Below are 57,671 nucleotides of genomic sequence, written 5' to 3'. Positions count from 1 at the left end.
GATCGTACGGGTTCTCGTTCGAAGAAATCTTGTAGACCGGGTGCTGCGGTGCGTCCTCCGGAGCCGCTTTGCCCTGCCGATAGTTCGGGATCGCCGCGAGATCCGGGCGAATGCGCAATTCGGTCATGTGGGCTCCAATCGGGTTCGTGCCGCGTGTGCCACTCGTTGACGGCGGCGCGCGGGCTTCATACAATCAAATTGATTATAACCAATAAAGTGAATTGTGGAGGTGTGTGTGCTGGCGGCGAGCGAGTGGAACCCCGGGGCCCGGGAGTTCGTTTCCGAGGTTGAGGCGAACGGTGGCGTGGGGCGGCGCTTTACCGGAGAGGTCGAACGTCACGAAGTGCGAGGCGCCGATGAGCGGCTGATCGGCACGGCTCACACGGTGAGTTACGTCATTGCGACGGAGCCCGGAGAGTGTCGACCGGTCACGTTCATCTTCAATGGCGGACCTGGCGTGTCATCGGTCTGGCTGCATCTCGGAGGGGTCGGCCCGTTCCGTGTCGCCGTGCCCACCGATCTCGAGAGCGGTACCCTGCCGCCGTACCGGCTCGAGCAGAGTGCTGGGAGTCTGCTCGCCGAGTCCGACCTGGTCTTCGTCGACCCGATTCGCACCGGTTATGGGCGTCTGGCCGTCGGGGCCGACCCAGCCCCGGTGACGGGGACGGAGGGCGATGCGGAGCACGCTGCGGACGTCGTGAGCGCGTGGCTCGAGCGGCGAGGGCGATTCGGTGATCGCGTGTTCCTGCTCGGAGAGAGCTACGGCACGATTCGCGTCTCGCTCGTGGCGACGCGCCTGCTCCACCGCGATGTGAGCGTCGCCGTGGAGGGTGTCGCACTGCTCGGCCAGGTGCTCAATGCGCAGGAGACGACGCAGCGCCCCACCAACGTGGTCGGGTTCGTCGCCGCGATGCCCTTCCTCGCGGTGACCGCGGCGTATCACGGCAAGGGGGCGCACGTGGGGGCGCCGGTCGATGAATTGGCGTCGCGCGCGCATCGCTGGTCGATCGAAAAGTATGGACCGGCACTGCTGCTGGGCAACGCGCTCTCAGAGGAGCGCGCCGCCGAGATCGCGGAATCGCTCGCGGGGTTCACGGGAATTCCGGAGGCGCGCTTGCGTGCATTGCGACTGCGGATCGACAAGCAGGATTTCCGTGCGACGCTCTTGGCTGAGGAGGGGCGCGTGCTGGGTCTGACCGATGCGCGCTACACCCTCGTGGCCGGGCCGAGCAGTATGCCCGAGGCTGACGTCGAGCCGGCGGGCGTGCGGCTCGATCCGGCATTCACCGCGCTGATCCAGGAGGTACTCGTGCGTCGATTGGGCGCCCCGGTCGGCGAGCACTACCGACTCGCCGACCCTTCGACGCATGCGGGATGGGACTATCAGGAGGCGTCTGCGGTCGGGGCATTCGGAGGCAGCCCGCTGCCGTCTCCGTTCGCGATCTTCGAGTATGGCGCCCATCTGCGCTCCTGGATGCGGGTGAACCCGGGCGCGCGGCTCTTTGTCGGGACGGGGCACTACGACGCGCTCACCACGGTCGGTTCGGCCTGGAATTTGATCGCCCAGCACGGGCTCCCGGAAGCCCGGGTGACGACCCGGGAATACCCCGCGGGGCACATGATGTACACCGATCCCGGCTCGGCGGTGCGATTGGGCGACGACCTGCGCGCCTTCGTTCGCGGGGTATGAGTCGAGCGTTTCTCGGCAATCGGCGTCGAACAGTTGCATCAATTGAATATAACGAATATATTGAATGCACTATCCCATTCCGAGAGGACGTTTCATGCCGCAGCACACCGGAGGAGACCTCCTCGCCGAATCCCTCATCGCGCAAGGGGTCGACCGGATCTTCGGAATTCCCGGGGTGCAGCTGGACGCGGCCGCTGACGCGCTCTACTCGCGGGCCGATTGCATCGATTTCATCTGCGCGCGCAACGAACAGGCCACCACCTACATGGCCGACGGGTACGCGCGCAGCTCAGGCAAGGTGGGTGTCGCGATGGTCGTACCCGGTCCCGGGGTGCTGAACGCGCTTGCCGGGATCGCCACAGCGTATTCGGCGAATTCCCCGGTGCTGCTCATCGCCGGTCAGATTGACTCGCAGGCCATCGGAAAGGGGCTGGGCGCCCTGCACGAGATTCCCGATCAGACCGGTGTGCTCGAACGGCTGACGAAGTGGACCGGCATCGCGCGCAGCGCCGATGAGATTCCAGGGCTCGTCGCGGAGGCCTTCCGTCAATTGCGTTCCGGTCGCCCGCGGCCGGTCGCGCTCGAGGTGCCGCCGGACGTGCTCGCCGCGTTTACCTCGGCGGAGGTCGCGCCGTACGTCGAGCCAGAGCCGCTCGCACCTGCGACGGCGGACATCGCGGCGGCCGCAGAGTTGCTCGCCTCCGCTGAACGCCCGATGATCGTTGTCGGCGGAGGGGCAATCGCGGCAAATGCCACTGCCGCACTGGTCGCCCTCGCCGAGCGACTCGAGGCTCCGGTGCTCATGACCGAAAACGGGCGCGGCGCGATCGATGCGCGTCACCGACTGGCATTTGACGCCCTTGCGCTTCGCGAACTGCGCCAGCGCGCCGACCTCGTGCTCGCGGTGGGCACTCGATACGTCTCGACCTTCGGCACGCAGGTCGACGCGGGCGATGCCCGCGTGATCCTGCTCAATGCGGAAGCCGACGACCTCGGCGGTCCGCGCGATGCCGCGGTGCGCATCCACGGCGATGCTCGACTGGGGCTCGAAGCTCTGCACGCTGCACTTCCGGCGGCGACGCGAGCCGATCGCAGTGCGGAGCTCGCCGGAACCCGAGCGTGGGTGGAGGAGCGCTTCGCGGAACTGGCGCCGCAGCGTTCGTTCCTCGAGGTGATTCGGCGGGCGCTTCCCGACGACGGGGTGTTCGTCAGCGAGTTCACGCAGATCGGGTACGCCGCGAGCGCCTGCTATCCGGCGCATGCCCCGCGCACCTATATCGGCCCGGGCTACCAGGGCACTTTGGGCTTCGGGTTCGCGACCGCACTGGGGGTCCAGGCTGCGGACCCAGACCGTGCCGTGGTCTCAGTGAACGGCGACGGCGGGTTTTCGTGGACGCTGCAGGAGCTCTCTACCGCGAAGCGGTACGGGCTCCCACTCGTGGCCATCGTGTTCCATGACGGTTTCTACGGCAATGTGCGTCGCATCCAGAAGAATCGCTACGGCGCCCGGTACTTTGCGAGCGATCTGACCAACCCCGATTACGCCACGCTTGCGCAGGCGTTCGGAGTGCGGTCTGCCCGCGCCTACACCCCTGAGGAGCTCGCGCCGGTGCTGGCTGACGCGCTCGCCGCACGCGAACCCGTATTGATCGAAGTTCCCGTCGGCGAATTCCCCTCGCCCTGGCATTTGATCCACGAGGGCATCCCCACCCCGGCACCGCTCGCGACCGATGCGCACGTGGTCCCGGTAGCGGAGCGCCGATGAACGGCCGGCACTACATCGACGGCGCCTGGGTCGAGGCGACCGCCGCGCAGCGCATTCGTGTGCTCGACCCGGTCGATGGCAGCACCGCAGGGTCGGTGCCGAGGGGCACGGCGGCCGATGTCGATCGCGCGGTCGCTGCAGCTCGGCGGGCGTTCGTCACCTGGTCGATCACCTCGATGGAGGAGCGCATCGCCCTGATCGACGCACTGTGTGCCGGCATCGAAGCCCGGCGAGACGATCTCGCCGAAGTGCTGACCCAAGAGATGGGGGCTCCTCTTGCGTTCGCTCGCGCCGCGCAGGTCGGGGTGGCGTTGGCCGACCTGGCCGCGCTTCGCGCGGCAGCCGGGGCGCACGTCTTCGAGACCGAGGTGTCGAACTCGTTGGTCGTGCAGGAGCCCGTCGGTGTCGTCGCGGCGATTACCCCCTGGAACTTTCCACTGCATCAGATCGTGCTGAAAGTCGGTGCGGCGCTGCTCGCCGGATGCACCGTGGTGCTGAAGCCGAGTGAAGTGGCTCCGCTCAATGCGGTGGTGCTCACCGAGATCTCCCATGAGATCGGTGTGCCGCCCGGGGTGGTCAATGTCGTGCATGGCGATGGGGCCGGCGTAGGTTCGCCCCTCGTTGCGCATCCCGGTGTCGATCTGGTGACGTTCACCGGTTCGCGGGCGGTGGGTGAATCGATCGCCCGTGCAGCCGCGGTCAATATCACGCGCGTCGCGCTCGAGCTCGGCGGCAAATCCGCTGCGATCGTGCTCGACGACGCCCCGATGCGCGAGACCGCCGAACAGGTCGTGCGATCCTGCTTCGCGAATGCCGGGCAGACCTGCGCAGCGCTGTCGCGCGTGCTCGTGCCCGAGCATCAGTTGGCGGCGTGGGAGGACGCGTTGCGTGCTGCGGCTCAGGCCTGGGGAGTCGGGGATCCGCGCGACCCGGCCACCGATGTGGGCCCGCTGGCCTCGATCGTGCAGCGCGATCGCGTCCGCGCGCATATCGATGAGGCGCATGCCGATGGGGCGACGCTGCTCTTTGCGCCCCAGGAGCTCACCGGGTTGCCCGAAGGGGGCGCCTGGCTGGCGCCCGTCGTGTTCACGGGAGTCACGCCCGAGATGCGGATCTTCCGCGAGGAAGTGTTCGGTCCGGTACTCGCCGTGACCAGCTACCGCGAGGTTGACGAAGCCGTCGACCTCGCGAACGACAGTGTGTACGGGCTCTCCGGGGGCGTGTGGTCGCAGAACCGCGGCCGCGCGCTCGACGTGGCCCGTCGCGTGCGCACTGGCACGATAGGCATCAACGGGGCGGGGCTCGATGTCGGGGCGCCCTTCGGCGGTGTGAAGCAGTCGGGCATCGGTCGCGAGTGCGGCGTTCAGGGGTTCGAAGAATTCTTGGAGACGAAGTCCGTCATGGGTGGCCTGGGACTCATCTGAGTCTCCCAGTATCCCGAAACGAAGTTGTTACCCGATATCCATTCCCATATAAAGAATATTCATAATAATGAATTAGTGACATCGTGCATTGACGCGCGATGCCTGAAGAGAGGAACACTCCCATGAGACGAACAGCCGCCGCAGTTGCCGGCATCGTCGGCGCCGCGCTGATCCTGACCGGGTGCAGCGGGGCAGGCGCGTCTGGCGGGTCATCCGAGACGCTGAACTTCGCACTGTCGAAGGATCCCGGCACGATCGACCCGGTGCTCAACGCGACGCACGCCGGCGAAGAGATCACCGCATTCGGCTACGAGTCGCTGCTCACGTTCCCGACCGGCAAAGAAGCGGTCGGCGTGCTCGCGGAAAGCTGGACGGAATCGACCACCGAGGCCGTCTTCACACTCAAGGAGGGCATCACCTGCTCCGATGGCTCAGCGTTCACCGCGAGCGATGTCAAAGCGACGTTCGACTACGCGAACGAGGTCGGCTCGCCCTACATCGGCGTCTACTTCAACCCCGACGTCGAGATCGTTGCGGATGACGCTGCACGCACGGTCGCATTCACGAACCCGCAGCCCGATGCGTTTCTTGCGCAGAGCGTGGGAGCGCTGCCGCTGATCTGCGCCTCGGGGCTCACCGACCCGGCGCAGCTCGAAACCGGTCAATTCGGCACCGGCCCCTACGCACTCGGTGACGTATCGCCCGGCCAGTCGTACACCTTCACCCTGCGCGACGATTACACGTGGGGTCCCGAAGGCGTCGCCGCAGACCCCGCCGAGATGCCGAAGACTGTGGTCGCGTCGGTCGTCGAGAGCGATGCGACGCGCGCCAACATGCTGCAGGCCGGCGAGCTCGGTCTCGCCACGGTCACCGGCACGGAGCGTGACCGACTCGATGACGCAGACTTCGCGAGCACGCTCGAGGTGCCGAGTCGCCCGGGCCTGCTCTTCTTCAATCAGGCAGAGGGGCGCGTCGGTAACGACCTCGTCGTGCGCCAGGCGATTGCCCAGGGGCTCGACCGCGACGAGATCGGCGCCGTGACGTCCTCCGGCCGCGGCGAACCACTGGTCACGCTCGTCTCGAACTTCGGTGCCGCCTGCACGACGATGGATAGCAGCGCAGCGATTCCGGGTTTCGACACCGCTGCGGCCGAGCGCGCACTCGATGGCGCCGGGTGGGTCGCCGGGGCCGACGGAATTCGCGCGAAAGACGGCAAGAAGCTCTCCGTGATCCTGCTCTACCCCGTGAACGAGAGCGCGGCAGTCACCGCCGGCATCGAGCTCATGCAGTCGGCGCTGCAGCAGATCGGCGTCGAGGGCATTCCGACCCCGTCGCCGTCGTACACCGATGTTATCTTCTCGGGCGGCGATTGGGACATGGTGTGGGCGCCGATCGACACCAGCCTGCCGAGCAACTGGGCGGGTATCCTCGGGGGTGAGTTCCCGCCGGACGGGGGGAACTGGACCTACAACACCAACCAGGAGTACTTCGACCTCGCCGCAGCGGCGAACGAGCAGGCGGGCGAAGCCGGCTGCGACGCCTGGCAGACTGCGCAGGACTCGCTCTTCCGTCACCTCGAGGTGCTGCCGGTCTACTCCTCAACCGAAACCATTTACGGGTCGAACGTCGAGTTCGGCCTCTCGAAGGCCGTGCTCAACCCCACGACCTTCCGTATCGCGGAGTAATCCTTCTCAATGACGACACAGCAGCTCTCCGTGCAACCGGATGGCACCGTCGCGGCCTCGGGTCCCTCCCGAGGCCGCACGGGCAACCGGTGGCTCTCGTTCTTCATCCGACGCGTCGTCCGCATGGTCGTATCGCTGTTCGTGATCGTCACCGCGGCATTTCTCGTGCTCCGCATGGCGGGCGGTGACCCTGTCCGCGCGGCGCTCGGGCCCACCGCGGCCGAATCGGTGGTGCAGGCGCGCCGAGACCAGCTCGGTCTCAACGACCCGATCCTGCTCCAGTTCGTCAATTACGTGGCCGGGATCTTCCGCGGCGACCTCGGGGTCTCGCTGATCACCGGACGCTCCGTCACTGAGCTCGTGGAGTTCCGTCTCCCCGCGACGCTGCAGTTGGCGGGTATCGCGTTCGCGGTGGTGCTGCTGATCGCGGTGCCGCTTGGGCTCGGCATCGCGCTGCTCACTCAGGGCGGGCGCAAGCGCGGCACGGAGCTCTCGTTCACGGCCGTCACGAGCGTCTTCGCAGCGATCCCCGAATACCTGCTCGCCGTGTTCCTGATCCTGGTGTTCTCGGTGAGCCTCCGCATGCTGCCGGTCGCCGGAATGGGGGGACCGGAGACGTACCTGCTGCCGGTGCTCGCGCTCTCGATCGGCTCGGCCGCATCGCTCTCCCGGATCGCGCGCGTCGAAGCGCTCAACGTGCTCTCCGAGGATTACATGCGCACCGCGCGGTCGAAGCGCTTGCCGCGCTGGATGATCAACTTCCGCCACGCGCTGCCCAACATGCTGACCGCCACGCTGACGCTCGGCGGCTCGCTGCTCGCCACGATGATCGTCGGCAGCGTGCTGGTCGAGCAGGTCTTCAACTGGCCCGGTCTCGGCACCGCATTCGTGCAGGCCATCGTCACGAAGGACTACGGGATCGTGCAGGGCCTCGCGATCGTGTACGCCGGGGTGATCCTCATCGTCAATCTCATCGTCGATATCGTGCTCTCGCTCATCGACCGCCGCACGACCCTTCTGGAGACCGCATGACCGCCCGTCGCTCCTCCCTGCTGCAGTCGCCCATGGCGCTCGTCTCCGGCGCCATCGTCGTGCTGTACGCGCTGCTCGCCGTGCTCGCTCCCATGCTCTGGGGGGCGGCCGCTGACGAGCCCGACCCGTCGTCCCTGCTGCAGCCACCGAGCGCCGCGCACCTGCTCGGCACCGACAGCCTGGGCCGTGACCTGCTGCTGCGCACGCTCGTTGCGACTCGCACGTCGCTCGGCATGGCGATCCTCGCGACCGCCATCGGCGCCACGGCGGGTCTGCTGCTCGGTGCGCTGCCGGCCGTGCTCGGCCACCGTGCGCAACGCGCCTTCAGCGCGGTCATTAACACCTGGCTGGCGTTCCCGGTGCTGCTCGTCGCGATGCTCACCGTGATCCTGCTCGGTGCCGGGCCTTCGACCTCGATCATCGCGCTCGCGCTCACTATGACACCGTCGTTCGCCCGGCTCGCGCAGACGCTCTCTTCGCGCGTCGGCGGGTCGGAGTACCTCGCCGCGGCGCGCATGCTGGGTGTCTCGAAGCGGCGCCAGTATCTGAAGTACGTGCTGCCGAACATCGCTGAACCCATCATCGTCAACGTCACGATCTCGATCGGTGGCGGCCTGCTCGCCCTGTCGAGCCTCAGCTTCCTCGGAGTCGGCATCCAGCCGCCCGAGTACGACTGGGGGCGCATGCTGAGCGAGGGGTTCGAGCAGGTGTATAGCCAGCCGAGCGCAGTGCTCGGGCCGGGCATCATGGTCGTGCTTGCCGGCCTCGCCTTCGGCATGCTCGGCGAGGCGATCGCCGCTCACATGCGGCAGCAGGGGCGTGGCCGCCTGCTCTCGGCCCGCAAGCTCGGCGCGGCTCCGCGCGTGGTGCCCGCCGCCGAACGCGGGCAGGCAACGCCTGGAATCGGGGCATCGGTGGAGGGGGCGAGCGCGGCATCGCGCACGGCACCCGACGCTGCGCCTCGCACCGAACCCTTGCTCGAGGTCGAAGGGCTCTCGGTCTCATTCCCGGGCACCGACGGCTGGAACCGCGTGGTCCGCGATGTCTCGTTCAGCATCGCTCCGGGCGAGATCGTCGGCGTCGTCGGTGAGTCGGGCAGCGGCAAGAGTGTGACCATGATGTCGGTCGCGCAACTCGCCCCGGCGAATGCCGCAGTCACCGCGACGAAGCTGACCTTTGCGGGTCACGACCTCTCCGAACTGTCGCCGGAGGCCGCCGGGCGCGTGCTCGGCACGCAGATCGGTGTCGTCTTCCAGGATTCGCTCACCGCATTGAACCCGGCGCTCCGTGTGGGCACCCAGGTTGGCGAGGTTCCCCGTGTGCACGAGGGCGTCAGCCGCGTCGAGGCGCAGCGCCGAGCCATCGATGCGCTCGACGAAGTGCAGATCCCCGACCCCGAGCGTCGCGCCCACCAGTTTCCGCACGAGTTCTCGGGCGGTATGCGCCAGCGCTCGCTCATCGCCATGGCGCAGATCGGCTCCCCGTCGCTCATCATCGCGGACGAGCCGACGACGGCGCTCGACGTCACGGTGCAGCAGCGCGTCCTCGCGCTCCTGCGGCGCAAGTGCGAGGAGACCGGTGCGGCGGCGATCGTCGTCTCGCACGATATCGCGGTGCTCGCGGAACTCTGCCAGCGCGTGCTCGTCATGTACGACGGCGAGATCGTGGAGAACGTCGACGTGCGCGACCTGCCCCATCCCGAGCGCTTGCAGCACCCCTACTCCCGTGCCCTGGTGGCGTGCATGCCCGATCTGACCACCGATCGGAGCTTGCCGCTCGCGACCATTCCCGAGAATGCCGCGGTGCTCGATGATGCCGCGGAGCACCCGCGCTGGGAGCGCAAACCGACGCAGCTGCTCACCGTCGTCGAGTCCGACCAGCAGCGCGGCAGCGCGGGGCCGGCCGACCTGGTCGTCGACGATCTTGTCGTCACGTTCGGTCATGGCGACCGTGCGTTCAATGCGGTCGACGGCGTCTCGTTCACGGTCGCCGCGGGCTCGGTGCTCGGTCTCGTCGGTGAATCGGGTTCGGGCAAGTCGACCGTCGCTCGCACGATCGCCGGGCTGCAGACCGCGAGTTCGGGGCGCGTCTCGCTGGGCGGCGACGACCTGCTGCGCACGTCGGGCGTGGATCGGCTCGCGCGGGCGCGCGACGTGCAGATGATCTTCCAGGATCCCTACTCGTCGCTGAACCCGCGTATGAGCGTCCGCGAGGTGCTCGACGAGGTGCTCATCACGCATGGAATGACGAACTCGCGCGAGCGCAAGGCCCAGGCCGCCGAGCTGCTCGATCTGGTGCGACTGCGCGCGAATACGGCCGAGCTCTACCCCGGGCAGATGTCGGGCGGCATGCGGCAGCGAGTCGCGATCGCCCGCTGCCTGGCGGCGCGGCCGAAGCTCATCGTCGCCGACGAGATCACCTCGGCGCTCGACGCATCCGTGCAGGGAGCGGTGCTCAATCTGATCCGCGAGTTGCAGCGCGAGCTCGACCTGTCGATGATGTTCATCACCCACAACCTTGCGGCCGTGCGCTACATCGCCGATCGCACCGCGGTGATGCAGCGCGGGCGCATCGTCGAGATCGCCGACCCGGATCGCCTCGTCACCGACCCGCAGCACCCGTACACGCGGACCCTTGTCGATGCGATTCCCCGCATCGAGAACGCCGGCAGCGATGCCCTGCTGCGGAGTCTGGGCGCATGAGCGCGGGCTTCGATCGCGACGCGCTGCTCGCCGAATCGCAGCGGATCCTGCCCGATCTGATCGAGTTGCGCCGTGCGATCCACCGCGATCCCGAATTGGGGATGCACCTGCCGAGAACGCAGCAGCGCATCGTCGATGCGCTGGATGGACACGGCATCGAGGTGTACCGGGGAGCGGGCCTGAGCTCGGTCATCGGGGTGATTCGCGGTGAGCTGCCCGGCCCCACGGTGCTGCTCCGTGGCGATATGGACGCGTTGCCGATGACGGAGCGAACCGGGCTCGACTACGCGGCGTCGGGGTCGGCCATGCACGCCTGCGGTCACGATCTCCACGTCGCCGGGCTCGTCGGCGCCGGCCGACTCATCGCCGCGTCGCGTCACCGACTCCGCGGGGATGTCGTGCTCATGTTCCAACCCGGCGAGGAGGTCGGCGATGGCGCGCAGGCGATGATCGACGAGGGGCTGCTCGAGATCACCGGGATTCGCCCCGATGCCGCGTATGCGATCCACGTCGTACCGGGGGAGTACGGCAACTTCTCGACGCGACCAGGAACGATCATGGCCGGGTCCCTCGAATTCTCCGTGCGCATCACGGGCCGCGGCGGGCACGCTTCCGCACCGCATCTCACCGTGGACCCGGTACCGGTCGCCGCGCAGTTGGTCACTGCGCTGCAGACCTTCGTGACGCGCAGGTTCAGCGTCTTCGACCCGGTGGTGCTGTCGGTCACGATGCTGCGCGCGGGTGCCGGAGCACGCAATGTCGTGCCCGATGACGCCGAGGTCGCCGGGTCGATTCGGGTGCTCTCCGCCGCTGCTCAGGCGCAGGTGGAGGCCGAGCTTCCCGCGCTGGTGCAGCAGCTTTGCGCTGCGGCCGGCTGCACGGCCGACGTCTCGCTCGAACTGCTTTGCCCCGCGACGGTGAACGATGACGCGCGCACGGAGCACGCCCGCGCAGCGATCGGCGCCCTCGTCGGTAACGACCGAGTTTGGGAGTCACCCGCTCCGGTCATGGGTTCGGAAGATTTCGCTTACGTGCTCCGCGAGGTGCCGGGCACGCTACTCTTCTTGCGGGCCACGCCCCCGGAAGTCGATCTCGACTCGGCCGCACCGAATCACTCACCCGATGTCGTCTTCGATGATGCCGTGCTCGCCGACCAGGCAGCGGCGCTCGCCGCAGTGGCGCTGTACGTCTCAGAATGAGGCGCGGGATCACCCCTCCGTCGATGCGGCAGAATAGAGGGGTGGTACGCGCGTTGCGCTCGTACCGAACTGCAGGGCGACTGAACTCGGGAGCGACGTGACGCAAAACGGCAGCATCAAGATCGGCGTGATCGGTGGCGGGCAGCTCGCCCGCATGATGGTGCCACCCGCGATCCACCTGGGTCTGCGCATCAGCGTGCTCGCCGAGAACGAGGGCTCGAGCGCGGAGCGTGCTGCCGACGCGGTCGGCGACTATCGAGACCCCGAAACGGTCTACGCGTTCGCCGAGACGGTCGACGTGATCACCTTCGATCACGAACATGTGCCGCAGGCGATTCTGCGTGAACTCGAGGCCCGCGGTGTCGCCGTGCACCCGCGCCCCGACGCGCTGCAGTACGCCCAAGACAAGATCGTGATGCGCGAGAAACTGACCGAACTCGGCGTGCCCATCCCGGATTGGGGCGCCGTCGCCGACGAGGCCGCACTCCAGGCCTTCCTCGATGCCCACGGCGGACGCGCCGTCGTGAAGACCGCCCGTGGCGGGTACGACGGCAAGGGCGTCCGGGTCATCTCCGACGCCGCCGAGGTGCGCGACTGGTTCACCGCGCTCGCCGAAGACGCGAACGGCGGCTTCCTGCTCGTCGAAGAGCTCGTCGACTTCGTGCGTGAGCTCTCGCAGCTCGTCGCGCGTCGGCCGAGCGGCGAGACCCGCACCTGGCCCGTCGTCGAAACCATCCAGCGCGACGGGGTCTGTGCCGAAGTGCTCGCCCCCGCACCGACCGACCGGCCCGAGGTGCTGGCCGAGGCCGCGCGCATCGGGTCCGTCGTCGCCGAGGGCGTTGCCGTGACCGGGGTGCTCGCCGTCGAGATGTTCGAGACCCGCGACGGGCGCGTGCTCGTGAACGAGCTCGCCATGCGCCCCCACAACTCTGGTCACTTCTCGATCGAGGGATCCGTCACGAGCCAGTTCGAGCAGCACCTGCGCGCCGTCGCCGATTTGCCGTTGGGCGACACCTCGATGACCGCGCCCGCCGCCGTGATGGTGAATGTGCTCGGCGGCCCTGCCGAGGGGCCCATGCCGGTGCGCTACGCCGAGGCGCTCGCCGCGCATCCGACCGCCAAGATCCACAGCTACGACAAGCAGCCCCGGCCGGGCCGCAAGGTCGGGCACGTCACGGTCACCGGTGACGACCTCGCCGCGGTGCGGGCGGAGGCCGTGGCCGCTGCGGCGGCGTTTGCGTGATTCCGCGCCCCGATACGATGGAGGGCATGGCTGAAACCACCGCGCCCCTCGTCGGCGTCATCATGGGCTCTGATTCCGACTACTCGGTCATGGCCGATGCGGTGCAGGCGCTCCGCGAATTCGGCATCGCCCACGAGGTCGAGGTCGTCAGCGCCCACCGCACGCCCGACAAGATGGTCGACTACGCGCGCGGGGCGGCGGCCCGCGGCATCCGCGTCATCATCGCGGGGGCGGGTGGCGCCGCGCACCTCCCCGGCATGGTCGCCTCAATGACGACGCTGCCGGTCATCGGCGTGCCCGTACCGCTCGCGAAGCTCGACGGTCTCGACTCGCTGCTCTCGATCGTGCAGATGCCGGGCGGTATTCCGGTCGCCACGGTCTCGATCGGGGGCGCGAAGAACGCGGGCATTCTGGCCGCGCGCATCCTCGGCTCAGCCGATCCCGACGTCTCGCAGCGTCTCGCCGATTACGCCGACGGGCTCACCGCCGCGGTGGGCGAGAAGAACGACGCCCTCAAAGCGCGCATCGCGGCCGAGTAGCGCGCGCCGAGCACACCACCGGTGAACCACGGGGCGCTCGGAATCGCGGGAGGCGGGGACGACCCCCGCGCCGACCGCGGCTCACCCGCGTACCGGCGTGCGCTCGTCGCACTCTTTTGCGCGGGTCTGGCGACCTTCGCGCAGATGTACTCTCCGCAGGGGCTGCTCCCCGAGATCGCCCGTGCGTTCGGCGTCGACGCCGGCGTTTCGTCATGGGCGGTCGGTGCGACGACGATCGGCGTGGCCTTCGGCGTCCTCCCCTGGGCCAAGTTGTCGGATCACTGGGGCCGCGTCCGCACCATGCGCTGGGCTACGGGCGCCGCGATGGCGCTCGGCCTCGCCGTGCCCTTCGCGCCCGGCTTCGAGAACATGCTCGTGCTGCGCGGCATCGAGGGATTCGCGCTCGCGGGCATCCCCGCGCTCGCCGTGACGGCACTTGCAGAAACCGTGCGGCCGCGGGCGTTGGGCGGCGCCGTCGGCATCTACGTCGCCGGCACGACGCTGGGCGGACTCGTGGGGCGATTGCTCGCCGGTGCGGTCGAAGCGGAATTCGGCTGGCGCGCCGGCATGGTGTCGGTCGCGGTGCTCGCGACGGCGGCGACGGTCGCGTTCGCGCTGCTCGTACCGCCGACCGCGCCCGTGCGCTCGGCGTCGAGCGGTGTGGTGGCGGCGATCCGGAGCACGCTCACGCAGCCGGGAGTCGTCGTGCTCATCGCGCACGCGTTTCTCACGATGGGTGGATTCGTCGCGGCCTACAACGCGCTCGCGTTTCGACTCGAGCTCGCGCCCTACTCGCTCACGCTGGTGCAGGTGTCGTGGCTGTTTCTCGCGTATCTCGCGGGGACGGTCGCGTCGTCGAGCGTGTGGCGTTTTACGGTGCACGCATCGCCGACCGCCGTGCTGCTCGCGAGTCTTGCGGTGATGGGCATCGGATTGCTGCTGACGCTCGCGGCGCCGCTGCCGGTCATCGTCGTCGGGCTCGTGCTCTTCACCGGTGGGTTCTTTGGGGCCCACACGATCGCGAGTGGATTGATTGGCCGCCGAGCTGCCGGGACGGTGGGGGCCAGCCAGGCGCCCCCGATGTACAACCTCGGATACTACGCCGGGTCGAGCCTGCTCGGGTGGGCCGGTACCTCGGCGTTCACCGCTGCCGGCTGGCACGGAACGGCAGCGATGATCGGCGCCGTCATTCTGCTCGCCGCCGCTCTAGCGTGGGCCTATGCGCGTCGGCACGGAGGCATCGCTCGCGCCGACGCGCTCGCCTGATCACAGATTGGCGTGCGTCTCCCAGAGCTGCCATGCCGACGATCGCCAGCTGTAGCCTCGGCTGCGATCGCAGGCGAGCACCGTCAGCGTGGGCAGTGCGCCCGACTGGCTGATCAGCCGGCTGTATTCGGCGGCGAAGCCATCAGCAGTGTCGGCGGACACGCCGGCATCGAGCACGAGCTCCGCGGTGGCGGGGTGCCCCGCGTGCACGACGGGGACCGCGGCGCCGAGCGACGCGAGTACGACATACCCGGTGCCGGCGAACGCCTGCGGCTGCAGCAGCACCGAAGCGCCCCCGAGCGCGGCGCCGATGTCGGAGAGCTGAGTGACCACGATGACCCGAACGCGACTCTGCAGCTCTGCGGGGACGTCGATCGTCGGGGCCGAGGCGTCGCGGTCCTTGTCTTTGTCGCGCGGCTGCGGTCCCTGCGGGTCAACGCCGTCGAGCACGACAAGCGGGGGCAGAGTCGCGTCGCGACGCATGGCATCGAAGATCCACTCCAGACGGCCGTGCTCGCCTGCGCGTGCCGTGGTGACGGCGTAGCGATCCGGAAGCCCCCAGCCGGCACGACGCTCTGCCGCATCCGCGGGCGCTGAGAGCTCGCTGGGCGGAGCGAGCGGGAAGACCTGCACCGGCAGGTCGCTGCCGTATTGCTGCTGCAGCACGCGCGCGGTGGCGTGCGTCGGCGTCAGAATGACGTCGGCCAGCTTGACAGCGCGCCGGGTGAACGCACGGAAGAGTCGGGCCTGCGAGTTGCCGATCAGCGCCGGCGCGTCCCACGCAATGCTGTGGGGAATCGTGACCGAGGTCTGCGACCCATCGTCTTCTCCGCGCGAGCGCAGCGGCATCATCGGGGTCAGCGCGTGCACGAACTCGCCGTCGAGAGGGCGGGCCGTCGTGCCGTTCTGCCACACGAGCGGCAGCATGCTCGCCCGCAACGGGAGAAGCTCGGAAGTGAGTCGCGCCGAGGCGAACTCGGGCACCTCAGAGCCGCGAGACAGCAGGAACCGTGCGCTGCAGCTGCGGGGAGCCGTCTCGGCGACTGCCTGCACGAGATCGCGGGCAGCGGCCGCGTGCACCTCTGATTCGAAATCTGGGAACGGGTCTGCGATGAGGGTGAGCGTCGCCAATACGTTCTCCCCTCGAATCGCGAAACACCGGTGCAGCACTGGGCTGTTCTCCATATTGTATGGAGTCCAAGAGCAAGATCCGCTGTGCGCCGCAGTGCGAACGCGCGGTTGAGACGCAATTGAAATAATTTTCGGGGCTTGCTCCGAGTTCATCGCCTCGCGGTGCGGCTGCCGGGAACCTCTCCGAATGGCCAAGTACCCTGTCTCCATGCGTGTTTTGTTGACTGGCGGCGCCGGGTACATCGGCTCCCACACGGCACTGGTGCTGCTCGAGCACGGCCACGAGGTGATCGTGCTCGATGACTTCTCGAATAGCAGTCGTGAGGCGGTTCGGCGTGTCGAGCAGCTGAGCGGCAAGACGATCCCTGTGGTCGAGGTCGACCTGGCCGAGCGCGCTGAGGCCGAGCGGGCGCTCGCCGAGATCGAGTTCGACGCGGTGATCCACCTTGCCGGTCTGAAAGCGGTGGGGGAGTCGGTGGCGCAGCCCACGCGTTACTACCGCGTCAACCTCGACTCCACGCTGGTGCTGCTCGACGTGCTCCGCGAGCGGGGCATCACCAACTTTGTCTTCAGCTCGTCGGCCACGGTCTACGGCGACCCGCAGCACGTGCCGATCGATGAGGATCACCAGACCGGCGTGGGGGTCACGAACCCCTACGGGTGGTCGAAAGCGATGAACGAGCAGATCGTGCGCGACGCGCAGGTCGCCTGGCCCGAACTCGGTGCCGTGCTGCTTCGGTACTTCAACCCCGTTGGTGCGCATCCCTCGGGTCTGATCGGCGAAGATCCGAGCGGGATCCCGAACAATCTGATGCCATTCATCACCCAAGTGGCTGTCGGCAAGCGCGAGCGCCTCAGCGTGTTCGGCAACAGCTATGCCACGCCCGACGGCACCGGTGTGCGCGACTACATCCACGTCATGGATCTGGCGGAGGGTCACGTTGCGGCGCTCGAGCACAACGCTCCCGGCGTCTCCGCCTACAACCTCGGTTCGGGCACCGGCTCCAGCGTGCTCGAGGTCGTGCGCGCCTTTGAGTCCGCATCCGGACGCGAGATTCCCTTCACCATCGAACCCGCGCGCGCGGGTGACGTCGCGGAGATGTCGGCCGATCCGACTCGCGCGAACGTCGAGCTCGACTGGCGCACCACTCGCAGTCTCGCCGAGGCCTGCCGTGACTCCTGGGCCTGGCAGTCCGCGAACCCCGACGGGTACGGCGCATGACGCTCGACCTCGAGCGGCCGCTGCGCCACCCCGATCTGCAGTCGGAACCGCTGATGAGCAAGCGTGCGCGCTGGCTGGTGATCCTCGGGTTCGTATTGCCGGGGACCGCCCAACTCGTTGCGGGCAACCGCAAACTGGGGCGATTCGGCCTGATCGCCACGATCGTGCTGGTCGTCGGGGCGCTGGCCGCAGGGCTCGGGTTCCTCTTCGCTCGCGTCGCCACGCTCACAATTTTTACGAACAGTGCCGTGCTGCTGCTGGTGCAGTGGGCGCTCTTCATCTACGCCGTGATCTGGGTCGCGCTCGGCATCGATACTCTGCGCCTCACGAAGCTCGTGCGAGTGCAGCGCAACTGGCGGGTGCCGGTCGCGATGCTCTCGGTGCTGCTCACCGTGGTGCCGGCCGCCGGTGCCGCCTGGGCGGGCACGGCTGTCGGAGCCGGACGTAACCTGCTGAGTGACCTCTTCCCGAGTGCTCCAGCCGTCGAACCGGTCGACGGCCGTTACAACATCTTGCTGCTCGGCACCGATGCCGGTGCCGACCGTGAAGGTCTGCGACCCGACAGCATCTCACTCGTCAGCGTGGACGCGAAGACGGGTCAGTCGGTCATCGTCGGTCTGCCGCGCGATATGAAGGGTGCGCCGTTCCCCGATGATTCGCCGATGCAGCCGGTCTACCCTGAGGGCTACTGCGACGAGATCAATAACTACGAAGTCGTCGATGGCGGCGGGTACTACTGCTTCACAACGGGCGCGCTGAACTCGCTCGTCACCGAGGTCGAAGATTCGGGTTCGCCATCGTACGACGGCATTTACGCTGATGCGGTATCGAAGGGGTCGACCCCCGGCATCGAGGCCACGAAAGACGCGGTCTCGGGTGTCACCGGTCTCGACGTGCAGTTCTACGTGCTCGTCAACATGGACGCGTTCGAGAGTCTGATCAATGCGCTCGGCGGTATCACGATCGATGTGCAGGAGCGCCTGCCCATCGGCGGTCACATCAACGAGGTCACCGGCGAACTCGAGGGCGTCGAGGGGTGGATCGAGCCCGGCACCCAGGGCATGGACGGGTACACGGCTCAGTGGTACGCGCGCTCCCGCTACGGGTCTGCCGACGGCGATTACTCGCGCATGCAGCGTCAGCGCGACCTGCAGGCCGCCATCCTCGCCCAGATGAATCCGCAGAACGTGCTGCTGCGGTTCCAGGATGTTGCCGCAGCGGGTACCGAACTCGTCGAAACCGATATCCCGGAGTCGATGCTGGGGCGCTTCGTCGACCTTGCAGCGAAGGCACGCGGGCACGACATCGTGAACGTCGAACTCGTGCCGCCGGCCATCGACCCCGAGGCGCCCGATTTCGATGCGACGCGTCAGCTCGTCTCCGATGGCGTCGCCGCCGCCTCGCCCGTCGAGACGGAAGCGGGCTAGCCGAATCGTGAGCGCAGTCGACACGGACGATCTGGTGATCGCGCCGAACTCCGGCGCGCCCAGTGAGCCGCCCGCGGGGTCGCCGTCTCGGACGTCCCACCGGCGACTCTGGTGGGGCGCGGCGATCGTGGCCTTCTGGCTGGTCGCCGCGGTGTCGGCGGCTTTCGTGGGTATCGGATTCTGGGTGCGGCGCACCTTTGGTGCGATCTCGATCGACCAGTTGTTCTCGAACCTGAACGGCGGCGGCGAGGGCGCAGGCGGTGCCGGACTCGTCATCGGCGGGGTGATGACCGGCATCGTGATCCCGCTCGGCATCGTGCTGCTCGTCGCGATCTTCGTCGAGCGTCGGCGCCGTCGGTGGAACCGTGCCGCGGCGCTCGGAGAGCGACCGAAGCTGCAGCGACCCGTGCGCTGGATCGCTGCACTGCTGGCGCTCGTGCTCCCGGTCTCAGGAGGGGCGTACCTCGGCGCCGCGATCGGCGCCGGCGACTATGCGCAGGCGCTCTACCGCGACCTCACGACCGACTTCGGGTTCGACCGGTACTACGTGACTCCCCAGGTGTCGGCAGCGCCCGACGCCGGGGGTGCGCAGCCGCGCAACCTCGTCGTCATCTATCTCGAGTCGATGGAGAACACGTTCTCAGACGACGACCTCTTTGAAAAAGACATGCTCGCCCCTGTCGAAGACGTCACCCGCGGGTGGCAGACGATCGATGACTACCGGCAATACGACGGTGGCGGCTGGACGATGTCGGGCATTCTGAGCACGCAGTGCGGAGTGCCGCTGCGCAGCGCCTCGTCGACCGCCGACATCTCGGAGCTCAACGAGATGGACTCGGCCGACGGCGATGCTGCGCCGTACCTCGCCGGTGCGACCTGCCTCGGCGATGTGCTCGCCGATCAGGGATACCGCAACGTGTACCTCGGTGGAGCCGACGCGAGCTTCGCCGGCAAGGGAGCTTTTCTCTCGACCCACGGGTACGACGAGATCGATGATCTGAACGTGTGGAAAGCCGAGGGCGAGACCGAGGTGCGCGGCGATTGGGGCCTCTCCGATCGCCGGCTCTTTGCGCAGGCAAAGGACAAGGTGGACGAACTGCACGCGGGCGACCAGCCTTTCAACCTCACGATGCTGTCCCTGGATACGCACGAGGGCCCGCGGCTCTACGACTACTGCACGCGCGACACCGATGCGGTGATGACGTCGATCACGTACTGCTCGATGCAACAGGTCGCCGGGTTCGTCGAATACCTCGACGAACAGGGGTACCTCGACGACACCGCGGTGGTGCTCATGGGTGATCACCAAAAGATGATCGCGGAGGGCGGCAGCTTCTGGGACGAGCTCAAAGACCTCGATCACCGCACGATCTTCAATCGCATCTGGAGCCCCGACGGGTTGCGCGTGGCGCGCGAAGACCTCGATCAGATGAGCATGTATCCCACACTGCTCGAGCTCACGGGTCTTGAGCTGCAGGATCATCGAGCCGGCATCGGCGTCTCGGCCCTCACCGATGGTTCCGACGTGCCCCACGGATCGATACTCGACCTTTCTGCCGAGGAGTACCGCGATCTCGTCACCTCCCGATCCAGCGAGTTCTACCAGAGGCTGTGGCGCACCTCCGGGCTAGACTAGGCGGGTTCACGATCATGAAGGAGTCGGATCGCATGCGTGTGACCGCCGTGCTGGTGGCCTACAACCGACGGGAACTGCTGCAGCAATCGCTCGCGGCTCTCGCCGCGCAGAGCCGACCCGTCGATCGCCTCGTCGTCGTCGATAACGCCTCCGATGACGGCTCGGTCGAGGCCGCCGCTGAGATGCTCGAAGCGTGGGGCGAACGCGCCCGACACATTCAATTGACCGAGAATACGGGCGGTGCCGGCGGGTTCGCGACGGGCATCGCGGCCGCGGTCGTGGAAGACGACACTGACTGGGTATGGGTCATGGACGATGACACGGTGCCCGGGCCCGACGCGCTTGCGGGGGCACTCGAGACCCATGAGCGCTACCGGGCTCAGGGGCCCGACGACCTCGCCGTCATGGGGTCGCGTGTGATCTGGACTGATGGGGCGGATCACCCGATGAATACGCCCAAGGCCAAGATTCGCGCATCACCGGCAGAGCGCGATCGTGCCGCATCAGTCGGCGCGATGGAGATTCGGTCGATCTCATTCGTTTCGGCCTTCCTCCGAGCATCGCGGGTACGCGAGCTCGGCCTGCCCATCGCCGATTACTTTCTGTGGAACGACGATTTCGAGTACTCCGCCCGACTGCTGCGCGGAGCCCGAGGCCTGTATGTGCCTGCATCTGTGGTGACGCACCGCACGGTCAAGCGCGGGTCCAGTGATCAGGATCCCGGCCCCCGGTTCTATTTCGAAGTGCGCAACAAGCTCTGGGTGTTTCGCCGCAGTGCGGCGCTGCTGCCCTGGGAAAAGCTGCTCTACTCGGCGGCGACCGCGCGGCGCTGGTTCCGCACGTTCCGTGCGTCGACGGACCGTGCTCAACTGCGCGATTGCTTGCGTCGGGGCTGGAACGACGGGTGGCGACGAACGCCGCGGTCGAGCCGCGACGTGCTGCGCGGTGCCGGGGTTCCGGTCGATGTGATGGTTGTGGTCGAACAGCTGACGCGCACGGACGAACGCTCGTAGGTCGGGTGTCACAGCACGGTGATATCGGTCGCGCGCCAGCGCTCTTCACGATGCTCGAATCGCAGCGCCACCACGGTCGAGCGGGAATCGAGATGCAGCACGACTGACGCTTCGATCACGTGGGGCACCGGCCGGCACAGGTGCGCGGGGCCAGGTACCGCGACGCGACGCCGCCGATCTCGGGTGACGCACTCCCGCTCGGCTCGCAGCGCACGCCGCGACTGCAGTGCTGCGACCACGCCCGGTGTGATCCACATAGCCATCTGACTGGCCGATCGCATTCCTTCCAGGACTTCGAACGCGAACAGTGCGAGTTTTTGCACGATCGCCGCGGGCGGGGTTTCGGGAGCCTGAGCTTGCTGCGGCGGGACGTGTGCGGCCAGTGGTGTTACCGGTTGCGTGGCTTGCCGCGGGCAGGGCGCGCTCTTCGCTGATGCGGGTGCGGGCGCGGGTACGGCGTGCAGATGGCGGGGTGCCACGGGCCGGGGCGATGGTGCTAGTACCGCCTCAAGTGGGTCGTCGAATGCGCGCGAGCGTGCAGTGGCCGGCATGGGGGCTCCTTCTCTCGGTGCTCAGACTTCGCTGCTGTAGCGCCCCCATGCAGCTCTGCAATGTCTGAATTTCTAATGTGCGCTCCAGATTAGAGAATAAACACTCACGTGCGTCAAGCGCCAAAAAAGACCAGGGCCTGCAGGCTTGGTATGTGTGTGCATCGTCGTGAGGTTTGCCCGGGCGCCGAGCAACTGTGCTCTAGGCTTGACGCGTGGCTACACTGCGTAATCTCGCGACGAAGTATTCATCCCTCGACGAAGAGGAGATCGAATGGCTTGAGCGTCTGACTCTGGACCTGCAACTCCTTGCCGACCTGGCACTGAGCGACGTCGTGCTCTGGGTGCCCACGAGCGACGAGAACTATCTCGCCATCGCTCACAGCCGCCCGGCCGGCTCGGTGACGCTGTTCTACCGAGACGTCATCGGCGACCTGCTGCGAGCCGACTGGCGCGAACTCGTCGATGAAGCGATGTCGAGCAATGCTCCAGTGATCTCGACGTCGCCCGCGTGGTACGAAGAGAGCCCGATGCGGCTCGCAGCCTATACGGTGAGTCGTCGTAACGGCGATGGTACCGAGTACGGCCCGTTCGCCGTGATCACGGTGCACACCAGCGTCGCTGACACGCAGACGGCATCGCGTATCGGCGCGGCCTTCCGCGAAGTCGCAGCAGATCTGCTCGGCATGATCCAGCAGGGGCTCTTTCCGGTGCCGGGCAGTTCGCGCGGCGGTGAGCAGGGCGCTCCTCGTGCCTCTGACGGGCTCGTGCGCGTCGATCTCGACGGAATGGCCACGTTCGCGAGCCCGAACACCCAGACCACGTTCTCGTCGCTCGGGTATCGCGATGAGATCGAAGGGGAGAACTTCAGTGAAGTGCTCGCCGATGTGGTGAAGGGGCAGTTCGACACGAACGAGTCATTGCCGCTGATCGCACAAGGCAAGATCGCGAAGCGCGTCGAAGTCGATGCTCGCGGTCACACCATTACGCTGCGCTCGATTCCGGTCTTCCGTGATGGCGCGCGTGTGGGGGGCATTGTGCTCACCCGCGATGTCACGAAGCTGCGGCAGCAGGCGCAGGAGCTGATCACCAAGGACGCGACAATCCGTGAGATTCATCATCGGGTGAAGAACAACCTGCAGACGGTCGCCTCCCTGCTCCGCGTGCAGGCGCGTCGCGCTCGCAGCGAGGAGGCCAAGCAGGTGCTCGGCCAGGCGATGCGCCGCGTCGCCGCGATCGCGGTGGTGCACGATACGCTGTCGTCGGGACTTGACCAGATCGTCGACTTCGACAAAGTCTTCGACCGGGTGCTCGGTCTTGCGGCCGAGGTCGCGAGCCTGCACAACACCACCGTGCATCCGCACCGGGAGGGTCAGTTCGGTGAGCTGCCCTCGGAGTACGCGACGCCGCTCGCGCTCGCGCTCACGGAGATCGTGACGAACGCCGTCGAACACGGCCTTGCCGGGCGGGAAGGCGAGGTTTATATCCATGCCGACCGCACCGACGAGCGCTTGAGCGTCGAGGTCATCGATACCGGCACCGGTCTGCCCGGTGGCACCGTCGGCGATGGGCTCGGAACGCAGATCGTGCGCACGCTCGTCGAAGGCGAACTCGGAGGCAGCATCACCTGGGGCCCTGACGCCGGAGGCGGCACCCGAGTGGCGATTCAGGTGCCGCTGCATTGGATCTCAACGCAAACGCGTGAGATCCCGCGCGTTCAGGCATAGCGTCTGCGGGCGGTGCCGCAGACGCCGCCCGCTAACGGGAAGGCCGGCGGCGATCCAACTGGCGATTGCGCACGAGCACGGCAATGCCGACCCCGAGCAGCAGCACGCCGAGCCCGATGATGGTGGCGGTGATCCAGACAGTGGGATCTATGCCCCCGAGTCCGAAGACCTGCTGCGCGATGTATCCGCAGAAGACGAGGATCAGCGCACCCCACACGATGGGACCGGTGCGCGGGCCCGGAGACTGCAGTGACCGACTGCGGTCGCCGTGATGACGACTCGGTGACGGGGCGGCCGACTCGGCGGTGGCGTATGCCGGGGCTGGCGCCGGTGCCGGTGCTGGTGTCGCTGCTGCGGGACCAGCTGTCGACTCTGGCGTCGGCGCAGACGACGGCATCGGTTGGGGCGTCGGGGGAGTGAGCGGCACAGTCGGCTCGGCATCGCCCGAGGCCGGGGTGTTCTCATTCATCGGTTCATCTCCATCTCGAGGGCGTTGATCTGCTCGTCAAGGTCATCGCGCTGCGCGATGAGGTCGCGGCGGTCGTCGCGGTCGATGTTCGGCTCGTCGAGTCGCCACTTCACCTCGTCGAGTTCCTGTTGCAGCGCATCAGCCTGATCGGAGAGCGCGTTACGATCGCTCTGGTCTTCGGCCGTTTGACGCTCGGTGTCGGCGCGGCTGTTGCCGTCACCGTCGCCACCTCCAGTGAATTCGACGCTCCCGGCGAGCAGCGTCACGGTGACGACGTGTGCCGATGCGGCTTCACCGGAACCGACATGCGAGCGGATCTCCCGCCAGATGAAGGGTCCCGCTGTCATGCGCTGGCCGGAGCCGTCGAGGTCGGTGCGGTCGGTCTCGTCGACTCGCCCCGCGAGCATGCGCACGTGCACGATAGTGGGCTCGGAGTCGGGGAGCGCGATGGTCGTTCGGCCGGCCACCATCCAGACTTCGAGATCGTCGTCGCGGCCGTCGTCGTGTCCGAGATCTGTGAGATCGACCGTGACGTTCCCGGCGAGCACAGCCGCGCCCGGCGCGCTTCCGGCGTCGACGTGCATATTGCCGAAGGGCTGGAATCGCGTGCCCCAGGGCAGCACGACTGTAATGAGGAGCGCCACGACGCCGCAGGCCGAGAGGAAACCGACCCACCCCGTGTGACGTCCTCGCACACCGGCGACGATGAGCGAGCAGGCCAGCACGGCAAGCGCGGCGATGATCGCGGTGACGAATGCTGCGGGTGCGACCCCCGTGAAGGGAATGCTCGACGCGGGGATGCCCGAGACCCAGAGCGCCGTGAGTCCACCGGCGAGGAGCGCGAGCGCGAACGTGATGACGGCATGCGCGGCCCCGAGACGATGCGCGTCATGGTGGTCGGCGTACCGCGCACTCCATTCATCCGCCTGCTTGCCGACGTCGCGGCTCCATTGAGTGGCGGCATCACCGGCGCGACGCCCCCATTCGGCAGCCTCGCGGCCGGCGCGCTCCGCAGAATCGGCGGTGCGGTTCGCGAAGGCTTCGGCGCGATCCGAGAAACTCTGGGCGCTCGCCGCCGTGGCATCAGAGGTGCCAGGTACGTTCGAACTCCCGCTCGCGTCGCCGAAGCTCTGGTCGCCGAAGGTTGCGGGGCGATCAGGTGCGGCGTCCGAGGAGCCTGCCGCCGCCGCTCGCTCGCTCTCAGCACGGCCGCGCTGCAACAGCACGCGGCGCAACCAGATGAAGCCGAGTACGAATATGGCGATCCAGCACAACCAAGCGAAGGTGGCAGTCAGCCATCCGGGAATGCCGAGCACCCCCCACACGTCCCAGTTCCACACGCTGAAGCCGGGGAACGACGCCCCGGGAATGAAGAGTCCGAAGAATGCCGGAATGATGACGAGCGCCGTGAGAATCACGGCGGCGGTGATCATCCCGGCCGATGCTCGCCCCCGGATGATCTGCTCCACGTGGATGCGACCGTCGGTATCCGGCAGGAGCAGCCAGCCAACGAGGTAGATCAAGATGCCGGGTCCGCCGAGCAAAGCGAGTACGACGAACACGCCGCGCACGATGATCGGGTCGAGCTTGAGACGCTCGGCGACGCCGCCGGCGACGCCCGCCAGCCAACGATCGGAACCGCGAGTGATATCGAGGTCTCGCAGCCAGTCGAAGAAGCCTTGCCCGGGGGGCGGCCCCTCGGGGCGTTCTGCATTCGGTTCAGGAGTCATATTTCGAGTGTGACCGAGTCGCGGGCGCTCAGCTATCGGGGTTCACCCTGACCCGACCCTGATCATGCCCCGCCTGCTCCCCGAGTGCGCCCCTGACCTGATTGGATGGAGACATGGCCGCAGCCCCGCTCACTCGCTCCGCAGACGACCGCGTACTCGCGGGTGTCTGCGGGGGGCTCGGCGCGCACCTCGGGTTGCCATCGCAGACCGTGCGAATCGGCCTGCTCGCGCTCACCCTGCTCGGTGGAGCCGGGGCGCTCTTCTACCTCTGGCTCTGGTTGACCGTGCCGCGCTCGGGCGAGACCGAGGGCATCGTGCCACTCAAACGGGCGCTCACGCGGCCTGCGGCGTCGATGCCTGCGGCACCGAACGTGCCGGATTCAGTGGCAGTTGTCGCGCCTTCTCTGCCGGGAGCACCGACTGCGCCTACAGTTTCCAGGCTCGTCGACGCTCCGGAGTACACCGCAGCGGGCGCGACGGGCGGATCAGCGCGCCCCGAACGCTCCGACTCGACTGACGAGTCCGCCGCACGCCGGGGCCGTTGGCCCATCGCTGAACTGCTGCTCGGCGCTTGCTTGCTCGTTGCCGGCACTGGTCTGGTGCTCGACCGGGCCGGCGTGCATCTGCGGCTCGATGTGTTGCTGCCAGCGCTCGCCGTACTCGTCGGTGTCGGGCTCACCTGGTGGCAGATCGCGGATCGCGACCGCCCCGATCGCAATCCTGTTCCACGGGCACTCGGCGCTCTGGCCCTCGTGGCCGTCGGGGTACTCATGTTCTTCGTGACCGCCCGTGAACCCAATGCCTGGACCGTGATCGGTGCGGCGTTCGCGGTGCTGGCCGGTGTCGCGCTCGCCGCAGCGCCCTGGCTGCTGCGACTCAACCGTGAGCTCATCGCCGAGCGAGCGGCGCGTGCACGAGAAGCCGAGCGGTCGGATATCGCGGCTCACTTGCACGACTCCGTGCTGCAGACTCTCGCGCTCATTCAACAGCGGTCGGAGCCGGGGAGCGAAATCGCACGTATCGCCCGTGGTCAGGAACGCGAACTGCGCGAATGGCTGTTCCGAGGAGCGGACGGCGGAGCCGAACCGCAGCTTGCCGCGGTCGACACCGAACTGCGCGCACACGCGGCTGCACTCGAGGCCGAGCATGCGGTGCGCTTCGACGTCGTGGCCGTCGGCACCGGGCAAGGGTTCATCGCTCCCGGGCCCATCGTGGCCGCGGCCCGAGAGGCAATGCTCAACGCCGCGCGACATGCCGGCGGCGAGGTGACGGTCTACATCGAAGTGACTCAGGATCGCGTGGCCATCGATGTGACCGACCGCGGCCCCGGTCTCGACCTCGAAGCGCTGCCCGAAGGCCGTATGGGCGTGCGTGAATCGATTGTCGGCCGCATGATGCGTGCCGACGGACAGGCGCGCATCGTTCCGGGCCCCGGTGGGGGCACGTCGGTACGCCTGGAGATGCCGAAGACGAGCGCGGCGAACGAACACGCATCCGTCGAAACGCCGGGCGATCCGGCACCTGCAGAGGAGCCCCGATGACCCACGAACCCATCCGCGTTGTCATCGTCGACGACCATCAGATCTTTCGCACGGGGCTCCGAGCCGAGCTCGGCCCCGAGCTCGAAGTGGTTGCCGAGGCGGCCACTGTCGATGCGGCCATCGAGGCCATCATGGGTTCAACGCCCGACGTGGTGCTGCTCGACGTGCACTTGCCGGGCGGTGCTGGCGGGGGCGGCGCCGAAGTGCTGCAGCAGCTCGCCGCACGGATGTCGGACGCCGCACCTCGCGTGCTCGCGCTCAGCGTGTCTGATGCCGCCGATGACGTCGTCAGCGTCATCCGTGCTGGAGCACGCGGCTACTTGACGAAGACCGCCTCGGGCGCCGAGGTGACGGCGGCGGTCGTGCGGGTGCATGGCGGCGACGCCGTATTCTCGCCCCGCCTCGCGGGCTTCGTGCTCGACGCATTCGGTGCGGGCGGCGGGGAGACCGCGGCCCAAGACGACGAGCTCGACCGGCTTTCCGCACGCGAGCAGGAGGTCATGCGCATGATCGCTCGGGGCTACGCGTACAAGGAGGTCGCCGCCGAGCTGTTTCTTTCGGTGAAAACGGTCGAGACCCACGTGTCGAAGGTGTTGCGCAAGCTGCAGCTGTCGAACCGTCACGAACTCACTGCCTGGGCGCTGCAGCGGCGTCTGCTCTGACGGCAGCGCGTCGGCGCGAAGTGCAGTTCAGTCCCAGCCTGGGAGCCAGAGATGTGCCCGCCAGAACCACTCGGCAATCGGGGCTCCTGACCAGAGCGGGAAGTAGAGCAGCGACACCGCGACGGCGACGACGAGGAAAAGCCCCGTGGCGATTCTGATGCCGAGCACGGTCTCGGGTGCAGTGAGGGTGCGCGGCGCATCGGATGCGGTGACCGGATGCGGCTCCATGTCGATCGGCCCGGTCGGCGCCTGACTCTCGAGCGACCGTGGCTCGGCGTGCGTTGCAGCTACGGCGTCAGGAAGTGCGGGTCGTATGGCGATTCGGCAGAGAAGTGCGAGCGCGAGCGCGAGCGCCAAAGCCGAAAATGGCGTCAGTACGACGGCGTAGAACTGGAACACCGCCGAGCGCGACACGGTGAGCACCCAGGGCAGCCACCCCGAGAGGTATCCGACAATGACGAATGCGGAGGCGGTGGTCAACGGGTCTGGCCCGCGCCGCAGGCGGTGCACGATGACGCCCACGAGCGCAATCAGCGCGACCACCCCTCCCCACGTGACGATGGCGTTGGGAATCGGCGTGACTGCAGCCACGCACCCTGACCAGGGACAGCCTTCGGAGCGGCCCCAGTGCGATTCATACATGCCTGTCGGTCGCAGTGCGAGCGGCCAGGTCAGGGGACTCGCGGCGTACGGGTGCTCGGCGCTCAGGGTGCTGTGCCAGGCCAGCATGTCGGCATGGTACTTCAGCAGCGCTTCGGGCCAAGACGCTCCGAAGCCGCGCCCCCATCCGCCCGGAGTGACGATCCAGCCGGTCCAACTGGTCAGGTAGACGAGCACCGCCATCGGGAGCGCAAGCACCGCAGCGACGCCGGCTTGCAGCGCGGCACCCGCGAGCGCCCGCATGGTCGAGCGGCTCCCCGCTCCGCGTTCGAGGCGCACGGCACGCAACCGCACGACGAGGTCGCGCACGGTGATGAAGACCAGGAACGCCGCGAGTGGATAGAGACCTGACCACTTGATGGCCGCTGCAGCGCCGAACGCTGCAGCGGCCGCGAGGAGCCAGGGTCGACGCCACATGATCGGCAGCACGAACCGCGCCGTGCGGTCGCCCGGCCGCGCGCGCAAAACGGTCGCCCCTCGCGCGGCGGTCTGCTCGATGTCGCGCCAGGTGCAGAGCGCGCCGACGGCGATCGCCAATGCCAGGAACCCGTCGAGCAGGCCGACCCGCGTCAGCACCACGTGTACGCCGTCGATCGCGAGGAGCAAACCCGCGGTGCAGGCGATCGAGAGACGCCGGGTGATCCGCCACCCCAAGCGCATCGTCACCGCCACCGTGAGCACCCCGGCGAGCGCGACCGCGCTGCGCCAGCCCCACCCGTTGCCCGGGCCGAACGCGAGAATACCGAGCCCGATCAGCCATTTGCCGAGCGGCGGGTGCACCGCATTCGACGGATCTGCGAGAAACGCGGTCGCTCGCGCACCGCTCATATCGGGCTCGTCATCGGGCCACACCGTCGGGTACCCGTGCGCCAGCTGACTGATCGCATCGCGCACGTAATACAGCTCGTCGAAGACGAGCGTGCCCGGTCGCCCGAGTGCCCAGAACCTGAGGGCGGCCGCGACCGCGAGCACCAGGAGCGGTGCGAGCCATCGGAACCAGCGGGATCGCGTCACGGCACCAGACTACGGCGCACCACCGACAGGGGATGTGCGGGATACGATGGTGAGGTGATTACGCGGCTCAGCTCCTACTTCCTGAAGACCCTCCGTGAAGATCCCGCCGACGCCGAGGTGGCCAGCCACAAGCTGCTCGTGCGCGCGGGCTACATTCGCCGACAGGCACCGGGTGTCTTCGCCTGGCTGCCTCTGGGCCTGCGGGTCAAGGGCAAGCTCGAGCAGATCGTCCGCGAAGAAATGGCGGCCGCGGGCGCGCACGAGGTGCACTTCCCGGCGCTCCTGCCGCGCGAACCCTACGAGGCCAGCGGTCGCTGGGACGAGTACGGCGACGCGCTCTTCCGGCTGCAGGATCGCCACGGCGCCGACTACTTGCTCGCACCGACGCACGAAGAAGTCTTCACGAACCTCGTGAAAGACATCGTGTCGTCGTACAAGGACCTGCCGCTGACGATCTTCCAGATCCAAGACAAGTACCGCGACGAAGCGCGGCCCCGCGCGGGCCTGCTGCGCGGCCGCGAGTTCACGATGAAAGATGCGTACTCCTTCGACGTGACCGATGCCGGTCTCGACGCCAGCTACGAAGCCCAGCGCAATGCGTACGAGCGCATCTTCTCGCGGCTCGGTCTCGAGTACGCCATCGTCTCGGCCGACGCCGGCGCGATGGGCGGATCGCGCAGCGAGGAGTTCCTGCTGCCGACTCCGATCGGTGAAGACACCTTCGTGCGTTCGGCCGGAGGGTATGCGGCGAACGTCGAGGCCTACCGCACGCCTGCCCCCGAGGCGCTGCCGATCGAGGGGCAGCCGGCCGCGCTGGTCTTTGATTCACCGAACACCCCGACGATCGAAACGCTCGTCGCGCACACCAACGAGGCGCTGCCCCGCGAAGACGGTCGCGCCTGGACCGCGGCTGACACCCTGAAGTGCCTGGTGCTGGCGGTCACGCCGGTGGGCGGCGAACGCGAGATCGTCGTCGTCGGCATCCCCGGCGACCGCGACGCCGACATGAAGCGTGCCGAGGTCGCCTTCGCCGGTGCCGACGTCGAGCCCGCAACGGCTGCGGATCTCGCGAAGCTCCCCGCGCTGGTCAAGGGGTACATCGGGCCCGCGCTGGTCAGCGACTCAGGCGATGTCACCGCTGTGCTGGGCTCCGAAAGCTCGACGGGTCTGCGGTTCTTGGTCGATCCCCGGTTGGTGGCAGGCACCGCGTGGGTGACCGGTGCGAATGTTGACCAGAAGCACACGGCGCACCTCGTGTTCGGCCGAGATTTTCACGCCGACGGTGTCGTCGAGATCGCCAATGTGCGCGACGGTGACCCGGCTCCCGATGGCTCTGGCCCGATTGAGACCGCTCGCGGCATGGAGATCGGCCATATCTTCCAGCTGGGGCGCAAATACGCGGAGGCGCTCGGGCTCAAGGTTCTCGATGAGAACGGCAAGCTCGTCACGGTGACCATGGGGTCATACGGCATCGGCGTCACCCGCATCATGGCGATTCTCGCGGAGTTGCACCACGATGACCGCGGATTGATCTGGCCGGCTGCGGTGGCGCCGTTCGATGTGCACGTGGTCGCGACGGGCAAAGACCCAGCGGTGTACGAGATCGCTGAGTCGCTCACAGCGACACTCGACAGCGCCGGCGTCGAGGTCATCTTCGATGACCGCCCCAAGGTGTCACCGGGTGTGAAGTTCGGCGACGCCGAGCTGCTGGGCGTTCCGCGCGTCGTGGTGGTCGGGCGCGATGCGGCTGAAGGGTTCGCCGAGGTGTGGGATCGTGCCGCGGGCACGAAAGAGAAAGTCTCGCTCGCCGACGTGCCGGCGTTGTTCGGGCTGTAGTCCCTGCGGGGAAATGGGGGTGTCGCCGCCGGCGATGCCCCCATTTTGCGTGTGTATCCGATATTCACGTCGGCGAGTTATCCACAATGCTCGGGAATCGGCTTTCTCGGCTGAGCTCGACGCGTAGCGTGAACTTCCACGCCCCATCTGTGAGGGCGTGACGCACAGATCAGCATGCGAGCCGGGGGGATCGCCCGACGAAGGGAACCCCATATGGCCAACATCACCGTCTCCTACGCCGAGATCGAGCAGGCGGCTTCGCAGCTCGGGGCCGGGCGCGACGACATCACCGAGAAGCTGCGTGCAATGCAGTCGCAGATCAACACGCTCGTATCGTCAGGCTTCGTCACGGACCAGGCATCGGGCAAATTCAACGGCGCGTACACGGAGTACACGGCGAGCGCGAACACCGTCGTGCAGAAGCTCACCGAGATTCAATCGTTTCTGACGCAGACCGCAAGCGCGATGCGCGACCTCGATTCGCAGATCGCCGCGAAGATCAACTAGCCAGTCAACTTCGGGGTGACGGGTGCGTGCACCCGTCACCCCCTCTGCCTCTGAAAGGAGGGGGTCGGCTTGGCTGACCGATTTACCATCTCTGACGACCAATTGAGTTCGGCCGGCATATTCCTGATCGCAGCAGCGCACGTTGCGCGGGAGCAGAGCGCCAATTTCCCAGATTTCGAGTTCGCGAGCCTCTCAGGAATCGGCGAAGATGTCCGAGCGTTTGCGCACGGGATGCGAACCGGAATGCTGGCGCTCGCCGATGCCGGTCGCACCGCGACGGATCAGGTATCGCGACTCATGCGCGATGCGGCGGCGCTCGATGCTCAGGTAGCTGCACGGCTCGGTACTGGGTTCGCCCTGAGTGGGGGCGCACGGTGACCATCTTCGTTCCCGCCGGCCCCGACGCCGTACTCGTCGGTTCTCCCATTGTCGGCGAGCCCGAGGAAGCGGCTGCGCTGGGCAAGTACGCCTCGACGATCGCCGACAGTGCGAACCGTTATGAACTCAGTGTTCGGCAAGCGCGCGTCGCACTGTCGACCGCGCAGAGCAAGTCGCTCGACCAGTTGAGTGCGAAGCTCGGGGGCCGACTGATCCCCGGTTCGAACGCAATGCGCGAGAGCGCGGAACAGGGTCGACGGGCGTGTTCGACATATGCGGCCGAGGTCGATCGGATTCATGCGGCGGCCCGTGGTCTTCGATCGGCCATGGCCGAAAGCCTGGATACTATTCGACGCTGCGCTCACGACATCGACGACATCGCGTCGGCGATTCGCATCTCGGCACGGTATGCGTGGGATGAAGGGGCGCCCGGTTTGATGCCAACGCCGGTTCTCGGCCCGAACGCTGACGGGCTGAATACCGGTCAACGGGAGGCCGCGGTGCAGAGCCTGTCGAGCATGTACGCCCAGCAGTGGTTGCGGGCGGCGGCGGAATGGCGATCAGCGATCGAGAACATCCGAGACGCTGCGCGCCGCTGGCGCGATCTCATCGAAGAACGATCGGCAGTCGAAAAGTCGTTCGCCGGCGCGCTGGGAGCCACGACCCTCGGCCAGCTCATCAGTGTCGGCGGCTCGGGCGGTAGCGCACAGATCGACGCCATCTCTGCGGCGGTAGCCGGTGAGTATCGCGGTGTCGCCGCGCAGGATGTCGCCGTTCGTGTCTCACACCCGCTGTTGCGGCAACTGCTCGGAACCGAATCTGGCGCAGCGATCTGGGACGCACCTCCCGATTCAGCCGAAGTGGCGCAGCGCTGGGCGGCGATGAGTGAAGCCGACAAGAATCGGTTGATCGCCGAGGTGCCGTGGGTGATCGGGAATCTCCCGGGGCTTCCCTATGGCGTTCGCGATGCGGCAAACCGGAAACTCGTCGAGTTCTATCGCGAGCATTCATCAATGCTCTCGCCCGACCAGCTTCGGCTCGTGGCTGATGTTAGCCGCATCCTCGATGACGAAGCGGAGCAGATCAAGGATCGTGGGTCTGCCCGCCCTCCCATTCAGATGGTGGCGTTTGACATGTCGACGTCGGTGCCGCGGGCAGCCGTCGGATACGGCGATCTCGATACCGCCGACGTCGCCACGTGGGAGGTGCCCGGCATGAACAGCGACGCGTCGATGGCCCTGGAGAGTTGGGACCGGTCGAGTCGAAACTTGTATGGCAAGCAGGGAGAGGAATTGGAGGGAGACGCTGCACAGGCCGTCGTTGCGTGGCTCGGATACGACACGCCAGATGGCGCGGACACGATTCAGGTGCTACTCCCCGAGGTTGCGCGACAGGGGGCAGCGCGCTTCGCGCTGGAACTCGATGGCATGCATGACGCCCGCGTCACCCAGGGGAGCAGCATGCCCGTGATCTCTGTGGTCGCTCACTCGTACGGCACCACCGTGAGCTCGATCGCGCTCACACTGGTGAAGTATCCGGTCGATTCGTTCATCATGCTCGGTTCGGCAGGCCTCGACACCGCAATCGTGCGCACGCTGGACGACCTCAAAGTTCAAGCGATCAGTGCGGGTCAGCGCGCAATCTATACGACGCACGCTTCCCAAGACGAGCTCGCGCCGGCGGGGGCAGGCCTCGCTGGTCGCGGTCAACCGAACCCTGACGCCCGGGCACCGTGGCTGCTCCCGGTGCACACGGCGAGTCCGGTGTATGCAGGGGCGCTTTCCTTTTCTTCTGAAGGTGATGAGAAGCGGAACCTGCTGCCAACCGATGGTCACTCGACGATTGGTAGCGGAGACCGTCGTGGAATTTTCGGAATCTCGGCTTCGCAAGGTCACGGGTATATGGATCCGCAAACAGAGTCGCTCGCAAACGTCGCAGAGATCAGTACGGGGCGCGTCAGCGACCGGCTCATGCATTCATTGACCCGAAGCGAATCGGCCTGTGTCGAAGTGCCCATGTTTCGTGGAGAGGTCGGACTTCCACGACGAGTGGAGTGCGAGGTCGCGCAATGAAGGCTCGGCATCTGGCAACTCGAGTCGCACTCCTCACGGCCGTCGGAATGATCGGAATCGGCACGATCGGCTGCGTGTCCGAACGACCAATCGTCAGTAATGAAGGGCCAATTTCACTTATGACACTCGAAGAATCGCAGCTCTGGGTCGCAGATCAATTCGACGACGTGGTGCGTGCAAGCGGCGTGGAACGCGGGTGGAAGGACATTTACGAACCCGACTTCGAATGGCGCTTCGAACGCGACGCCGATATGCAGAGCATGATCGGCGTATGGACGCCACAGTACTGCGGTGATTCATCGAGGCAATTGGATGAGCGGCTGCAGAACAGCACGGCTCCAGACCCGGTTCTGGCTGCAGCCAAGGTGCGCGCGCACTGGGAAGCGACTGGGTGGACGGTAAGCGATGTTCGCTCGACGCCGTCGGAAGATGAGCCGCAGTTTCGGGCTGACCGCGACGACGGCGCGTTGCTCGGGTTCTCGGTCAACGAGAACCGAATTTCCATTGAGGTGATCTCCCCGTGTTCCGTGCATCGGTCGCTCGTACATCGCAAGCAAACAGACGAGAGCGCGGGTGACGATGAGGCTTCGGTCGAGGAGGAAACCGCCACGACAGAGTGAGTGGACCTCTCCGCGAAATGGGCGCGAATGCGAGAGAGATTCACGAAGCCGCATGCGGGTTCTTCTACGCTGCCCCGTACGACACAAGAAAGGCACACCATGACTGACGCACAGCGAACCAACAAACCGACCCCCGCCTTCATCGGAGCTTCGTGGGTAGCGCTCCTGCTGGGCATGGGCACCTACCTGATCGGGCTCTTCAACTCGCACATGGAGCTCAATGAGAAGGGCTACTACTTCGCCCTCCTCATGTTCGGGCTGTTCGCGGCGGTATCCCTCCAGAAAACCGTTCGCGATCGCACCGACGGCATTCCCGTGACCAACCTCTACTACGGCATCGCCTGGTTTGCGATGGTGATCTCGCTCTCGCTGCTCGCCATCGGGCTGTGGAATGCGCAGAGTCTCATCCTGAGTGAGAAAGGGTTCTACGGAATCGGATTCGCCATGAGTCTGTTCGCCTCCGTCGCCGTGCAGAAGAACGTGCGCGACCTCGCGCAGTTCAAAGCCGACCACCCCGAAGACGAGGCTTCGGCAGAACGCGGCGATGAAGGCCCGCTGCGCGCATACCTCAACAGCTGACGCGGCTCACTCCGGAGTGCGTTACCCTAGTGATTCGCCCGCCAACGCGGGCCATATCTGAATAGACATCTCAATACACAGGAGGCCCCGTGAAGATCGAACTCGTCACGCTGCGACAGATCGAACGTGAAAAAGAGATCCCCTTCGACGAACTGATTCAGATCATCGAACAAGCGATCCAGTCGGCCTACTTGCGTCACGCCGAGAACCAGAAGCTCCCCGTGCCCCGTGAAAGCGACGTGAGGGTCACCCTCGATCGCAAGACGGGCGAGATCTCCGTGCTCATCCCGGAGCTTGACGCCGACGGAGTCGTCATCGGCGAAGCCTACGTGACGACCGACGAATTCGGTCGCGTCGCATCGAGCGCAGCGAAGCAGGTCATCAACCAGCGGCTCCGCGACCTCACCGACGACGCCGTGCTCGGCACCTTCAAAGACAAAGAAGGGCAAATCGTCTCAGGCGTCGTGCAGCAGGGGCCGAACCCGCGCATGGTGCACATCGACCTCGGTGAGCTCGAAGCGATTCTTCCACCTGAGGAGCAGGTGCCGGGCGAGAACTATGCGCACGGCACTCGACTGCGCGTCTACGTGACGAGCGTCTCCAAAGGCACCAAGGGGCCGCAGGTCATCGTGTCGCGCACGCACCCCGGCCTGGTGCGCAAGCTCTTCGAACGGGAAGTGCCCGAGCTTGCCGAAGGCCTCGTCGAAATCGTCTCGCTCGCTCGCGAAGCCGGCCACCGCACCAAGGTCGCAGTTCGCGCAAAGCAGGCGGGCATCAATGCCAAGGGCACCTGCATCGGAGAACTCGGCAGCCGAGTCCGTGCCGTGATGGGCGAACTCGGTGAAGAGAAGATCGACATCGTCGACTACGCGCCAGAGCTGCCCGCCTTCGTCGCCAACGCACTGTCGCCGGCCAAGGTCACCGACGTCTTCATGCTGAACGAATCGCTCAAGCAGGTGCGCGCGCTGGTTCCCGATTTCCAGCTGTCGCTCGCCATCGGCAAGGAAGGCCAGAACGCTCGACTCGCCGCCAAGCTCACGGGTGCGAAGATCGACATCCAGCCGGATTCGATCATGAACGACTAACCACGGTGCTTACGCACTCCCGGTGAAGCGCAGTGCTGAGCGCGGAGTGCGTCATGACGCCGCGATACCTTCGCGGCACATTACTCATCCCGGCGGTGCCCCACCTGGGAGGTGGGGCACCGCCGGGCGTGCTGAAATGCGGAAGCTGGTAAGATGGATGCGGTTCGGACCTGTGTCGCGTGTCGTCAACGCGCCTCGCGCACAGAATTGCTCAGGGTGGTCGCACACGAGAATCGACTCGACGTCGATGATCGTGCGGTGCTTCCCGGGCGAGGAGCGTGGGTGCATCCCACACTCGAATGTGTGAACCGCGCAGTGACCCGAGGGGTGTTCCCTCGAGCGCTGCGAGCATCGGGGAAGCTCGATGCAAGCCCTTTAGAGAACAGGCTGAAAACACTCATGGACAACTAATGAGCGGCTCACGATGAAGCCCGTCCGCTAATCAATGGTTCTCGCCTGTCTGGCGTGAACCCAGACAGGAGAAAAGTGGCAAACCCACGCGTACACGAGATCGCTGCGGAGATCGGTGTCGATAGCAAGGTCGTTCTGGCCAAGCTCAAAGATATGGGCGAGTTCGTCAAGGCGTCCTCGTCAAGCATCGCGCCCCCCGTGGCGCGCAAAGTCAAGGCAGCACTCGCTGCCGACGGCGTGACGCAGTCGCAGAACGACAGCGCCGCCGCCCCCAAGCCTGCGCCGAAGAAGCCCGGCGCCGCACCCAAGCCCGGCCCCAAGCCGGCACCCCAGGCAGAGCCTGCCGCGCCCGCTGCTGAGGCACCCGCCGCAGCTCCGGCCGCTGACAAGAAGCCCAGCGCCTCCAAGCCCGGCGCACCGAAGCCCGCTGCAGCGAAGCCCGGCGGCAACGCCGGTGCCTCCGCTGAGGGCAACTCGGGTTCGAAGCCCGGCGCTCCGAAGCCCGCCGGCCCGCGTCCGGGCAACAACCCGTTCGCCTCGAGCCAGGGCATGGGCATTCCCCGCCCGCCGCGTCCGGGCAACAACCCGTTCGCTCCCAGTCAGGGCATGGGTCGTCCCGGTGGCGGCGCAGGCCGCCCCAACCCGGGCAACATTCCTCGCCCCGCGGCCCGCCCCCAGGGCGGCGCAGCCGGTGGCGGTCGTCCCGGTGGCGGTCGTCCCGGTGGTGCCGGCGGCAACCGCCCCGGTGGCGGTGGCGGCGGCTTCAACCGTCCCGGTGGCGGCGGTGGCGCACCCGGTGGAGGTGGCTTCGGCGCACCTCGCCCGGCAGGCGGATTCGCCGGCCGTGGCCGTGGAGGCCGCGGTGCCGGCACGGCGGGCGCGTTCGGTCGTGGCGGCTCCAAGAGCAAGGCACGCAAGTCGAAGCGGGCGAAGCGGCAAGAGTTCGAAATGCGGGAGGCGCCGTCGCTGGGCGGCGTGAGCGTACCTCGCGGCAACGGATCGACCCCGATCCGTCTGCGTCGCGGTGCGTCCCTCTCGGATTTCGCTGACAAGATCGACACCAGCGCATCGAACCTCATCACCATCCTCTTCCACCTGGGTGAGATGGCGACGGCGACCGAGTCGCTCGATGAGGCCACGTTCGAGATTCTCGGCGACGAGCTCGGCTACAAGATCCAGGTTGTCTCACCCGAAGACGAGGATCGCGAGCTGCTCGAAGGCTTCGACATCGATATCGAAGCCGAGCTCGAGGAAGAGGGCGACGACGTTCTGCTGCCCCGTCCTCCGGTCGTCACGGTCATGGGCCACGTCGATCACGGTAAGACCCGACTGCTCGACGCGATCCGCAAGGCGGACGTGGGCGGCGGCGAGGCCGGCGGCATCACGCAGCACATCGGTGCGTACCAGGTGCACACCCAGCACGACGGCCGCGAGCGCGCCCTGACCTTCATCGATACTCCGGGTCACGAGGCGTTCACCGCCATGCGTGCTCGTGGTGCGCAGGTCACGGACATCGCGATCCTCGTGGTCGCGGCAGATGACGGCATCATGCCCCAGACGATCGAGGCGTTGAACCACGCGCAGTCGGCGAACGTGCCGATCGTTGTCGCGGTCAACAAGATCGATAAGGAAGGCGCGAACCCGGAGAAGGTGCGTCAGCAGCTCACCGAGTTCGGTCTCGTCTCCGAAGAGTGGGGCGGAGACGTGATGTTCGTCGATGTCTCGGCGAAGAACAACGTCGGCATCAACGACCTGCTCGACGCGGTGCTGCTGACCGCTGACGCCGGTCTCGACCTCCGCGCGAATCCTGACAAGGACGCCCGCGGTGTCGCCATCGAAGCAAAGCTCGACAAGGGTCGTGGCTCGGTCGCAACCGTGCTCATCCAGTCGGGTACGCTGCGCGTCGGTGACGCGATCGTCGCCGGCACCGCGTACGGCCGTGTCCGTGCGATGACCGACGAGAACGGTGACGCGGTCGCCGAGGCACTGCCCTCGCGCCCGGTGCAGGTGCAGGGTCTCTCAAGCGTTCCGCGCGCGGGTGACAACTTCATCGTCACCTCCGAGGACCGCACGGCGCGCCAGATCGCTGAGAAGCGTGAAGCCGCCGAGCGCAACGCCATGCTGGCGAAGGCCCGCAAGCGCATCAGCCTCGAAGAGTTCACGAAGGCGCTTGAAGACGGCAAGGTTGAGTCGCTCAACCTCATCATCAAGGGCGACGTGTCGGGTGCTGTTGAGGCACTCGAGGAATCGCTCATGAAGATCGAGGTCGACGACTCGGTGCAGCTGCGCATTCTGCACCGCGGCGTCGGCGCGATCACCGAGTCGGACGTGGATCTCGCCACGATCGACAACGCGATCGTCATCGGCTTCAATGTGCGCCCCGACGTCAAGGCCCGCGAGCGCGCCGCTCGCGAAGGCATCGACATCCGGTTCTACAACGTCATCTACAACGCGCTGGATGACATCGAGAACTCGCTCAAGGGCATGCTCAAGCCGGAGTACGAAGAGGTCCAGTCGGGCGTCGCCGAGATCCGCGAGGTGTTCCGCTCCTCGAAGTTCGGCAACATCGCTGGTGTCATCGTGCGCAGCGGTACGATCACGCGCAACGCCAAGGCCCGCGTCATCCGCGAGGGTGTCGTCATCGCCGATGGCCTCGCCATCGAATCGCTGCGTCGCTTCAAGGACGACGTCACCGAGGTGAAGACGGACTTCGAGGCCGGTATCGGTCTCGGCAAGTTCAACGACATCCAGATCGGCGATGAGATCGAGACCACCGAAATGGTCGAGAAGCCGCGCGACTAGTCGCCGGCCACTCCACGCCAGAGGGCGGGCAGGATCACGGAATGGTGATCCTGCCCGCCCTCTGGCGTACCACGGCGTACGGTGCGGCCTGAGCCGCACCGCCGCATCAGCCGAGCTGCTGCACGCGCACCGTGTTGCCGGCCGGGTCACGGAACGCGAAATCGCGCGTGCCCCAATCCTGATCCATCGGCTCCTGCAGCACCTCGACCGTTGACGCTTCGACACGCTCAAACAGCCCGTCGAGATCGTCGGTCGCGAACACGACCGAGGCGTACGAGCCCTTTGCGATGAGCTCGTTGATCGTCTGTCGCTCGGCGTCGGTGAGCCCCGGATCGACCGCGGGTGGGGTCAGCACGATCGACGTGTCGGGCTGATCTGGGTGCCCAACGGTGATCCAACGCATCTGTTCGTAGCCGACGTCATTGCGAATCTCGAACCCCAGCACATCGCGGTAGAACGCGGCTGAGGCATCAGGGTCGAGGTGGGGGAGGAACGTAACGTGAATGTTGATCTTCATAGACATCACGCTAGTCAGGCGAGCTTGGGGGAACTTCTCGATTCCTGACCGGTTTGGTGACCCGCAGGGTGACGATCCCCGGAAGACCGATCAGGGGAGCGGTGCCCTCGCGCCGATATCGGCCGGGTGATACCCCGACAAGTTCGGTGAAGCGGGTCGTGAACGTGCCGAGCGAACCGTAGCCGACGGCGAAGCAGACCTCCGTGACGCTGAGATCACCCCGCCGAAGCAGTGTCATCGCCCGGTCGATGCGCCGCGTCATCAGATAGCTGTAGGGTGACTCGCCATACGCAGCGCGAAACTCGCGACTCAGGTGACCCGCCGAGTATCCGATGTCAGCGGCCAGTGAGCCGACATCGAGCGGCGCTGCGTAATCGCGGTCGATGCGATCGCGCACTCGGCGCATGCGTTCCAGATCGCGGAGGCGCTGCTCGGCGCGATCGGCATCCATGTCCTCACTGTATCGACCTGGCACCTCTGAGCGCGCGTGCAACCTGCGGGGCACCGCAACCCGGAAACCACTGGGGCCCACACTTCCTCGAAGAAGAAGTGCGGGCCCCAGTGGGTGCTGCCGTGCTTAGACGCGGTCGAAGCGTCGCCCCAGAGGGCTGGGGGGCAGGCACATGAATACGAGAACGACCAGGCCGCCCAGGTACGGAATGAACGACAGGAAGTAGAACGGCCCGGCGAAGTTGGCGTCGTGGAACCGGCGCCACGAGATAGCGAGACCCGGCACGAGTGTTGCGAGGCCGATGACGAGCAACAGGATCGCGCCGATGATGACCAGACCGATGCCGACACCCGCGGCAGGTGCGGCCGTCGCCGATCCGTACCCGCTGCCGAAGTCGTCGTCGTAGTACGACGAAGTTGCACTCGCGCTCGCCAGCATGACAATACCGATGATGTAGAGCACCAGCGGAATGAGGGTCACCAGGAACGAGAACAGCGCGATCCACCAGTACTCGCTGCGAGAGGCGCGGCCCGAGAAGTTGGCGTAGTTCTTGAAGAAGCGACGCACCGACTGACCGAACGTCGCGCCGTAGAGCGGGCGAAGGAGATCTTCGGGATCGATCGCACCGTTGAACGGCTCGCCGGGCCCGGGCACGCCCGTGACACCCGCGGCGTAGGCCGGGGCCGACGCGTACTGGGGCTGCGGCTGGTTCGGGTACAGTGAGGCTGCCGGGGGTGCGTATGGGGGCGGCGGCTGCTGCGGGGCGTCGTACTGAGGTGCACCGTACTGCGGCGCCTCGTACTGGGGAGCCCCAGACTGCGGCGGCTCGAAGGTCGGCGGCGTCTGTTGTGCGGGCGACTCCCACTGCGGAGCGGCCGGCGACTGGGGCGCCGCGGGGTCCTGCGCGGACTCCGAGCCCGGTTCCGGCTGCTCCTCGGGAGCTCCGGGGTTCTCAGGGTTGGGCGGATAAGTCATGAAAGCGCCTCCTCAAGCGACGGTCGCGTATGTTCCGACTGCTCTCTATCGTAGAGGGAAGTGTCGGGACGATCTCGGAAAGTGTCAGCGGTAGGCTGGGCGCATGAGTAATCCACGGGCGGGTAAAGTCGCCGAGCGCATCCAGCAGATCATCGCGCGGCGCCTCGAGAAGGGGCTGCGCGATCCGCGCCTCGGCTTTGTCACGATCACCGACGTTCGCGTGACGGGCGATTTGCAGCACGCGAGCATTTTCTACACCGTGTACGGCGATGAGCAGGAGCAGACGGATACTGCCGCTGCGCTGAAAGCGGCGACCGGCATGCTGCGCACGGAAGTGGGCAAGCAGCTGGGCACGCGATTGACTCCGACGCTCGAGTTCATCCACGACGAGCTTCCCGAGAGTGCACAGCACCTCAACGATCTGCTGGCCGAGGCCAAGCGTCGCGACGAGGAGTCGGCGGCACTCGCATCGGGTGCGCAGTATGCGGGCGAGGCCGATCCGTACGTGAAGCCGCGCGAAGACGACGAGCGCGAGTAGTCGCTACGGCAGCCGCGCGCGACCCTCGAATTCGACCATCAAGCCATCGGCGATGAGCGAGTCGTAGGCGCGAAGCGGCTGCTCCGGATCGCGGACGCCGCCGTCGGCGGCAGCTGCGAGCGCATGCTCACGCGTGACTGCCTCGGAAGACCGTCGCAGCAGAGCCATGATGCGGCCGCGCACCTGGCGGTCGCTTCCGGCGAAGGCCGCCTGCTTGGGGCGCTTCTGCGGCGCATTGTCGGGGTAGCCGGCACCGCGCCATTCGCACCAGTCGGCGATCGGGCAGGTGTCGCACTTCGGTGCGCGAGCCGTGCACACGACGGCGCCGAGTTCCATCGCGGCAGCGTTGAAGATTGCCGCTGACAGGCGCTCTTCGGGGAGCAGCGCGTCCATATCGGCGAGATCGGCGGGCGCCGGCATTCCCGCGGCGGCGCGACCGTGGACGGCGCGTGCGATGACCCGCCGGGTATTCGTGTCGACGACGGGGTGACGCTCGCCGTAGGCGAATGCGGCGACGGCCCGCGCTGTATAGGGGCCAACGCCGGTGAGCGCGAGCAACGCATCGACATCGCTGGGCACGACATCGCCGTGCTGCTCCGCGATTTCGACGGCGGCACGGTGCAGCCAGAGGGCGCGGCGCGGGTAGCCGAGGCGATCCCACGCCCGCACCGCTTCGCCGGGTTCTTCCGCGGCGAGCGCCGACGGCGTCGGCCAGCGCTCCAACCAATTCACCCAGCGGGGGAGCACGCGGTCGACCTGCGTCTGCTGCAGCATGAATTCAGAGACGAGGATCGCCCAGGCCGAGAGATCGGGCGCCCGCCAGGGCAGGTCGCGAGCCGAACGCAGGTACCAGGCGTTCAACGCTTCGGCGAGGGCCGATGCCGCCGGGCCACCGGTCCCTTCTGCTGCGCTCATCGGCTCCAGTGTAGGCGCGCAGGCCGACTGCGAGGTATGACCGCGTAGGCTGTCAGGGTGACGAACGACCCCGCTCCGCTGCCCGCCCAGGGTGCCATTCTGCTCATCGACAAGGCGGAGGGGTGGACGAGTCACGACGTGGTTGCGAAGTCGCGCCGCGCGTTGGGCACACGCAAGGTCGGGCATGCCGGCACCCTCGATCCGATGGCGACCGGGCTGCTCGTGCTGGGCGCCGGGCCGTCGACGCGACTGCTCACGCACCTGGTGGGCCTCGAGAAGACGTACGTCACGACGATTCGCCTCGGGTCGGCAACCGTGACCGATGATCGCGAGGGCGAGCGCATCAGCGCGGCGACTCCCGAACAGATCGCAGCGGTCACGCGCGAGCGCATTATTGCCGCAGCGGCCACGTTGACGGGCGATATTGAGCAGGCGCCGAGCGTGGTGAGCGCCATCAAGGTCGACGGCCGTCGCGCGTACGACCGTGTGCGCTCGGGTGAGACGGTCGAGTTGAAGAAGCGGCCCGTGACCGTGTACGCCTTCGAGCTCGGCGATCCGGTGCGCAGGACCGATGAGTCAGGTGCGGAGGTCATCGACATCGACGCGACTGTGCGCTGCTCGTCGGGAACCTACATTCGGGCGCTCGCACGTGACCTGGGGGCACTGCTCGACGTCGGCGGTCACCTCACTGCGCTGCGCCGCACGCACGTCGGACCGTTCGACGTGAGCGGCGCCGCAGCTACGGCGGAGCTCGCAGATGGTGGGCCGCTCCCGTTGCTGCACCCCACGTCGGTCGCGACGGCGCTCTTTCCCCGCGTCGACCTCACCGAGTCGCAGTCCGTTGATCTCGGCAATGGCAAGAAAGTGGTGATCGATGCGGAGGGGGGCACTGACCACGATGCCCCGCTGGTCGCGGCCGTCGGCCCCGGAGAGCGTCTTGTCGGGCTTGTCGAAGTGAAGCGGGGGCGCTTGCGGGCGGTCACGAACTTTCCGGTCGTGCAGGAGGCCTCGCAGTGATCCTGTGGTTCGCCGTTGCGATCATTGCAATCGCGCTGCTGGCAGCCGGTCTGTGCTCCGTGGAGGCGCTCCGCAAGCGCGCACCGAACGATTACACCATGGGCGCGACGCTGCTCGTCGCGCTGCTGCTGGTGGCGCAGGTCGTGGTCTCGATCGCCGCTCCGGCGTCGGGCAACTCGTCGGTGGGCGACCCGCTCGAGTTCTGGATGTACTTGATCGTGGCGCTGCTGCTGCCGCTCTGTGCGGGGTTCTGGGCGCTCGTGGACCGCACGCGATGGGCCAACCTCGTGCTCGCGGTAGTGCATCTCTCCGTCGCGGTGATGACCTACCGCATGCTCGTGATCTGGGGATGACGCATCCGACAGATCGGAGCACAGTTGCGACACGCCAGCGTGTCCACCACCCTCAATGCATTGTCGAGGGTTTAAAATCCTCAGCTTGACTTGAACGAATCACAACGGTGTAATTATGGGAGTGCGATCGCGAATCCGCATCGCTGACGTCGAGGAAGGGACGGTCTGTTGAGCGACACATCGCACACGCCGGTACCCGGCAACTGGTTCGTCGATCCGGTTTTCCTCGGCACCCCGGGCATCCGTCGCGAGGGCGACGACGAAGCGCTCGCGTGGCAGACGGATGCGCTGTGCGCGCAGACGGACCCCGAAGCGTTCTTCCCCGAGAAGGGCGGCTCGACGCGAGAAGCCAAGCGCATCTGCGAGGGCTGCGAAGTACGTTCGGATTGCCTGGAGTACGCGCTCGAGAACGATGAGCGCTTCGGCATCTGGGGCGGCCTCTCCGAGCGAGAGCGCCGCAAGCTGCGCCGCGACGCGATCTGACCCGCACGGCATGGCTCCACGGTGCGCACAATTTCCGCACCTAAACTGACCGAGTGATGCGCACGCGAGTAACCGCCATCCTGGTCGCCCATCGGGGCGGCGAATGGCTCGACCAGACCATCGCCGGCATTACCGGCCAGACGCTGGCGCCCGCGAACATCATCGCGGTCAACAACGGCGGCGCCGATTCGGTGCGCGAGCAATTGCTCGCGAGCGGCGCCGAGAGAGTGGTCGGCATTCCGACTCGCGTCTCATTCGGCCAAGCGGTTGCGCGCGGGGTCGAGGCCTTGGCGCCGGCCGCACCGAATGACGCGGCGGCTGAGGCAGAGTGGATCTGGCTGCTCAGCGAAGACTCATGCCCCGAACCCGAGGCACTCGAACACATCCTCAGCAGCGTGCAGCGTGCCCCCTCAGTGGTGGTCGCCGGCCCGAAGATCGTCGACTGGGATCACCCCGAGCGCATCATCGAGCTGGGACAGAGCCTGACACGCTACGGCGCTCGATGGACGCTGCGCCGCCAGGAGCTCGATCAACAGCAGTACGACCACATGCAAGACGTGCTGGGCGTCGGCCCGGTCGGCATGCTCGTGCGCCGCGACGTCTGGGAGCAGCTCGGCGGGTTCGATCCCGCACTGCCCGTCTACGATGACGGCCTCGATTTCAGCGTGCGCGCGCGGCTCGCCGGTCATCGCGTCGAGGTCGCTCCGGCCTCGCGTGTGCGTTTTGCGCAAAGCGGTATCGCCGGCCCGCGCATTGACCGGCGCCGCTCGGTGATGCGGCAGGCCCATCGTCAGGCCCGGGCGTCGCACCTGCATCGTCGGATCTCCTACGCTCCGGCATTCTTCGCGTTCTTCGAGTGGTTGGGTCTGCCGATCTACGCCCTTCTGCGCGTGCTCTGGGCGCTGATCCGCGAACAGCCCGGCAACATGCTCGGCGAGCTGATCGCGACCTTCTCCGTATTCTTCACCCCGCATGCGATTCTCGCGTCACGCCGACGCATTCGATCTCACTCAACCGCCGGGTGGGCCGCCGTGCGGCAGTTGCGCATCGATCCGAAGACCGTGCGCACGGCGAGGATGATCGATCGCGAGGCGATTCTCGCCTCGACCGGGCAGCAGCGTCGCGAGATGCACTTCATCTCGTCGGGCGGCCTCGCCGTGCTCGCCGGATCCGCGGTCGCTGCCGTTGTACTGCTGTGGTGGGCACTGCCGCAAACCAGCCTCTTCGGGGGAGGTTTGGCACCGCTGAGCTCGATCGATCAGCTGTGGTCGAACACCCGGCCCATTGACGGGAACCCCGCCGATCCGTTCACCTGGGTCCTCGCACTGCTCGGGTCGCTGACGTTCTGGAACCCCTCGCACATCATCGTGCTGCTCATGGTGGTATCGATTCCGTTGACAGCGCTCGGCGCCTGGATCTGGGGAGCACAGCTCACCGAGTCGAAGGCCGGGCGCGCACTGCTCGCGCTCGGGTTCAGTCTGAGCCCGGTGCTGCTCGGGTCGCTGGCCGGGGGCCGCTTGCAGACGCTCGTACTCGCCGTGGTACTGCCGTGGCTGCTGCTCGCTGCCGCACGCTGCCGAGAATCGTGGAGTTGGGCGGGCACGGCGTCGCTGCTTGCAGCGGCGGCGCTCGCCTCCGCGCCGATCCTGATTCCTGCAGCTCTGGTCATGCTGGTCATCGGACTCTGCACGACCCTGCGAGGCGCCGCTCGGGTACTGACGACCGCACTGGTGCCAGCGATGCTCTTCGCGCCGAAGATCGTGACGAGCCTGATCGCGGGGCGTCCACTCGACATCCTCGTCGACCCGGGCATCGTTTCACCGTTCCAGCCGGGGAACACCTGGCACCTGATGCTCGGATTCCCGGAGTTCGGTCTGGAGGGATGGGCGGGAATCCTCGACGGCATCGGACTCGGCGGGCCTCCGGCGACCCTGCTCGTCGGCGTGCTCATGCTGCCGCTCGCCCTGCTCGCGCTCCTGGGGCTCTTCACCGGTCGAGTTGCCGTCACGCTGCTCCATGCCGCTCTCGGGGGTCTGGGCCTCGCCACCGCGGTTGCCGCGGCGCAGCTGCAACTGACGGTCGCCGGCGACACGGTGATTTCGGTCTGGACGGGCTCAGGCCTGGCGCTCTACTGGATCGCGCTGGTCGGTCTCGCCGCCGTGGGCGCCCACGCCCTGCGGCGCGGTGCCGCACCGGTGGTGTCGGTCGCGCTCATCGCCGCGATCGTGGCGGTCGGCCCGGTCGCCACGCAGCTCGTGCTCGATCGAGTCGGCTTCGCGCCCGCGAGCGACCAGATGCCGGCGCTCGTGCAGGCGGCGGGCGAGACCGACCCCGGCGTGCGTACCCTGGTGATCTCTGCGGAGAGCGCGCATTCGGTGCGCGCCGAGCTCGTGACCGGCAGCGGCCTGCGACTCGACGAGATCCGGACCTCGGTCACCACGCCAGAAGCGAGCGCTGAGGATCAGCAGCTCGCCGATCTCGTCGGCGGTCTGGCCAGTGTGGGCGGCGCCGATGTGACCGATGCTCTGCACGAAGCCGGTGTCGGGTTCGTGCTGCTGCCCGCAGGCGGAGACGATCTCGAGCGCTCGGAGTTGCAGCGCGTCTTCGATCAGCATCAGGCGCTGTCAAGCGCCGGGCTCACCGAACAGGGATTACTCTGGAGAGTGCAGCAGCCTGAAGCCGCCGCTACCGACCCCGGTGATGCGGGCACCCGGCTGGGAGGCACCTCGCTCAGCGGATCGACGATCTGGGCAATTCAGATCGTCGTGCTGCTCGGGGTTCTGCTGCTCGCGCTGCCGACGGCCGAAGTGACCTACCGACCGGAGCGTCGAAAGAAGCCGTCGCGACGCAAGTCGCGCGCCGGACGCGAACGCGCCGCCGCGGCGGTGGCCGCAGAATCGGCGTCGGCCGCCGTGCACACCGACCCGACTATCGACAGGGTCGATGCGGGGGCACCCGATGCGGAGCTCGAGTCCAAGCGTGAGCCCGTTACCGCCCCCGAAGCCGCAGACAGCGAAGCTTCGGGCGATCCGGCGCCTGCATCACCGACGACCGATGCACCCGCGGGCGACGACACTGAGTCAACCGAGGGGACGCGCTGATGGCCGATCGATCACGACTGCTGCGCGGCGGCGCCCGCGCCGTTACCGGCCTACTCGTCGTCGTAGCAGCGGGTGCGACTGCGGTGCTCGCCGGCACCATCGAGCTCCCCTCGGTCACCGTGGAGCCCCTTGCGATCACCGTCGACACCACGCAGAACACCACGCGCACGCTCGTGTGTGCCGGCGCATTCGCCGAACTCGGGGCCGACACCTCGCAGCCCGGAGTGGCGATTCCCGCGGGGGAGCCCACGCTGGCGCTCTCGGGCTCAGCCTCGGGCAACTCGGTGCTCGCTCGGTCCTCGGGAGACAGCGGACTGCCCGGGGTCATCACCGCCTCGGCATCTGACCCGCTGGCGACGGTGCAGACCCAAACGGTGAACTCCGACAGCCTGCGCGGCACCGTCGCGAGCAGTTGCACAGAACCCGTCAATGAGCAATGGCTCATCGGAGGAGCGACGTCGCTCGGTATCTCGACGACCCTGAGCCTGGGCAACCCCGGCTCGGTGCCGGCGACGGTGACGATCAGTGTGTACGACGAGAACGGTGCGGTCGACGCAGTGCAGACAGCGGGCGTACTCGTTGCGCCCGGAACGCAGCAGATCGTGTCGGTGAACGGGTACGCCCCTGATCGCGAACGACTCGCGGTGCGCGTCGAGAGCACCGGAGCGCCGGTCACTGCTCACCTCGGCGTGGCGCAGAGCTCGGGGATCACGCCGTTCGGCGCGTCTGCGGTCACCTCGCAGGTCGAGCCTCAGACCTCGCTCGTCATTCCGGCGTTCGAGAACGCGGACGGCGACGACCGCGGGCCGAACGACTCGGGTGAGGGCGACGCGTACCCGGTCGTTGTGCGGGCGCTCGCTCCCGGTGACTCCGGCGGCACCGCGACGGTGCGTGCGGTCGATCGTGCTGGCAAAGCGACCGACTTGGGAACCATCGACCTCCTGCCCAACACCGTGGGCGAACTCAGTGTCGCCGCGCTGCCGGCCGGGGCGAACGCGATCGAGATCGACGCTGATGCTCCGATCGTCGCGAGCGCCATGGGCGCGGCCGGTACCGACGAAGCGCACGATTTCGAGTGGTTCACTCCCGCGTCCGTGATCGCCGCAGACACCGAGGTCGCCGTGCCGGTCGCGAAGGGCGGCAGACTCGTCGTCGTGAATCCCGGCACCGATGAGGCGAAGATTGAAATCACGCGCTCGAACGGATCGGGCAAGCCGACAACGGCCACCGTCGAACCGGGTGCGGCTCTCGCCGTCGACGCCCCCGCCGACGCCGTGCTGACGAGCTCGGCCCCCGTTTACGCCGGCGTGCGCATCATGTCGGGATCGTCGATCGCGGGGTACCCGATCATCGCTCCCGACCCCCGCGACGGTACGCTCACGGTCTACCCGCGCTAGCGCGTAGACTCAAGGCATGTTCGGTCGTCGCAGGGAGCCGCAAGCCCCGCAGGTGCCGTCTCGTGGTCGTGGCTCACGGCATGGGCGGCGGCCGATCCGCTCGTCGCTCTCAGGGCCGACGTTGCCCGACCCCGAGAGTCGATTCCGTCGATTCGAAGTTGACGCTCGCGCCGCCGTAGAGGTCGTGCAGGGGTATCTGCCCGATGAATTGCGCGGAGTGCGGTTCGGGTTTCAGACGGCTCCATCGCAGGCCCCGGGCGAGAGCCAACTGCCCCTGCTCTACACGATCGATCGCGCGTCGCGCAGCATCGTGCTCTACCGCATGCCGATCCAGCGGGCGAAGGGGCTGCACGTCGACGATGCCGAGCACCGGCGGTCGTTCCTGGAGTACTGCGTGTACCGGGCGGTCTGCGAGTATCTCGGCGCCGACCCATGGGATCTGATTCCGGGTCGGTTCGACCACTACTGAGGGCTGCTCGCCCCGCTTCAGCGCTGTTCTCGACCGAGTGCGGTCGCCGCGTTCGACTGACGAGTGCCATGCATTCCGCAGTTCTTGATGCTTTGCAGACATAATGGGAACCATGAGCGCGCGCATCTTGGTGGTAGACGACGACAGGGCTCTGGCGGAGATGCTGGGGATGGTGCTGCAGGGCGAAGGATTCGTCACCGAGCACTCCGTCGATGGCGCGGAAGCGGTCGAGAAGTTTCGCGAGATGCGGCCTGACCTGGTGCTGCTCGACGTCATGCTGCCTGGGCTCGACGGCATCGAGGTCGCCGAGAAGATCCGCGCCGAGTCGGGCACGCCGATCATCATGCTCACTGCTCGCACCGACACCCGCGATGTTGTGCGCGGGCTCGAAGCCGGCGCCGACGACTACGTCGTGAAGCCGTTCAACCCCGCCGAGCTCATCGCGCGCATCCGGGCTCGGCTGCGCGAACCGCAGCCAGACTCAGTCGAGACGCTGCGCATCGGCGACCTCACGATCGATGTGTCCGCGCATGAGGTGCGACGCGGCTCGCTGCCGATTCCGCTGACTCCTTTGGAATTCGACCTGCTCGCGATCCTTGCCCGCAAGCCGCAGCAGGTGTTCACGCGCGAGGTGCTGCTCGAGAAGGTGTGGGGCTACCAGTACAAGGCCGACACACGCCTGGTGAATGTGCACGTGCAGCGTCTGCGCGCGAAGATCGAGCAAGATCCGGATCACCCGACCATCGTCACGACGGTGCGCGGGGTCGGGTACCGTGCCGGTACCCCCGTCGACTAGGCGGGCGTGATGTCGTCGCGCGCGCGCCGATCAGCGATCATCACCGCGGTGCGGCGCGCTCGTTTGAAGTGGCTCCGCTTCTCGGAACCGGTACTGGGTCGTTTCCGTGCGCGTTGGCGGCGTTCGCTGATGCTGCGGACCATGACTATCACCGGCATGGTCACGGGGTTCATCGTGCTGGTGGCGGGCATCTTCATCTTGACGAGCGTCGCCGACGACCTGTACTCGTCGCGCATGGAGCAGGCGCTGCAAGACTCCGCGCGAGCGACGGTAGCAGCCCAGAGGCAAATCGATGCTTCGGACGCAACGGATCGTGGGGGTCTGTCGACGCTCGCCGCCTCCGTAAGGCGCACCGTGCAAGACACCTCGTCGAGCCAAATGGTCTATCTGCGCAGACAAGCGGGTCAAGAAAGCTTCGCCGATGCGCCGCCGCCCTCGTTCACGAGCACCATGCTGCCCGACGCGGTGAGCCCGGAACTCTCGCGAGCCGTGCAGTCGACAACCGAGGCCCAGCACTGGCAGGCGGTTACGTTCACTGCCGAGAACGGGGCGATCTCTTCAGGAATTGTCGTTGCATCGAGCCTGACGTTCCCCTCGGGTGCAGGCACCTACGACCTCTTCATCGGCTACAACCTCGCCGATACCCAAGACACGCTGGCGTTCGTGCAGCGCACCCTCTTGATCACCGCGGCGGCGATGATGGCGTTCATCGGCATTCTGGTGTGGATCATGTCGCGCATCGTCTTCCGACCGATCCGCTCAGCGGCTGCGGCGAGCCGCAGGCTGGCAGCCGGCGAGAGCGAAGCGCGCATGCCATTGCAGAACGACGAGCACTTCGACGTGCTCTCGGAGGGCTTCAACGACATGGCCGAGACCCTGCAAATGCGCATTCAGGAGCTCGATCAACTCTCCGAGATGCAGCAGCGGTTCGTTTCCGACGTGTCGCACGAGTTGCGCACACCGCTGACCACCGTGCGCCTCGCGAGTCAGGTGCTGCAGAGCAGCGCGCAGGGGCTTGAAGCCGGCCAGCAGCGCGCTGTCGAAGTGCTCGGCGACCAGATCGATCGCTTCGAATCGCTGCTCGAAGACTTGCTCGAGATTTCGCGGTATGACGCCGGTCGAGTGACCTTGGAGACCGAGCCGACCAATCTCGTGACCCTCGCGACCGAGGTGGTCGCTGGGCTGCAACCGCTCTCGAAGGGCATCATCGAAGTACGCCCGCTCGGGGGCTACGCGCCCATCGACGTCGACGCCCGTCGCATCCGTCGCATCGTGTCGAATCTTGTCGGCAATGCGATCGAGCACGGTGAAGGGCGTCAGATCGTCGTGTCCATCGACTCCAACGCCGCGGCGATCGCGTTGTCGGTGCGCGACTGGGGCATCGGCATGCGATCGGAAGATCTGGAGCACGTGTTCGACCGATTCTGGCGCGCGGACCCGTCACGAAAGCGGACGTTGGGCGGTACCGGATTGGGGCTGGCCATCGCGCAGGAGGACGCGGCCGTGCACGGCGGCATCATCGAGGCATGGTCGCGTCTGAGCGAGGGCACGAACTTCAGATTGACGCTGCCGAGAGGTGAGGCCGTCAGCTTCATGTCGCCCCTGCCCCTCGTACCGGAAGACGTCGCAGCGGCGGGGGATCCGACCGCGACCGGTGGCTGGTTGCGACGCCCGGGGCGCAGAATTCGGAAGGAGAAGCGGTGAAGCGAACACGATGCGGTGCGATCGCCGTGATCATCGGGGCGGCGCTCGCGCTGACCGGGTGCAATGCGATTCCCGGTTCTGGCCCGGTGCAGGTCGGTCTCGACAATCTGCAGCAGGCGGAGCAGCAGGTGCAGTACAACCCGGACGGACCCGCTGTCGGGGCGTCGCAGGAAGATATCGTCCGCGGCTTCGTACAGGCGGCGACCTCCAGTGAAGACAACTACGCCGTGGCCCGCGAGTTCCTCGCGCCGAACTACGCCTCGCAGTGGAACCCGGACTCCGATGTACTGATCGACGACGGGAGTCGCCCCTTCACCGCGAATGAGGACGGCTCGGGAACGCTCGCGGTTGCCGCAACCGCGAAGCTCGATGTCGACGGCTTCATGCTCCCGATCGAGCCGGGGGAGAGCACGAATCTGCGTTTCGAGCTCGAACGAGTCGATGACGAATGGCGCATCTCGTCGGCGCCGAACGGCATCATTCTCGACACCACGATGTTCACCACTATCTGGTCGCAGCACCAGCTCTACTTCGTCGGCCCGGGTGAGACGCTCGTGCCAGAGACCCGCTGGTTCATGACTCGGGCCGCGCTCCCGACCGAGATCGTGGGAGCGCTGCTCGCGGGGCCGGGCGAGCGGCTTTCCGAAGTCGTGCACAGCGGTTTTCCAACGGGCACCGCGCTAGTGATGAATTCAGTGCCGGTGACTGACGGCCGCGCTCGCATCGACCTGACGGGCAACGTGCTCGAGGCGAGCCCGACCGCGATGGGCGAAATTCGGCAGCAACTGCGTCTCAGCCTCCAGACCGTGCAAAACGTGAGCGGCTTCGACCTGACCGCCGAGGGCACGGCGGTGCGGTTCGACAGCGCCGAAGGCACCTCAGAGCCGCAACTCGTGAACGACGTCACCGATGCGGCGGTGTTGAGCGGCGACCAGTTCGGCACGATTGTGTCGGGAGAATTCATCGCGGCTGAGGGGTTCGAGAACACACTCGGTGACTACGATCCGAGCGCGATCACGCTGAATCCGGCCGGAGACGCGGCCGCGCTGCTCAGCGGCGGCGGCGTGACCCGCGTTGACGCGCTTGGAGTGGTGTCGATCGATGAGCGCACCGGGCTGCTCCCGCCCATGTTCGATCGCTTCGGGTACATCTGGACGCTGCAGCCGGGCTCGGCGCAGACACTGCAGGCGACAACCCGAGACGGCACTTCCGTGCAGATCTCGGCTCCCTGGCTCGCGGGTCGGTCGCCCGTTGCGGTGCGTCTCTCTCCCGATGGCAGCCGCATCGCAGCACTCCTCTCGGACGAGCACGGCTCTCAAGTGCTCGTAGCCGGAGTGGTGCGCGACGAGAACGGAGCGCCGTTGCGCACCACCGATGAGGCCGACGTGCAACTCTGGGCATCGGGAACACCCGTCGATCTCGATTGGGTCGGCCAGACGCGATTCGCCGTGCTCACCAAGGGCGACTCGACGAGTCGCGTGACCCTCGGGGGAGTCGGGCTACTGCCCATCGATCAGGGGTCCGTGCAGAGCGGCGTGCACCTCATGGGCGGCTCGGCGCGCACCCAACTCCGCGTACTCGGGCAGCGGGGCGACCTGTATGCGTCGCAGGCGAGCGGGTGGCAGCGCACGGCAACGGATATCGCGGTACTCGCGAAACGCGGGTAGCGGGTGCGGTGCTGTGCGGTGCGGCGATTGTCGCGTGCCGTTGGCCGAAATGACGCGTGCACAGCGCACCGATCGCTCTGCAACGAACGAGTTGTCTGGGATCGGGATCGCCCGACGGTGATCGCGCACCACCCAGGGGGCACGATCGACTCATGACTCCCACTTCGTTCCGCTCCGCACTCCGTGAACTGAGCCTGGACCTTGCCGCGCTCGTCTGGCCGACCGCCTGCATCGCGTGCGGTGCCCCCGACCGCGATTGCTGCGACGCCTGCGATCGTGAGGTGCGAGGGTGGCGCTCGCCGCAGGAATTCGACATCGCCGGGGTGCCCGGCATCGCCTGCGACCCGTACGACGGAGCACTGCGTGCCGCGCTCGTCGCGTTCAAGCATGACGGCAGGTACGGCTGCCGTCGGCGAATCGCCGAGCGGTTCGCGCCTGCGCTCCGGGCCGCGATGCTGCGGTCGCCCGAGGCGCCGCTCATCGTTCCGATGCCGTCGCGTCCGCGCAGTGTGCGCCGTCGCGGGTACCACCATCTCGAAGTACTGATCGATGCCGCCCTTCGGCGGTCACCGGTGCGCGCACCGCGCCTGCGTGCGCTGCGCACGACGCGGGGACGCAGCGGTCAAGTGGGCCTCAGCTCTGCCGATCGCGAGCGCAACGCGCGTCGCATCAGCGTGCGCCGGTCGATGGCGAATCGAGTGCGTGGTCGTTCGATCGTGCTCGTGGACGACATTGTGACGACGGGCGCCAGCGTGCGTGCGGCGCGAGACGTGCTCGAGGCCGCGGGCGCGCGAGTGGTCGGTGTCGCTGTCGTCTGCGTCGCCGTGCGTCGGGATTCCCTTGGAGATTCCGCAAAGATGTCATCGAATCTCTGACGAGGTGGAAACGCCGTCGATGGGTGGAGTAGAGTTCGAGAAAGGCGTAACGGTGCGCCAAATGGCACACCCGCCCGAGGCTCCAGGGAGGTCACCATGGACGTGAACATCCGCGGCAAGAACGTCGGGATCACCGATCGGTTCGAGAACTATGTCGGGTCGAAAACCGACAAAGTCGAGGGGCTGCTGCCCCGGGCCCAGGCGTTCGAAGTGAGAGTCTCCAGGCAGAGCGACCGGAGCCCTCAGAACGGCGACCACGTCGAGATCACGTTGATCGGGCCAGGCCCGGTGATCCGAGCGGAATCCGCGGGTGGAGACAAGTACTCCGCGTTCGATATCGCCTACGGGCGCGTGCTCGAGCGCATTCGCCGCATGAAAGACAAGCGGCAAGATCGTCGTGGTCGCGGACGCACCTCGCTCGCCGATGCCGCAGCGAACGACTTCGAAACGGTCGATGTGACCCCTGCGCCGCTTGAGGTGCTGGAATCAGTTGCCACCGGCAGCGTGCCCGTTGTCGAGGCGGAAGAGCCCGACTACACGCCCGTGGTCATTCGCACCAAGGAGTTCCCTGCCGAGCGCATGTGCGTGGAAGATGCCGTCGACCGCATGGAGCTCGTCGGCCACGACTTCTTCCTGTTCATCGCCGAAGAAACCGGGCATCCGAGCGTCGTCTACCGGCGCAAGGGCTGGAACTACGGTGTGATTTCGCTCAGCGAGGAGTAACTCGCTCGCTCACATGACCCTCCGCCGGCTGTTCGCGCGTCTTCGCGTCGATCAGCCGGCGGATCTGCGTGAGCGGCGCGCCTGCGCTCCCCAGCGCACGACATTGACGAATGCCTCGATCACGATACCCAGCGACATTTTCGAATGACCATCGGCACGCTCGACGAACGTGATCGGAACCTCGGTGATCGGGCAGCCCAGGCGTTCGAGCCGCCAGGCTGTCTCGATTTGGAAGCCGTACCCCTCGGAGTCGATACCAGCAAGGTCAAGCCGCGCGAGCCACTGCGCGTCGATCGCGCGGAAGCCGCTCGTCAGATCGTGCAGCTGGGAGCGCAGCAGCTTTCGTGCGAAGGCCGTGCCCGTGCGCGAGATCCAGCGCCGGTAGGCGGGCCAGTTCACGATGCGCCCCCCCACGATCCAGCGCGTGCCGATCGCCAACCCTGCTCCCTCGTGCACCGCCGCGACCAACGCCGGCAGGTCCGAGGCGAGATGGGATCCATCCGAATCCATCGCCACGACGGTGCGGTAGCCCTCCGCGAGTGCAGTTGAGAAGCCCAGCACGTATGCCGTGCCGAGCCCCAATTTGCCCGAGCGGTGCTGCACGCGCACTCGCGGGTCAGCGGATGCGAGGCGATCCGCCAGCGCACCAGTACCATCGGGGCTCGCATCATCGATGATGACGATGTCGGCCTGCGGGAGATGCCGGTGCACACTCGACACTGCGGCTTCGAGAGTCGCGATTTCGTTATAGGTCGGCAGGATGGCGAGGAGCTCGTGCGCTCGATGCGGCATGTCATCCTTCCTGCGAAGCGTGCGCCTAGACGTGCTCGGAACGGGTGCGGCACGAAAAACTCCGTTGCCCCATCTTGGCATCTCCCCAGCCGCGACGCGGCAAGCCATTGCTAAGCTGAGGAGTTGTCACAATTTGGCAACGGCGGTGCACCCCATCCGAGGTGACTTCCACCGTGCAGAACGTACAGGAGAGACAACGTGGCGACAGTTCTCGAAAAGCTTCTTCGCGTCGGCGAAGGGCGCATCCTGAAGAAGCTCGAGCGGCAGGCAAAGCTCGTAGCGAATCTGGAGAGCACCTTTGCGGACCTCAGCGATGAGGAGCTGCGCGAGGAGACCACAGAGTTCCGCGAGCGCCTGGAAAAGGGCGAGACGCTCGACGATCTGCTCCCCGAGGCGTTTGCCGCGGTGCGCGAGGCTGCGAAGCGCACGATCGGCCTCAACCCGTTCCCCGTGCAGATTATGGGCGGCGCGAACTTGCACCTCGGCAATATCTCCGAGATGAAGACAGGTGAGGGCAAGACGCTCGTCGCGACCATGCCGTCGTACTTGAACGCGCTCGCAGGCAAGGGCGTGCACGTCGTCACTGTGAACGACTATCTCGCCAGCTACCAGAGCGATTTGATGGGCCGCGTGTTCCGCGCACTGGGCATGACCACTGGCTGCATCGTCTCGGGCCAAGACCCCGCGACGCGTCGTGAGCAGTACAACGCCGACATCACCTACGGCACGAACAACGAGTTCGGCTTCGACTACCTCCGCGACAACATGGCGTCGAGTGCTGAAGAGCGCGTGCAGCGTGGTCACTTCTTCGCCGTCATCGATGAGGTCGACTCGATCCTCATCGACGAGGCGCGTACCCCGCTCATCATCTCGGGCCCGGCATCGGGTGAGGCGAACCGCTGGTTCGGCGAGTTCGCGCGCATCGCCCGCAAGCTCGAGGCCGGCGTCGACTTCGAGGTCGATGAGAAGAAGCGTACGGTCGGCGTGCTCGAGCCCGGTATCGAGAAAGTCGAGGATCACCTCGGCATCACGAACCTGTACGAGTCGGTGAACACCCCGCTGATCTCGTTCTTGAACAACTCGATCAAGGCGAATGCGTTGTTCACGCGCGACAAGGATTATGTCGTGCTCAACGGCGAGGTGCTGATCGTAGACGAGCACACCGGTCGCATTCTCGCCGGGCGTCGCTACAACGAGGGCATGCACCAGGCCATCGAGGCCAAAGAAGGCGTGCAGGTCAAGGCCGAGAACCAGATGCTCGCGACGGTCACGCTGCAGAACTA

The 57,671-nt window shown here is 66.8% G+C and carries 50 protein-coding genes (2 of these 50 only partly in view); 39 read left to right on the top strand and 11 right to left on the bottom strand.

Going from position 1 to position 57,671, the window contains the following annotated elements:
- Window positions 1–127 carry the 5' portion of a histidinol-phosphate transaminase gene (gene hisC, locus ACZF5Y_RS13125; RefSeq protein WP_497533073.1) on the bottom strand. It extends 992 nt beyond the left edge of the window, so 127 of the gene's 1,119 nt are visible here — the first part of the coding sequence; the start codon lies at window positions 125–127; its stop codon lies off the left edge, out of view.
- 108 nt (window positions 128–235) lie between these two features.
- Between hisC and ACZF5Y_RS13120 the strand changes: the two genes are divergently transcribed.
- The 10 genes from ACZF5Y_RS13120 to ACZF5Y_RS13075 all read left to right on the top strand — a co-directional run bounded on the left by ACZF5Y_RS13120 (window position 236) and on the right by ACZF5Y_RS13075 (window position 14,545).
- The gene (locus ACZF5Y_RS13120) at window positions 236–1,690 is read left to right on the top strand and encodes a S10 family serine carboxypeptidase-like protein (protein WP_497533072.1); all 1,455 of its coding nucleotides are present in this window, start codon (window positions 236–238) and stop codon (window positions 1,688–1,690) included.
- Between the two features lie 94 nt (window positions 1,691–1,784).
- Window positions 1,785–3,455: a thiamine pyrophosphate-dependent enzyme gene (locus ACZF5Y_RS13115; RefSeq protein WP_497533071.1), complete on the top strand. Its 1,671-nt coding sequence runs from the start codon at window positions 1,785–1,787 to the stop codon at window positions 3,453–3,455.
- Window positions 3,452–4,879, top strand: coding sequence for an aldehyde dehydrogenase family protein (locus ACZF5Y_RS13110; protein ID WP_497533070.1), 1,428 nt, complete (start codon window positions 3,452–3,454; stop codon window positions 4,877–4,879). The genes ACZF5Y_RS13115 and ACZF5Y_RS13110 overlap by 4 nt, the downstream gene beginning before the upstream one ends.
- A gap of 122 nt (window positions 4,880–5,001) precedes the next feature.
- Window positions 5,002–6,564, top strand: coding sequence for an ABC transporter substrate-binding protein (locus ACZF5Y_RS13105; RefSeq protein WP_497533069.1), 1,563 nt, complete (start codon window positions 5,002–5,004; stop codon window positions 6,562–6,564).
- A gap of 9 nt (window positions 6,565–6,573) precedes the next feature.
- Entirely contained in the window at window positions 6,574–7,596 is a 1,023-nt protein-coding gene (locus ACZF5Y_RS13100; protein WP_497533068.1) for an ABC transporter permease, read from the top strand.
- Complete coding sequence (locus ACZF5Y_RS13095) at window positions 7,593–10,298, top strand: dipeptide ABC transporter ATP-binding protein (RefSeq protein WP_497533067.1); 2,706 nt, start codon at window positions 7,593–7,595, stop codon at window positions 10,296–10,298. Before ACZF5Y_RS13100 ends, ACZF5Y_RS13095 begins: the two co-directional genes overlap by 4 nt.
- The gene (locus ACZF5Y_RS13090; protein WP_497533066.1) at window positions 10,295–11,497 is read left to right on the top strand and encodes a M20 metallopeptidase family protein; all 1,203 of its coding nucleotides are present in this window, start codon (window positions 10,295–10,297) and stop codon (window positions 11,495–11,497) included. The genes ACZF5Y_RS13095 and ACZF5Y_RS13090 overlap by 4 nt, the downstream gene beginning before the upstream one ends.
- Window positions 11,498–11,594: 97 nt before the next feature.
- On the top strand, window positions 11,595–12,740 hold the full coding sequence (locus ACZF5Y_RS13085) for a 5-(carboxyamino)imidazole ribonucleotide synthase (protein WP_497533065.1): 1,146 nt from the start codon (window positions 11,595–11,597) through the stop codon (window positions 12,738–12,740).
- A 26-nt stretch (window positions 12,741–12,766) separates the two neighbouring features.
- A complete protein-coding gene (gene purE, locus ACZF5Y_RS13080; protein WP_497533064.1) occupies window positions 12,767–13,279 on the top strand; it encodes a 5-(carboxyamino)imidazole ribonucleotide mutase in 513 nt (170 codons plus the stop codon).
- Window positions 13,280–13,300: 21 nt separating this feature from the next.
- Window positions 13,301–14,545, top strand: a complete 1,245-nt coding sequence (locus tag ACZF5Y_RS13075; protein WP_497533063.1) for an MFS transporter — start codon at window positions 13,301–13,303, stop codon at window positions 14,543–14,545.
- Here ACZF5Y_RS13075 and ACZF5Y_RS13070 read toward each other — a convergent pair whose 3' ends face one another.
- Entirely contained in the window at window positions 14,546–15,730 is a 1,185-nt protein-coding gene (locus ACZF5Y_RS13070; protein WP_497533062.1) for a glycosyltransferase family protein, read from the bottom strand.
- Between the two features lie 154 nt (window positions 15,731–15,884).
- On the opposite strand from ACZF5Y_RS13070, the gene galE reads away from it, so the two are divergent.
- From galE to ACZF5Y_RS13050, 4 genes are read left to right on the top strand one after another with little or no spacing between them, the layout of a single operon-like run.
- Window positions 15,885–16,898 carry a UDP-glucose 4-epimerase GalE gene (galE, locus tag ACZF5Y_RS13065; RefSeq protein WP_497533061.1) on the top strand — a complete coding sequence of 338 codons (1,014 nt, stop codon included), beginning with the start codon at window positions 15,885–15,887 and terminating at the stop codon, window positions 16,896–16,898.
- On the top strand, window positions 16,895–18,325 hold the full coding sequence (locus ACZF5Y_RS13060; protein ID WP_497533060.1) for an LCP family protein: 1,431 nt from the start codon (window positions 16,895–16,897) through the stop codon (window positions 18,323–18,325). The genes galE and ACZF5Y_RS13060 overlap by 4 nt, the downstream gene beginning before the upstream one ends.
- 7 nt (window positions 18,326–18,332) lie before the next feature.
- Complete coding sequence (locus ACZF5Y_RS13055; protein WP_497533059.1) at window positions 18,333–19,961, top strand: LTA synthase family protein; 1,629 nt, start codon at window positions 18,333–18,335, stop codon at window positions 19,959–19,961.
- Between the two features lie 32 nt (window positions 19,962–19,993).
- Complete coding sequence (locus ACZF5Y_RS13050) at window positions 19,994–20,974, top strand: glycosyltransferase (protein WP_497533058.1); 981 nt, start codon at window positions 19,994–19,996, stop codon at window positions 20,972–20,974.
- A gap of 8 nt (window positions 20,975–20,982) precedes the next feature.
- Here the strand turns inward: ACZF5Y_RS13050 and ACZF5Y_RS13045 are convergent, their stop codons facing one another.
- The gene (locus ACZF5Y_RS13045; protein ID WP_497533057.1) at window positions 20,983–21,525 is read right to left on the bottom strand and encodes an Rv3235 family protein; all 543 of its coding nucleotides are present in this window, start codon (window positions 21,523–21,525) and stop codon (window positions 20,983–20,985) included.
- A 212-nt stretch (window positions 21,526–21,737) separates the two neighbouring features.
- On the opposite strand from ACZF5Y_RS13045, the gene ACZF5Y_RS13040 reads away from it, so the two are divergent.
- Window positions 21,738–23,249 carry a sensor histidine kinase gene (locus ACZF5Y_RS13040; protein WP_497533056.1) on the top strand — a complete coding sequence of 504 codons (1,512 nt, stop codon included), beginning with the start codon at window positions 21,738–21,740 and terminating at the stop codon, window positions 23,247–23,249.
- A gap of 31 nt (window positions 23,250–23,280) precedes the next feature.
- Here ACZF5Y_RS13040 and ACZF5Y_RS13035 read toward each other — a convergent pair whose 3' ends face one another.
- Both ACZF5Y_RS13035 and ACZF5Y_RS13030 read right to left on the bottom strand, forming a co-directional pair.
- Window positions 23,281–23,718 (bottom strand): hypothetical protein, encoded by a 438-nt coding sequence (locus tag ACZF5Y_RS13035; RefSeq protein WP_497533055.1) that lies wholly within the window; start codon window positions 23,716–23,718, stop codon window positions 23,281–23,283.
- Window positions 23,715–25,448, bottom strand: coding sequence for a PspC domain-containing protein (locus ACZF5Y_RS13030; protein ID WP_497533054.1), 1,734 nt, complete (start codon window positions 25,446–25,448; stop codon window positions 23,715–23,717). Before ACZF5Y_RS13030 ends, ACZF5Y_RS13035 begins: the two co-directional genes overlap by 4 nt.
- Before the next feature lie 113 nt (window positions 25,449–25,561).
- Between ACZF5Y_RS13030 and ACZF5Y_RS13025 the strand changes: the two genes are divergently transcribed.
- Window positions 25,562–26,989: a PspC domain-containing protein gene (locus ACZF5Y_RS13025; RefSeq protein WP_497533053.1), complete on the top strand. Its 1,428-nt coding sequence runs from the start codon at window positions 25,562–25,564 to the stop codon at window positions 26,987–26,989.
- Window positions 26,986–27,651, top strand: a complete 666-nt coding sequence (locus ACZF5Y_RS13020; protein WP_497533052.1) for a response regulator — start codon at window positions 26,986–26,988, stop codon at window positions 27,649–27,651. Before ACZF5Y_RS13025 ends, ACZF5Y_RS13020 begins: the two co-directional genes overlap by 4 nt.
- 27 nt (window positions 27,652–27,678) lie before the next feature.
- Here ACZF5Y_RS13020 and ACZF5Y_RS13015 read toward each other — a convergent pair whose 3' ends face one another.
- On the bottom strand, window positions 27,679–29,325 hold the full coding sequence (locus ACZF5Y_RS13015; protein ID WP_497533051.1) for a phospholipid carrier-dependent glycosyltransferase: 1,647 nt from the start codon (window positions 29,323–29,325) through the stop codon (window positions 27,679–27,681).
- A gap of 54 nt (window positions 29,326–29,379) precedes the next feature.
- On the opposite strand from ACZF5Y_RS13015, the gene ACZF5Y_RS13010 reads away from it, so the two are divergent.
- The 9 genes from ACZF5Y_RS13010 to infB all read left to right on the top strand — a co-directional run bounded on the left by ACZF5Y_RS13010 (window position 29,380) and on the right by infB (window position 39,615).
- Entirely contained in the window at window positions 29,380–31,161 is a 1,782-nt protein-coding gene (locus ACZF5Y_RS13010; RefSeq protein WP_497533050.1) for a proline--tRNA ligase, read from the top strand.
- A 213-nt stretch (window positions 31,162–31,374) separates the two neighbouring features.
- A complete protein-coding gene (locus tag ACZF5Y_RS13005; protein WP_497533049.1) occupies window positions 31,375–31,668 on the top strand; it encodes a WXG100 family type VII secretion target in 294 nt (97 codons plus the stop codon).
- 69 nt (window positions 31,669–31,737) lie between these two features.
- A complete protein-coding gene (locus ACZF5Y_RS13000; RefSeq protein WP_497533048.1) occupies window positions 31,738–32,046 on the top strand; it encodes a hypothetical protein in 309 nt (102 codons plus the stop codon).
- A complete protein-coding gene (locus ACZF5Y_RS12995) occupies window positions 32,043–34,118 on the top strand; it encodes an alpha/beta hydrolase (protein WP_497533047.1) in 2,076 nt (691 codons plus the stop codon). The genes ACZF5Y_RS13000 and ACZF5Y_RS12995 overlap by 4 nt, the downstream gene beginning before the upstream one ends.
- A gap of 47 nt (window positions 34,119–34,165) precedes the next feature.
- Complete coding sequence (locus tag ACZF5Y_RS12990) at window positions 34,166–34,738, top strand: hypothetical protein (RefSeq protein WP_497533046.1); 573 nt, start codon at window positions 34,166–34,168, stop codon at window positions 34,736–34,738.
- A gap of 99 nt (window positions 34,739–34,837) precedes the next feature.
- Window positions 34,838–35,317 (top strand): inner membrane protein YiaA, encoded by a 480-nt coding sequence (yiaA, locus tag ACZF5Y_RS12985; protein ID WP_497533045.1) that lies wholly within the window; start codon window positions 34,838–34,840, stop codon window positions 35,315–35,317.
- Between the two features lie 89 nt (window positions 35,318–35,406).
- Entirely contained in the window at window positions 35,407–36,402 is a 996-nt protein-coding gene (nusA, locus tag ACZF5Y_RS12980) for a transcription termination factor NusA (RefSeq protein WP_497533044.1), read from the top strand.
- A 153-nt stretch (window positions 36,403–36,555) separates the two neighbouring features.
- A complete protein-coding gene (locus tag ACZF5Y_RS12975; protein WP_497533043.1) occupies window positions 36,556–36,813 on the top strand; it encodes a YlxR family protein in 258 nt (85 codons plus the stop codon).
- Between the two features lie 75 nt (window positions 36,814–36,888).
- Complete coding sequence (gene infB, locus ACZF5Y_RS12970) at window positions 36,889–39,615, top strand: translation initiation factor IF-2 (protein ID WP_497533042.1); 2,727 nt, start codon at window positions 36,889–36,891, stop codon at window positions 39,613–39,615.
- A gap of 106 nt (window positions 39,616–39,721) precedes the next feature.
- Here the strand turns inward: infB and ACZF5Y_RS12965 are convergent, their stop codons facing one another.
- The 3 genes from ACZF5Y_RS12965 to ACZF5Y_RS12955 form a co-directional block, all read right to left on the bottom strand.
- Window positions 39,722–40,132, bottom strand: a complete 411-nt coding sequence (locus ACZF5Y_RS12965; RefSeq protein ID WP_497533041.1) for a VOC family protein — start codon at window positions 40,130–40,132, stop codon at window positions 39,722–39,724.
- A gap of 10 nt (window positions 40,133–40,142) precedes the next feature.
- Window positions 40,143–40,583, bottom strand: coding sequence for a helix-turn-helix transcriptional regulator (locus ACZF5Y_RS12960; protein WP_497533040.1), 441 nt, complete (start codon window positions 40,581–40,583; stop codon window positions 40,143–40,145).
- Window positions 40,584–40,709: 126 nt separating this feature from the next.
- Window positions 40,710–41,558: a DUF805 domain-containing protein gene (locus ACZF5Y_RS12955; RefSeq protein ID WP_497533039.1), complete on the bottom strand. Its 849-nt coding sequence runs from the start codon at window positions 41,556–41,558 to the stop codon at window positions 40,710–40,712.
- A gap of 103 nt (window positions 41,559–41,661) precedes the next feature.
- On the opposite strand from ACZF5Y_RS12955, the gene rbfA reads away from it, so the two are divergent.
- A complete protein-coding gene (rbfA, locus tag ACZF5Y_RS12950; RefSeq protein ID WP_053354137.1) occupies window positions 41,662–42,096 on the top strand; it encodes a 30S ribosome-binding factor RbfA in 435 nt (144 codons plus the stop codon).
- A gap of 3 nt (window positions 42,097–42,099) precedes the next feature.
- Here the strand turns inward: rbfA and ACZF5Y_RS12945 are convergent, their stop codons facing one another.
- Window positions 42,100–43,011 (bottom strand): iron-sulfur binding domain-containing protein, encoded by a 912-nt coding sequence (locus tag ACZF5Y_RS12945; RefSeq protein WP_497533038.1) that lies wholly within the window; start codon window positions 43,009–43,011, stop codon window positions 42,100–42,102.
- A gap of 57 nt (window positions 43,012–43,068) precedes the next feature.
- On the opposite strand from ACZF5Y_RS12945, the gene truB reads away from it, so the two are divergent.
- The 11 genes from truB (at window position 43,069) to hpf (ending at window position 55,596) form a co-directional block, all read left to right on the top strand.
- The gene (gene truB, locus ACZF5Y_RS12940) at window positions 43,069–44,028 is read left to right on the top strand and encodes a tRNA pseudouridine(55) synthase TruB (RefSeq protein ID WP_497533037.1); all 960 of its coding nucleotides are present in this window, start codon (window positions 43,069–43,071) and stop codon (window positions 44,026–44,028) included.
- A complete protein-coding gene (locus tag ACZF5Y_RS12935) occupies window positions 44,025–44,381 on the top strand; it encodes a hypothetical protein (RefSeq protein ID WP_497533036.1) in 357 nt (118 codons plus the stop codon). Before truB ends, ACZF5Y_RS12935 begins: the two co-directional genes overlap by 4 nt.
- A gap of 168 nt (window positions 44,382–44,549) precedes the next feature.
- Window positions 44,550–44,864, top strand: coding sequence for a WhiB family transcriptional regulator (locus tag ACZF5Y_RS12930; protein WP_075201299.1), 315 nt, complete (start codon window positions 44,550–44,552; stop codon window positions 44,862–44,864).
- A 56-nt stretch (window positions 44,865–44,920) separates the two neighbouring features.
- Entirely contained in the window at window positions 44,921–47,965 is a 3,045-nt protein-coding gene (locus ACZF5Y_RS12925) for a glycosyltransferase family 2 protein (RefSeq protein WP_497533035.1), read from the top strand.
- Window positions 47,965–49,362: a DUF5719 family protein gene (locus ACZF5Y_RS12920; RefSeq protein WP_497533034.1), complete on the top strand. Its 1,398-nt coding sequence runs from the start codon at window positions 47,965–47,967 to the stop codon at window positions 49,360–49,362. Before ACZF5Y_RS12925 ends, ACZF5Y_RS12920 begins: the two co-directional genes overlap by 1 nt.
- A gap of 16 nt (window positions 49,363–49,378) precedes the next feature.
- Window positions 49,379–49,831 (top strand): metallopeptidase family protein, encoded by a 453-nt coding sequence (locus tag ACZF5Y_RS12915; RefSeq protein WP_497533033.1) that lies wholly within the window; start codon window positions 49,379–49,381, stop codon window positions 49,829–49,831.
- 112 nt (window positions 49,832–49,943) lie between these two features.
- Window positions 49,944–50,627 carry an MtrAB system response regulator MtrA gene (gene mtrA / locus ACZF5Y_RS12910; RefSeq protein WP_497533032.1) on the top strand — a complete coding sequence of 228 codons (684 nt, stop codon included), beginning with the start codon at window positions 49,944–49,946 and terminating at the stop codon, window positions 50,625–50,627.
- 9 nt (window positions 50,628–50,636) lie between these two features.
- Window positions 50,637–52,331: an MtrAB system histidine kinase MtrB gene (mtrB, locus tag ACZF5Y_RS12905; protein WP_497533031.1), complete on the top strand. Its 1,695-nt coding sequence runs from the start codon at window positions 50,637–50,639 to the stop codon at window positions 52,329–52,331.
- On the top strand, window positions 52,328–53,998 hold the full coding sequence (locus tag ACZF5Y_RS12900; RefSeq protein WP_497533030.1) for an LpqB family beta-propeller domain-containing protein: 1,671 nt from the start codon (window positions 52,328–52,330) through the stop codon (window positions 53,996–53,998). Before mtrB ends, ACZF5Y_RS12900 begins: the two co-directional genes overlap by 4 nt.
- 152 nt (window positions 53,999–54,150) lie before the next feature.
- On the top strand, window positions 54,151–54,873 hold the full coding sequence (locus tag ACZF5Y_RS12895; protein WP_497533029.1) for a ComF family protein: 723 nt from the start codon (window positions 54,151–54,153) through the stop codon (window positions 54,871–54,873).
- A 96-nt stretch (window positions 54,874–54,969) separates the two neighbouring features.
- Window positions 54,970–55,596, top strand: a complete 627-nt coding sequence (hpf, locus tag ACZF5Y_RS12890) for a ribosome hibernation-promoting factor, HPF/YfiA family (protein ID WP_053354147.1) — start codon at window positions 54,970–54,972, stop codon at window positions 55,594–55,596.
- 51 nt (window positions 55,597–55,647) lie between these two features.
- Here hpf and ACZF5Y_RS12885 read toward each other — a convergent pair whose 3' ends face one another.
- Window positions 55,648–56,388 carry a polyprenol monophosphomannose synthase gene (locus tag ACZF5Y_RS12885; protein ID WP_497533028.1) on the bottom strand — a complete coding sequence of 247 codons (741 nt, stop codon included), beginning with the start codon at window positions 56,386–56,388 and terminating at the stop codon, window positions 55,648–55,650.
- Window positions 56,389–56,586: 198 nt separating this feature from the next.
- Between ACZF5Y_RS12885 and secA the strand changes: the two genes are divergently transcribed.
- Window positions 56,587–57,671 carry the start of a preprotein translocase subunit SecA gene (gene secA / locus ACZF5Y_RS12880; protein WP_497533027.1) on the top strand. 1,651 nt of this gene lie beyond the right edge of the window, so only the first 1,085 of its 2,736 coding nucleotides appear in the window; the start codon lies at window positions 56,587–56,589; its stop codon lies off the right edge, out of view.

This window comes from Leucobacter sp. WKLB1, assembly GCF_059696215.1.
Note: the sequence above shows the minus strand (reverse complement) of the source record. Positions and strands in the feature narration are given on the sequence as shown.

Coding starts and splice junctions, on each gene's coding strand:
- ACZF5Y_RS13060 (WP_497533060.1), top strand. CDS start 16,895: ATGACGCTCGACCTCGAGCGGCCGCTGCGCCACCCCGATCTGCAGTCG.
- ACZF5Y_RS13090 (WP_497533066.1), top strand. CDS start 10,295: ATGAGCGCGGGCTTCGATCGCGACGCGCTGCTCGCCGAATCGCAGCGG.
- ACZF5Y_RS12895 (WP_497533029.1), top strand. CDS start 54,151: ATGACTCCCACTTCGTTCCGCTCCGCACTCCGTGAACTGAGCCTGGAC.
- mtrA (WP_497533032.1), top strand. CDS start 49,944: ATGAGCGCGCGCATCTTGGTGGTAGACGACGACAGGGCTCTGGCGGAG.
- ACZF5Y_RS13030 (WP_497533054.1), bottom strand. CDS start 25,448: ATGACTCCTGAACCGAATGCAGAACGCCCCGAGGGGCCGCCCCCCGGG.
- ACZF5Y_RS12960 (WP_497533040.1), bottom strand. CDS start 40,583: ATGGATGCCGATCGCGCCGAGCAGCGCCTCCGCGATCTGGAACGCATG.
- ACZF5Y_RS13045 (WP_497533057.1), bottom strand. CDS start 21,525: ATGCCGGCCACTGCACGCTCGCGCGCATTCGACGACCCACTTGAGGCG.
- ACZF5Y_RS13115 (WP_497533071.1), top strand. CDS start 1,785: ATGCCGCAGCACACCGGAGGAGACCTCCTCGCCGAATCCCTCATCGCG.
- ACZF5Y_RS12945 (WP_497533038.1), bottom strand. CDS start 43,011: ATGAGCGCAGCAGAAGGGACCGGTGGCCCGGCGGCATCGGCCCTCGCC.
- purE (WP_497533064.1), top strand. CDS start 12,767: ATGGCTGAAACCACCGCGCCCCTCGTCGGCGTCATCATGGGCTCTGAT.
- ACZF5Y_RS13035 (WP_497533055.1), bottom strand. CDS start 23,718: ATGAATGAGAACACCCCGGCCTCGGGCGATGCCGAGCCGACTGTGCCG.
- ACZF5Y_RS12920 (WP_497533034.1), top strand. CDS start 47,965: ATGGCCGATCGATCACGACTGCTGCGCGGCGGCGCCCGCGCCGTTACC.
- yiaA (WP_497533045.1), top strand. CDS start 34,838: ATGACTGACGCACAGCGAACCAACAAACCGACCCCCGCCTTCATCGGA.
- hpf (WP_053354147.1), top strand. CDS start 54,970: ATGGACGTGAACATCCGCGGCAAGAACGTCGGGATCACCGATCGGTTC.
- rbfA (WP_053354137.1), top strand. CDS start 41,662: ATGAGTAATCCACGGGCGGGTAAAGTCGCCGAGCGCATCCAGCAGATC.
- ACZF5Y_RS13110 (WP_497533070.1), top strand. CDS start 3,452: ATGAACGGCCGGCACTACATCGACGGCGCCTGGGTCGAGGCGACCGCC.
- ACZF5Y_RS12990 (WP_497533046.1), top strand. CDS start 34,166: ATGATCGGAATCGGCACGATCGGCTGCGTGTCCGAACGACCAATCGTC.
- ACZF5Y_RS13050 (WP_497533058.1), top strand. CDS start 19,994: ATGCGTGTGACCGCCGTGCTGGTGGCCTACAACCGACGGGAACTGCTG.
- ACZF5Y_RS13100 (WP_497533068.1), top strand. CDS start 6,574: ATGACGACACAGCAGCTCTCCGTGCAACCGGATGGCACCGTCGCGGCC.
- ACZF5Y_RS12915 (WP_497533033.1), top strand. CDS start 49,379: ATGTTCGGTCGTCGCAGGGAGCCGCAAGCCCCGCAGGTGCCGTCTCGT.
- ACZF5Y_RS13105 (WP_497533069.1), top strand. CDS start 5,002: ATGAGACGAACAGCCGCCGCAGTTGCCGGCATCGTCGGCGCCGCGCTG.
- ACZF5Y_RS13020 (WP_497533052.1), top strand. CDS start 26,986: ATGACCCACGAACCCATCCGCGTTGTCATCGTCGACGACCATCAGATC.
- ACZF5Y_RS12965 (WP_497533041.1), bottom strand. CDS start 40,132: ATGAAGATCAACATTCACGTTACGTTCCTCCCCCACCTCGACCCTGAT.
- mtrB (WP_497533031.1), top strand. CDS start 50,637: ATGTCGTCGCGCGCGCGCCGATCAGCGATCATCACCGCGGTGCGGCGC.
- ACZF5Y_RS12955 (WP_497533039.1), bottom strand. CDS start 41,558: ATGACTTATCCGCCCAACCCTGAGAACCCCGGAGCTCCCGAGGAGCAG.
- ACZF5Y_RS13070 (WP_497533062.1), bottom strand. CDS start 15,730: ATGGAGAACAGCCCAGTGCTGCACCGGTGTTTCGCGATTCGAGGGGAG.
- ACZF5Y_RS13005 (WP_497533049.1), top strand. CDS start 31,375: ATGGCCAACATCACCGTCTCCTACGCCGAGATCGAGCAGGCGGCTTCG.
- ACZF5Y_RS12975 (WP_497533043.1), top strand. CDS start 36,556: ATGGATGCGGTTCGGACCTGTGTCGCGTGTCGTCAACGCGCCTCGCGC.
- ACZF5Y_RS12925 (WP_497533035.1), top strand. CDS start 44,921: ATGCGCACGCGAGTAACCGCCATCCTGGTCGCCCATCGGGGCGGCGAA.
- galE (WP_497533061.1), top strand. CDS start 15,885: ATGCGTGTTTTGTTGACTGGCGGCGCCGGGTACATCGGCTCCCACACG.
- ACZF5Y_RS13095 (WP_497533067.1), top strand. CDS start 7,593: ATGACCGCCCGTCGCTCCTCCCTGCTGCAGTCGCCCATGGCGCTCGTC.
- ACZF5Y_RS13025 (WP_497533053.1), top strand. CDS start 25,562: ATGGCCGCAGCCCCGCTCACTCGCTCCGCAGACGACCGCGTACTCGCG.
- ACZF5Y_RS12885 (WP_497533028.1), bottom strand. CDS start 56,388: ATGCCGCATCGAGCGCACGAGCTCCTCGCCATCCTGCCGACCTATAAC.